At 59.6% G+C, this 50,541-nt stretch carries 58 protein-coding genes and 4 pseudogenes (1 of these 62 cut by a window edge); 23 read left to right on the top strand and 39 right to left on the bottom strand.

Annotated elements, in window-relative coordinates; all coding sequences use genetic code 11:
* On the top strand, window positions 1–896 hold an 896-nt coding region (locus tag AACY44_RS21025), incomplete at its 5' end, for an RHS repeat domain-containing protein (RefSeq protein WP_339530973.1).
* A gap of 25 nt (window positions 897–921) precedes the next feature.
* Window positions 922–1,320, top strand: coding sequence for a hypothetical protein (locus AACY44_RS21020; protein ID WP_339421279.1), 399 nt, complete (start codon window positions 922–924; stop codon window positions 1,318–1,320).
* 177 nt (window positions 1,321–1,497) lie between these two features.
* On the opposite strand, the gene AACY44_RS21015 is transcribed toward AACY44_RS21020, so the two are convergent.
* Together AACY44_RS21015 and AACY44_RS21010 are read right to left on the bottom strand one after the other, a co-directional pair.
* A complete protein-coding gene (locus tag AACY44_RS21015; RefSeq protein WP_065872219.1) occupies window positions 1,498–2,085 on the bottom strand; it encodes an NUDIX domain-containing protein in 588 nt (195 codons plus the stop codon).
* 11 nt (window positions 2,086–2,096) lie between these two features.
* A pseudogene (locus tag AACY44_RS21010) lies at window positions 2,097–2,901 on the bottom strand (SDR family NAD(P)-dependent oxidoreductase).
* A 160-nt stretch (window positions 2,902–3,061) separates the two neighbouring features.
* Here AACY44_RS21010 and AACY44_RS21005 point away from each other — a divergent pair.
* The gene (locus tag AACY44_RS21005) at window positions 3,062–3,988 is read left to right on the top strand and encodes an alpha/beta hydrolase (protein WP_339421277.1); all 927 of its coding nucleotides are present in this window, start codon (window positions 3,062–3,064) and stop codon (window positions 3,986–3,988) included.
* 192 nt (window positions 3,989–4,180) lie between these two features.
* Here AACY44_RS21005 and AACY44_RS21000 read toward each other — a convergent pair whose 3' ends face one another.
* The gene (locus AACY44_RS21000) at window positions 4,181–5,341 is read right to left on the bottom strand and encodes an alpha-hydroxy acid oxidase (RefSeq protein WP_339421275.1); all 1,161 of its coding nucleotides are present in this window, start codon (window positions 5,339–5,341) and stop codon (window positions 4,181–4,183) included.
* Between the two features lie 121 nt (window positions 5,342–5,462).
* Here AACY44_RS21000 and AACY44_RS20995 point away from each other — a divergent pair, with 121 nt between their 5' ends.
* A complete protein-coding gene (locus tag AACY44_RS20995; RefSeq protein ID WP_339530971.1) occupies window positions 5,463–6,248 on the top strand; it encodes a DeoR/GlpR family DNA-binding transcription regulator in 786 nt (261 codons plus the stop codon).
* On the opposite strand, the gene AACY44_RS20990 is transcribed toward AACY44_RS20995, so the two are convergent.
* The 3 genes from AACY44_RS20990 to AACY44_RS20980 form a co-directional block, all read right to left on the bottom strand.
* Window positions 6,213–6,503 (bottom strand): DUF72 domain-containing protein, encoded by a 291-nt coding sequence (locus AACY44_RS20990; RefSeq protein ID WP_339421271.1) that lies wholly within the window; start codon window positions 6,501–6,503, stop codon window positions 6,213–6,215. The two genes, AACY44_RS20995 and AACY44_RS20990, sit on opposite strands and share 36 nt — an antisense overlap.
* Before the next feature lie 67 nt (window positions 6,504–6,570).
* Window positions 6,571–7,002: a DNA methylase gene (locus tag AACY44_RS20985; protein ID WP_339421269.1), complete on the bottom strand. Its 432-nt coding sequence runs from the start codon at window positions 7,000–7,002 to the stop codon at window positions 6,571–6,573.
* Window positions 7,003–7,004: 2 nt separating this feature from the next.
* Window positions 7,005–7,229: a hypothetical protein gene (locus AACY44_RS20980; protein WP_339421267.1), complete on the bottom strand. Its 225-nt coding sequence runs from the start codon at window positions 7,227–7,229 to the stop codon at window positions 7,005–7,007.
* Window positions 7,230–7,425: 196 nt separating this feature from the next.
* Here AACY44_RS20980 and AACY44_RS20975 point away from each other — a divergent pair, with 196 nt between their 5' ends.
* Both AACY44_RS20975 and AACY44_RS20970 read left to right on the top strand, forming a co-directional pair.
* Window positions 7,426–7,929, top strand: coding sequence for a DUF4142 domain-containing protein (locus AACY44_RS20975; protein ID WP_339421266.1), 504 nt, complete (start codon window positions 7,426–7,428; stop codon window positions 7,927–7,929).
* 26 nt (window positions 7,930–7,955) lie between these two features.
* On the top strand, window positions 7,956–8,516 hold the full coding sequence (locus AACY44_RS20970) for a type 1 glutamine amidotransferase domain-containing protein (protein ID WP_339530970.1): 561 nt from the start codon (window positions 7,956–7,958) through the stop codon (window positions 8,514–8,516).
* A gap of 58 nt (window positions 8,517–8,574) precedes the next feature.
* Here the strand turns inward: AACY44_RS20970 and AACY44_RS20965 are convergent, their stop codons facing one another.
* Entirely contained in the window at window positions 8,575–8,781 is a 207-nt protein-coding gene (locus tag AACY44_RS20965) for a PLDc N-terminal domain-containing protein (protein WP_049712903.1), read from the bottom strand.
* Between AACY44_RS20965 and AACY44_RS20960 the strand changes: the two are divergent.
* Window positions 8,780–9,070 (top strand): annotated as a pseudogene (locus tag AACY44_RS20960) (hemerythrin domain-containing protein); the annotation flags it as partial. The gene AACY44_RS20965 and the pseudogene AACY44_RS20960 sit on opposite strands and share 2 nt — an antisense overlap.
* A 400-nt stretch (window positions 9,071–9,470) precedes the next feature.
* On the opposite strand, the gene AACY44_RS20955 reads toward AACY44_RS20960, so the two are convergent.
* A complete protein-coding gene (locus AACY44_RS20955) occupies window positions 9,471–10,016 on the bottom strand; it encodes a putative natural product biosynthesis protein (protein WP_339421264.1) in 546 nt (181 codons plus the stop codon).
* A 63-nt stretch (window positions 10,017–10,079) separates the two neighbouring features.
* On the bottom strand, window positions 10,080–10,463 hold the full coding sequence (locus tag AACY44_RS20950; RefSeq protein WP_339421262.1) for a DUF2946 domain-containing protein: 384 nt from the start codon (window positions 10,461–10,463) through the stop codon (window positions 10,080–10,082).
* A 181-nt stretch (window positions 10,464–10,644) separates the two neighbouring features.
* Between AACY44_RS20950 and AACY44_RS20945 the strand changes: the two genes are divergently transcribed.
* Together AACY44_RS20945 and AACY44_RS20940 are read left to right on the top strand one after the other, a co-directional pair.
* Window positions 10,645–11,253, top strand: a complete 609-nt coding sequence (locus tag AACY44_RS20945) for an SCO family protein (RefSeq protein WP_339530969.1) — start codon at window positions 10,645–10,647, stop codon at window positions 11,251–11,253.
* Window positions 11,253–11,735, top strand: a complete 483-nt coding sequence (locus AACY44_RS20940) for a copper chaperone PCu(A)C (RefSeq protein ID WP_339421259.1) — start codon at window positions 11,253–11,255, stop codon at window positions 11,733–11,735. Before AACY44_RS20945 ends, AACY44_RS20940 begins: the two co-directional genes overlap by 1 nt.
* Window positions 11,736–11,783: 48 nt before the next feature.
* Here AACY44_RS20940 and AACY44_RS20935 read toward each other — a convergent pair.
* Together AACY44_RS20935 and AACY44_RS20930 are read right to left on the bottom strand one after the other, a co-directional pair.
* A pseudogene (locus AACY44_RS20935) lies at window positions 11,784–11,987 on the bottom strand (DHCW motif cupin fold protein); the annotation flags it as partial.
* A 206-nt stretch (window positions 11,988–12,193) separates the two neighbouring features.
* On the bottom strand, window positions 12,194–12,664 hold the full coding sequence (locus tag AACY44_RS20930) for a GNAT family N-acetyltransferase (RefSeq protein WP_339421258.1): 471 nt from the start codon (window positions 12,662–12,664) through the stop codon (window positions 12,194–12,196).
* 207 nt (window positions 12,665–12,871) lie between these two features.
* Between AACY44_RS20930 and AACY44_RS20925 the strand changes: the two genes are divergently transcribed.
* On the top strand, window positions 12,872–13,369 hold the full coding sequence (locus AACY44_RS20925) for a GNAT family N-acetyltransferase (RefSeq protein WP_339421324.1): 498 nt from the start codon (window positions 12,872–12,874) through the stop codon (window positions 13,367–13,369).
* Window positions 13,366–13,791, top strand: coding sequence for a GNAT family N-acetyltransferase (locus tag AACY44_RS20920; protein WP_339421323.1), 426 nt, complete (start codon window positions 13,366–13,368; stop codon window positions 13,789–13,791). Before AACY44_RS20925 ends, AACY44_RS20920 begins: the two co-directional genes overlap by 4 nt.
* A 15-nt stretch (window positions 13,792–13,806) precedes the next feature.
* Here the strand turns inward: AACY44_RS20920 and AACY44_RS20915 are convergent, their stop codons facing one another.
* The gene (locus AACY44_RS20915; RefSeq protein WP_339421322.1) at window positions 13,807–14,358 is read right to left on the bottom strand and encodes a hypothetical protein; all 552 of its coding nucleotides are present in this window, start codon (window positions 14,356–14,358) and stop codon (window positions 13,807–13,809) included.
* 59 nt (window positions 14,359–14,417) lie between these two features.
* The gene (gene dapF / locus AACY44_RS20910; protein WP_339421321.1) at window positions 14,418–15,221 is read right to left on the bottom strand and encodes a diaminopimelate epimerase; all 804 of its coding nucleotides are present in this window, start codon (window positions 15,219–15,221) and stop codon (window positions 14,418–14,420) included.
* 74 nt (window positions 15,222–15,295) lie between these two features.
* On the opposite strand from dapF, the gene AACY44_RS20905 reads away from it, so the two are divergent.
* Window positions 15,296–15,847, top strand: a complete 552-nt coding sequence (locus AACY44_RS20905) for an AAA family ATPase (protein WP_339421320.1) — start codon at window positions 15,296–15,298, stop codon at window positions 15,845–15,847.
* On the opposite strand, the gene AACY44_RS20900 is transcribed toward AACY44_RS20905, so the two are convergent.
* A complete protein-coding gene (locus AACY44_RS20900; RefSeq protein ID WP_339421319.1) occupies window positions 15,828–17,423 on the bottom strand; it encodes a L,D-transpeptidase family protein in 1,596 nt (531 codons plus the stop codon). The genes AACY44_RS20905 and AACY44_RS20900 overlap by 20 nt on opposite strands.
* A 40-nt stretch (window positions 17,424–17,463) precedes the next feature.
* Between AACY44_RS20900 and AACY44_RS20895 the strand changes: the two genes are divergently transcribed.
* Both AACY44_RS20895 and AACY44_RS20890 read left to right on the top strand, forming a co-directional pair.
* The gene (locus AACY44_RS20895; protein WP_339421318.1) at window positions 17,464–18,177 is read left to right on the top strand and encodes a murein L,D-transpeptidase catalytic domain family protein; all 714 of its coding nucleotides are present in this window, start codon (window positions 17,464–17,466) and stop codon (window positions 18,175–18,177) included.
* Window positions 18,178–18,209: 32 nt separating this feature from the next.
* A complete protein-coding gene (locus AACY44_RS20890; RefSeq protein ID WP_339421316.1) occupies window positions 18,210–18,956 on the top strand; it encodes a creatininase family protein in 747 nt (248 codons plus the stop codon).
* Window positions 18,957–19,013: 57 nt separating this feature from the next.
* Here the strand turns inward: AACY44_RS20890 and AACY44_RS20885 are convergent, their stop codons facing one another.
* Both AACY44_RS20885 and AACY44_RS20880 read right to left on the bottom strand, forming a co-directional pair.
* Window positions 19,014–19,355, bottom strand: coding sequence for a hypothetical protein (locus AACY44_RS20885; protein ID WP_339421314.1), 342 nt, complete (start codon window positions 19,353–19,355; stop codon window positions 19,014–19,016).
* 34 nt (window positions 19,356–19,389) lie between these two features.
* Window positions 19,390–20,025: an ATPase gene (locus AACY44_RS20880; protein WP_339421312.1), complete on the bottom strand. Its 636-nt coding sequence runs from the start codon at window positions 20,023–20,025 to the stop codon at window positions 19,390–19,392.
* A 132-nt stretch (window positions 20,026–20,157) separates the two neighbouring features.
* Here AACY44_RS20880 and AACY44_RS20875 point away from each other — a divergent pair, with 132 nt between their 5' ends.
* Entirely contained in the window at window positions 20,158–20,430 is a 273-nt protein-coding gene (locus tag AACY44_RS20875; protein WP_339421311.1) for a hypothetical protein, read from the top strand.
* Here AACY44_RS20875 and yfcF read toward each other — a convergent pair.
* Together yfcF and AACY44_RS20865 are read right to left on the bottom strand one after the other, a co-directional pair.
* Window positions 20,405–21,037 (bottom strand): glutathione transferase, encoded by a 633-nt coding sequence (gene yfcF, locus AACY44_RS20870; protein WP_339530967.1) that lies wholly within the window; start codon window positions 21,035–21,037, stop codon window positions 20,405–20,407. The two genes, AACY44_RS20875 and yfcF, sit on opposite strands and share 26 nt — an antisense overlap.
* Window positions 21,038–21,133: 96 nt before the next feature.
* Window positions 21,134–21,670: a DUF924 family protein gene (locus AACY44_RS20865; RefSeq protein ID WP_339428505.1), complete on the bottom strand. Its 537-nt coding sequence runs from the start codon at window positions 21,668–21,670 to the stop codon at window positions 21,134–21,136.
* Window positions 21,671–21,816: 146 nt separating this feature from the next.
* Between AACY44_RS20865 and AACY44_RS20860 the strand changes: the two genes are divergently transcribed.
* Entirely contained in the window at window positions 21,817–22,971 is a 1,155-nt protein-coding gene (locus tag AACY44_RS20860; protein ID WP_339530965.1) for a DUF1624 domain-containing protein, read from the top strand.
* Window positions 22,972–23,019: 48 nt separating this feature from the next.
* On the opposite strand, the gene metE is transcribed toward AACY44_RS20860, so the two are convergent.
* Window positions 23,020–25,308 (bottom strand): 5-methyltetrahydropteroyltriglutamate--homocysteine S-methyltransferase, encoded by a 2,289-nt coding sequence (gene metE / locus AACY44_RS20855; RefSeq protein WP_339530963.1) that lies wholly within the window; start codon window positions 25,306–25,308, stop codon window positions 23,020–23,022.
* A gap of 192 nt (window positions 25,309–25,500) precedes the next feature.
* On the opposite strand from metE, the gene AACY44_RS20850 reads away from it, so the two are divergent.
* Window positions 25,501–26,019, top strand: coding sequence for a GNAT family N-acetyltransferase (locus AACY44_RS20850; RefSeq protein WP_339428502.1), 519 nt, complete (start codon window positions 25,501–25,503; stop codon window positions 26,017–26,019).
* A gap of 139 nt (window positions 26,020–26,158) precedes the next feature.
* Here AACY44_RS20850 and AACY44_RS20845 read toward each other — a convergent pair whose 3' ends face one another.
* From AACY44_RS20845 to AACY44_RS20815, 7 genes are all read right to left on the bottom strand, one after another.
* Window positions 26,159–27,478 carry an OprD family porin gene (locus tag AACY44_RS20845; protein WP_339436933.1) on the bottom strand — a complete coding sequence of 440 codons (1,320 nt, stop codon included), beginning with the start codon at window positions 27,476–27,478 and terminating at the stop codon, window positions 26,159–26,161.
* Window positions 27,479–27,615: 137 nt separating this feature from the next.
* A complete protein-coding gene (locus AACY44_RS20840; protein ID WP_339420796.1) occupies window positions 27,616–28,449 on the bottom strand; it encodes a phosphodiesterase in 834 nt (277 codons plus the stop codon).
* 9 nt (window positions 28,450–28,458) lie between these two features.
* Window positions 28,459–29,490 carry an ABC transporter ATP-binding protein gene (locus AACY44_RS20835; protein WP_339420798.1) on the bottom strand — a complete coding sequence of 344 codons (1,032 nt, stop codon included), beginning with the start codon at window positions 29,488–29,490 and terminating at the stop codon, window positions 28,459–28,461.
* Window positions 29,487–30,281: an ABC transporter permease gene (locus tag AACY44_RS20830; RefSeq protein ID WP_339530961.1), complete on the bottom strand. Its 795-nt coding sequence runs from the start codon at window positions 30,279–30,281 to the stop codon at window positions 29,487–29,489. The genes AACY44_RS20835 and AACY44_RS20830 overlap by 4 nt, the downstream gene beginning before the upstream one ends.
* A complete protein-coding gene (locus AACY44_RS20825; RefSeq protein ID WP_339420802.1) occupies window positions 30,278–31,096 on the bottom strand; it encodes an ABC transporter permease in 819 nt (272 codons plus the stop codon). The genes AACY44_RS20830 and AACY44_RS20825 overlap by 4 nt, the downstream gene beginning before the upstream one ends.
* The gene (locus AACY44_RS20820; RefSeq protein ID WP_339428499.1) at window positions 31,097–32,101 is read right to left on the bottom strand and encodes an ABC transporter substrate-binding protein; all 1,005 of its coding nucleotides are present in this window, start codon (window positions 32,099–32,101) and stop codon (window positions 31,097–31,099) included. It lies immediately after the preceding gene.
* Entirely contained in the window at window positions 32,085–33,104 is a 1,020-nt protein-coding gene (locus AACY44_RS20815) for a LacI family DNA-binding transcriptional regulator (RefSeq protein ID WP_339420806.1), read from the bottom strand. Before AACY44_RS20815 ends, AACY44_RS20820 begins: the two co-directional genes overlap by 17 nt.
* 262 nt (window positions 33,105–33,366) lie before the next feature.
* On the opposite strand from AACY44_RS20815, the gene AACY44_RS20810 reads away from it, so the two are divergent.
* Window positions 33,367–34,464 carry a carboxynorspermidine decarboxylase gene (locus tag AACY44_RS20810; RefSeq protein WP_339428498.1) on the top strand — a complete coding sequence of 366 codons (1,098 nt, stop codon included), beginning with the start codon at window positions 33,367–33,369 and terminating at the stop codon, window positions 34,462–34,464.
* A gap of 28 nt (window positions 34,465–34,492) precedes the next feature.
* Window positions 34,493–35,737 carry a saccharopine dehydrogenase family protein gene (locus tag AACY44_RS20805; RefSeq protein ID WP_339420810.1) on the top strand — a complete coding sequence of 415 codons (1,245 nt, stop codon included), beginning with the start codon at window positions 34,493–34,495 and terminating at the stop codon, window positions 35,735–35,737.
* A gap of 651 nt (window positions 35,738–36,388) precedes the next feature.
* On the opposite strand, the gene AACY44_RS20800 is transcribed toward AACY44_RS20805, so the two are convergent.
* The 3 genes from AACY44_RS20800 to AACY44_RS20790 form a co-directional block, all read right to left on the bottom strand.
* On the bottom strand, window positions 36,389–36,589 hold the full coding sequence (locus AACY44_RS20800) for a hypothetical protein (RefSeq protein ID WP_339420812.1): 201 nt from the start codon (window positions 36,587–36,589) through the stop codon (window positions 36,389–36,391).
* A 202-nt stretch (window positions 36,590–36,791) separates the two neighbouring features.
* Window positions 36,792–37,700 carry a glutaminase B gene (gene glsB, locus AACY44_RS20795; RefSeq protein WP_339428496.1) on the bottom strand — a complete coding sequence of 303 codons (909 nt, stop codon included), beginning with the start codon at window positions 37,698–37,700 and terminating at the stop codon, window positions 36,792–36,794.
* Window positions 37,701–37,755: 55 nt separating this feature from the next.
* Entirely contained in the window at window positions 37,756–38,091 is a 336-nt protein-coding gene (locus tag AACY44_RS20790; RefSeq protein WP_339530958.1) for a hypothetical protein, read from the bottom strand.
* A 91-nt stretch (window positions 38,092–38,182) separates the two neighbouring features.
* On the opposite strand from AACY44_RS20790, the gene AACY44_RS20785 reads away from it, so the two are divergent.
* Window positions 38,183–38,530 carry a hypothetical protein gene (locus AACY44_RS20785; protein WP_339436938.1) on the top strand — a complete coding sequence of 116 codons (348 nt, stop codon included), beginning with the start codon at window positions 38,183–38,185 and terminating at the stop codon, window positions 38,528–38,530.
* Window positions 38,531–38,586: 56 nt separating this feature from the next.
* Here AACY44_RS20785 and AACY44_RS20780 read toward each other — a convergent pair.
* From AACY44_RS20780 to AACY44_RS20765, 4 genes and pseudogenes are all read right to left on the bottom strand, one after another.
* Window positions 38,587–38,726 (bottom strand): annotated as a pseudogene (locus tag AACY44_RS20780) (LLM class flavin-dependent oxidoreductase); the annotation flags it as partial.
* 107 nt (window positions 38,727–38,833) lie between these two features.
* Window positions 38,834–39,538, bottom strand: coding sequence for an aquaporin Z (aqpZ, locus tag AACY44_RS20775; protein ID WP_339420818.1), 705 nt, complete (start codon window positions 39,536–39,538; stop codon window positions 38,834–38,836).
* A 112-nt stretch (window positions 39,539–39,650) separates the two neighbouring features.
* Entirely contained in the window at window positions 39,651–40,832 is a 1,182-nt protein-coding gene (locus AACY44_RS20770) for a sugar transporter (RefSeq protein ID WP_339420820.1), read from the bottom strand.
* 87 nt (window positions 40,833–40,919) lie between these two features.
* Window positions 40,920–41,918, bottom strand: a complete 999-nt coding sequence (locus AACY44_RS20765; protein ID WP_339436940.1) for a bile acid:sodium symporter family protein — start codon at window positions 41,916–41,918, stop codon at window positions 40,920–40,922.
* 86 nt (window positions 41,919–42,004) lie between these two features.
* Here AACY44_RS20765 and AACY44_RS20760 point away from each other — a divergent pair, with 86 nt between their 5' ends.
* Together AACY44_RS20760 and AACY44_RS20755 are read left to right on the top strand one after the other, a co-directional pair.
* The gene (locus AACY44_RS20760) at window positions 42,005–42,793 is read left to right on the top strand and encodes an AraC family transcriptional regulator (protein WP_339420824.1); all 789 of its coding nucleotides are present in this window, start codon (window positions 42,005–42,007) and stop codon (window positions 42,791–42,793) included.
* A 316-nt stretch (window positions 42,794–43,109) separates the two neighbouring features.
* Window positions 43,110–43,538 carry a hypothetical protein gene (locus AACY44_RS20755; RefSeq protein ID WP_339420826.1) on the top strand — a complete coding sequence of 143 codons (429 nt, stop codon included), beginning with the start codon at window positions 43,110–43,112 and terminating at the stop codon, window positions 43,536–43,538.
* A gap of 140 nt (window positions 43,539–43,678) precedes the next feature.
* Here AACY44_RS20755 and AACY44_RS20750 read toward each other — a convergent pair whose 3' ends face one another.
* The 6 genes from AACY44_RS20750 to AACY44_RS20725 are packed head-to-tail and all read right to left on the bottom strand — an operon-like array spanning window position 43,679 to window position 49,602.
* Complete coding sequence (locus AACY44_RS20750; protein WP_339420828.1) at window positions 43,679–45,421, bottom strand: ABC transporter substrate-binding protein; 1,743 nt, start codon at window positions 45,419–45,421, stop codon at window positions 43,679–43,681.
* 32 nt (window positions 45,422–45,453) lie between these two features.
* Window positions 45,454–45,726, bottom strand: a complete 273-nt coding sequence (locus AACY44_RS20745; protein WP_339530957.1) for a DUF2160 domain-containing protein — start codon at window positions 45,724–45,726, stop codon at window positions 45,454–45,456.
* 10 nt (window positions 45,727–45,736) lie between these two features.
* Window positions 45,737–46,537 carry a carbohydrate ABC transporter permease gene (locus tag AACY44_RS20740; RefSeq protein WP_003232361.1) on the bottom strand — a complete coding sequence of 267 codons (801 nt, stop codon included), beginning with the start codon at window positions 46,535–46,537 and terminating at the stop codon, window positions 45,737–45,739.
* Between the two features lie 10 nt (window positions 46,538–46,547).
* Window positions 46,548–47,414: a carbohydrate ABC transporter permease gene (locus AACY44_RS20735; protein WP_339420831.1), complete on the bottom strand. Its 867-nt coding sequence runs from the start codon at window positions 47,412–47,414 to the stop codon at window positions 46,548–46,550.
* Window positions 47,411–48,508, bottom strand: coding sequence for an ABC transporter ATP-binding protein (locus AACY44_RS20730; protein ID WP_339420833.1), 1,098 nt, complete (start codon window positions 48,506–48,508; stop codon window positions 47,411–47,413). Before AACY44_RS20730 ends, AACY44_RS20735 begins: the two co-directional genes overlap by 4 nt.
* Window positions 48,508–49,602, bottom strand: a complete 1,095-nt coding sequence (locus AACY44_RS20725; protein ID WP_339420835.1) for an ABC transporter ATP-binding protein — start codon at window positions 49,600–49,602, stop codon at window positions 48,508–48,510. Before AACY44_RS20725 ends, AACY44_RS20730 begins: the two co-directional genes overlap by 1 nt.
* Window positions 49,603–49,876: 274 nt before the next feature.
* Between AACY44_RS20725 and AACY44_RS20720 the strand changes: the two genes are divergently transcribed.
* Window positions 49,877–50,541, top strand: the 5' end (the start) of a protein-coding gene (locus AACY44_RS20720; RefSeq protein WP_339420837.1) for a sigma-54-dependent Fis family transcriptional regulator. The gene runs 1,153 nt beyond the window's last position; only the first 665 of its 1,818 coding nucleotides appear in the window; it begins with the start codon at window positions 49,877–49,879; the stop codon falls past the right edge of the window.

Raw genomic sequence — 50,541 nt, 5'->3', positions numbered from 1 at the left:
TGCTGGAAGGCTTCGGCCCAAAAGAAACAAAGCCCTACCACTACCAACTCGACCACCTCGGTACCCCACAGGAACTCACCGCCCCGGATGGCGAAATCGTCTGGTCCGCGCATTACCGCGCCTACGGTGAAATCAGCCGCCTCGACATCAACACAATCGACAACCCACTGCGCTTCCAAGGCCAGTACTTCGACTCGGAAAGCGGGCTGCACTACAACCGCCATCGCTACTACAATCCGGATATTGGTCGCTACCTGACCCCGGATCCGGTGAAGCTGGCGGGTGGGGTTAACGCGTACCAGTACGTGCCCAACCCGACAGGATGGGTGGATCCTTTAGGCTTAAGTGCTTGTCCGGGTGACGGGTGTGAACCAAATGCTCCTTCTGTCCTCCCGATACCTAGCGTCAATGAAGGCGTACCCGCACTACCTCAACTGACGCGAACTGAGCGACAGGCGAGAATAGATAAACTGACAGAGGCAAATGCAAAACGAAAAGTGCTGGACTGGGAGCGGGAGTACGATATGCATACGGTTGAAAAGCATGGTCCAGAGATACCAGATAATGAATTAAGGCAACGATCTATTGATGGAACAAATCCAGCGACGGGAGAGAGAGGTGTCATCAACTCCAGCTCCCAATTTAAATCCTGGAGAATGCAGTTCCACGCTATAAATAAGGCTATGGGCAAGATGCAAGGCGACTCACCATCTCCTACAGCTTTTGATAGAAGCGGAAACCCTGTGGTTGTGGTCGAACTACCTGGAGCCGGACGAGGCTACAAACCTAACGGCAGGGACGTAAACACTCCTAGATACATTGAAAACATGAAAAGAGCGGAAATCAGATTTGATAGAAACAACCCGACTAGACCATTCACCGCATTCCCGAAGTGAGCAGACAATGCTGAAATGCCCATTTATGAACACTCCTTACACCCCTAACATCTCTCACATATTAGGAGCTTTATCGGTATACGACCTTGAAGAAACAGTTGGCAAAGAACTATGGAAGCATGACCCTAACAACAAGAAAGACAGGGAAAAAATCATAATTTCTTTTATCCTGAAAGACCTTATGTATTTTTCATACAGACATCGCTTTATATTAATCTCGACGCTCAGGGATGCACTAGACAATCCCGACTTCGACTTTTCGAAAGAATTTAAAAGCGATTACGACGAATATATAACCATGGCTTGGAATGAAACAGAAATAGCCGATCCCCGTGGCTTCTTCGCCGACATCTATCGGCTTGCCAACGAAGTCTGGAGAGACGATCTACAAAAAGCCAGCCTCGAAGACCAATCAACTTGGTAAACCAAAACCGCTCTCCGAGGCAACACAGCCCATCCTGTGGTGAGCGAGCTTGCTCGCGTTGGGCCGCGCAGCGGCCCCAATCCAGGCAACGGGTTTTTCAGTTAAATCGGCAGTGTCTGTTTTTAGGGCTGCTTCGCAGCCCAGCGCAGGGCAAGCCTGCTCACTACAAAAGCTGACTCACCACCCTTCTTTCAACATCCGCAACTCCAGATGCTGCAACAGCATGATGGTCTTCCCGTCCGCAATCTCTCCGCTTTGCACCATCGCCAGCGCTTGCTCAAAGCCAAGCTCCAGCACCTCGATATCCTCGCCCTCTTCTTCCAGACCGCCACCGCTGCCCACCTGATCCCCCGGTTGATATTCACCGATGAAAAAGTGAATCCGCTCCGTCACCGAGCCCGGGCTCATGAATGCCGCATAAACCTTCTCCACATGCCCCACGCGATAACCGGTTTCTTCTTCCGCTTCCAGGCGAATACGTTCTTCGGGACTGGCATTGTCGAGCAACCCCGCCGCCGCTTCGATCAGGTATCCGTGGTAATCATTGACAAACGTCGGCATCCGAAACTGGCGAATCAACAACACGGTGCGCCGCTCGCGGTTGTACAGCAGGATGGTCGCGCCATTGCCGCGGTCGTATACCTCGCGGGTCTGGGCTTGCCAGCTGCCGTCGCGGCGGCGCAGGTCGAAGCTGTATTTTTTCAGCAGGTACCAGTTTTCCGAGAGTGTCTCTTCTGCGGTGATGCGAACGGGGCTGTTATCCATGATCGGTTTTCTCAAGAAAGTGTCTGCGTTTGTTTGATGCGACCCCAGGCGGCAGCGACTTCTTCTGCGCTTCGGGCTTTGATTCGGGCCAAATCACGGGGGTATTCCACACCGGGATTTTCCGTAAAGCGCGTGGCGGTGAATTGCCCGTTGCTGGCGCGCAGAATATAACCCGTGTCGTCGCACTGCGTTGATGCAAGGAACACAACCCCCGGCGTCACCCACTCCGGCTTGAGTTCATCCGGTTCTTCGGTCACGCCCCACATGCGCGTCTTGGCGACCGGCGAGATCGCATTGTTGCGCCATCTTGCCTGCGCTGTAGGCCACCAGGCCGGTCTGTTCATATTGCGCATACATGGCGCGGTCGGAGGTGGTGAGAATGATGCGCGGCGCAGATGAACGCAGCAGATGCGGCCAGGCGTGCTTGCACAACCAGAGTGGTGCGTAGAGGTTGATATCCATGGCACGTTGCAGGAACGCAACGTCGAGGTCGGCGATGTTCTGGTAACCCACCCAGCCTGCGTTGTGAATCAGGATATCGAGTTGGCCGAATGCCTCGATGGCGTACGCAACCAGTTGTTGGCAGCCCTCGTTCGTGGACAAGTCACCGCCATGGCCGATAACAGTCAAGCCTTCGGCCTGCAAGGCCTCTGCCGCCGACTGCACCACCTAGGCATCGCTGCCTGAGCCGGCGTTGTCGGCGCCGATATCGCTGATCACCACTCGCGCGCCGCCTTGGGCCAGTGCCCGTGCATAGCTGAGTCCCAACCCGCGTGCGCCGCCAGTGACGATTGCGGTTTTGCCTGTGAAATCCATGTGCTTGCTCTCCTGTTCGGCCCCACCCTAACAATCCCTGCACGCATTGTTCAATGCTGTAACACTTTGCAAGCAATCCCCGTGGACGGCTGTCGAATTAATTCCTGCCTGTGTGGGCCATCTGGTAAAAACCCTGCTTCACCTTTTCTCTGGAAACTTCATGCCCTCTCGTTTTTTCTCGCGCCTGAGCCTGCGCTGGTTTCCGCTGTTGTGCATGGCGTTGTTGATCGTCGGCCTGCCGGTGGGGTGCACCGTGCTGCAGCACAAGGAACGCGAACTGGTGTTTCGCATCGAGCCAGGTACCGCCAGCTGGTACAGCGGCTTACCTAAGGCGGTGCAGGAGTTCGAACTCAAACCCGCCAGTTTCAAATCGGGGCAGAACATACATGGCTGGTGGTACCCGGCGGACAAGAAGGACGCACCCGCGATCCTCTACCTGCACGGCGTACGCTGGAACCTCACCGGGCAACTGTTTCGCATCGAGCAATTGCACGCCCTGGGCTACTCGGTGCTGGCCATCGACTACCGCGGTTTCGGCCAGAGCCACGGCGAGCTTCCGTCAGAAACCAGCGTGTATGAAGACGCTCGAATTGCCTGGGAACGCTTCCAGGTGCTGCAACCTGACCCCAGCAAACGCCTGATCTACGGGCACTCCCTGGGCGGCGCGGTGGCCATCGACCTGGCCGCCGAGTTAGGCAAACAAACACCACTGCCAGTTCGCGGCTTGGTGATTGAATCCACCTTTACCTCGCTGGCAGATGTAGCCACGGCGGTGGCCAATAGTTCGTTGCCGGTGCGCTGGCTGCTGTCGCAGAAATTCGACTCCATCGACAAGATTGCCGATATCCATATGCCGTTGCTGGTGGTGCATGGCCTAGACGACCGCTACGTGCCGCCGCGTTTCAGCCAACAATTGTTTGAAGCCGCCCAGGAACCCAAACGGCTGTTATTGGTACCCGGCGCCAGCCATAACAACAGCATGAGCCTGGGCGGTCGCAGTTATGGCCAGGCGTTGGACAAACTGATGCAAGCGAAGATGCCACCCCAGGTTGTCACGCACGCCACAGGCCGCAACGGCGAGTCTTGAAAACACATTCCGGCACTGGATTCGCGCTTGCCTGTCAAGCGCAAACCCAGCCCATGCTGGGCCAAGTCAGAAGTTGATCAAATATTGATCTTGGCTTAAATCGCCAACCCTGTCGGGGCTTCGCAAAGTTATCCACAGAGATACCCACGGTTTTCGTGGACAACTCTTTTCATATTTTTACGTTTTTTTTGCTCAATAAAAGTTTTCTGGAAATGTGCCGGGCAACAAAATCTCGCGATTCACATCGCGTATATCGTTATACCCACACAGCGCCATCGACACGTCCAACTCACGGGCGATGATTTCAAGTGCCTTGGTCACGCCCGCCTCGCCCATCGCACCCAGGCCATACAAATGCGGCCGACCGATCATGGTGCCTTTTGCACCCAACGCCATCGCCTTAAGCACGTCTTGGCCAGAACGAATGCCGCCGTCGAGCCACACTTCAATACGCTCTCCCACCGCCTCCACGATTGCCGGCAGTTGGCTGATGCTCGACGGCGCGCCATCCAGCTGGCGACCGCCGTGATTGCTCACCACGAGTGCATCGGCGCCGGAATTCGCGGCCAGGCGCGCATCTTCTCCATCGAGAATGCCCTTGATGATCAACTTGCCGCCCCAGCACTTCTTGATCCACTCCACATCGTCCCAGCTCAGGCGCGGGTCGAATTGCTGGGCCGTCCAGGAAGACAGTGAACTCATGTCCGCCACACCTTTCACATGCCCGACGATATTGCCGAAACCACGGCGCTTGGTGCCCAGCATGCCCATCACCCAACGCGGCTTGGTGGCCATGTTGAGGATATTCGGCAGGGTCAGCTTGGGCGGTGCCGAGAGGCCGTTGATCAAGTCCTTGTGGCGTTGCCCGAGGATCTGCAGGTCGAGGGTCAGCACCAACGCATCCACGCCGGCAGCCTTGGCGCGCTCGATCAAGTGTTCGATAAAAGCGCGATCGCGCATCACATACAACTGGAACCAGAACGGCTGGCCGACGTGTTCAGCGATGTCTTCCAGGGAGCAGATGCTCATGGTCGACAAGGTGTAGCGCAGGCCAAACGCGGCAGCCGCGCGGGCGGTCAGGATCTCGCCATCGGCATGCTGCATGCCGGCCAATCCGGTCGGCGCCAGCGCCACCGGCATGGCCATGTCCTGGCCGATCATGCTGGCACGGATCGAGCGCTCGTCGATATTGCGCGCCACCCGCTGGCGGAATTTGATGCTGGCAAAATCGCTTTCATTCGCCCGGTAGGTGCTCTCAGTCCAGGAGCCGGAGTCGGCGTAGTCGTAGAACATCCGTGGGACACGTTTTTGCGCGAGCTTGCGTAAATCTTCGATGGTTGTAATCAACGACATCTAAGTCACCTCTCCCTGAACTGAACACTGAGAGTAACCGCCCATCGGCTGCTCAACCAGCCATTGCGTTTATATCGGCACACGCATAATCTTGCATAAACCCGCAAAATGACGCAAAACCATGCACGACACTCATCAAGCCATTGACCTGCCTTCTTTGCGCAAACAGAAGATCCTGTTGTTGCTGGAACGCGACGGCAAAGTCACCGCCTCGGAATTGGTGGACCACTTTGCCGTATCCCAAGACACCATCCGCCGGGACCTCGGCGAACTCGCCGCCGCCGGCCTGTTACAACGCGTGCACGGCGGCGCCCTGCCTCGGCCCAAGGACACTGGCAAAGACTTTTTCACCCGCGTTGGCGAAACCAACGAGGCCAAGCGCCGCCTCGCCCGACTGGCGGCCGACCGCGTGCAAGATGGCCAGATCGTGCTGTTCGATTCCGGGTCCACAACGCTGCAGATCGCGCAGTCATTGCCCCGCTCGATTCGCCTGACCGTGGTCACAACGTCGCCCTTGATCGCCATCGCATTGGCCGACCACCCCGATGTAAAAGTGATCCTCACCGGTGGCCAACTCAACCCCGCGACGCTCTCCACCAACGGCCACGAAACTGTGCGCCTTATCCAAAGCATAAAGGCCGACCTGCTGTTTACCGGGGTGTGCGCGCTGCATCCGCAAGTGGGCATCAGCTCGCTGCACTTTGATGAAGTGGCGGTCAAGCAAGCCTTGCTCGACAGCGCCTCCCATGTAGTGGCGGTGACCATGGCGGACAAGCTCGGTGCGGTGGAGCCCTTTGTGGTGGCGCCCTGCAGCCACATTCATACGCTGATTACCGAATGGCATGTGCCGAGTATGGAGGCGTATGAGCAGTTAGGCTTGGAAGTGTTGCGAGTAGAGGTCGAGTAGGGACAAGGCGTCGGGCGTCGCATGCCCGCTGGCGGTATTGTCGAAGATGCACCCCGTGGGAATGCCGGCGTTGGTAGCCTGAACCAATGCCTGCGCAAATGCCTGCACTCGCTCAGGGCCATAAGCACTGTGATAGATACGCGGTGATCCATACAGGCGCCAATAAATCACGCCCCGCCAACCGCCGGGCACGCCGCCGGTTTCAATCACAGCAGGATCAGCGGCAACCCTGCCAATTTCAAAATCCTGCAACATTACCTCAGCTGCGAGCCAGGTAGCGTAACGCGGCTCAAGCACCCGCATCCCACAAAAAGCGACGTGGTTAAAACAGCACCGGCGCCGCATCACGCATGAAAATCTCGATGGTTTTAGGTCCTACGCCGTCGAATTCCCCGAGGCGCTTTTCAAACGCCTGGCGGTCTTTACTGGCACTGCGCATCTGGGTGAGCTTGCCAGCGTACTCGGCATTCAGCTTGGCGCTGAGGTCCAGCAAGCGCTGCGCGGTGGTTTCGTCGTAACGCACGTAGTGAGCACGCCCTAACATGACGACCAATTCCCGTGAAGTGCAGTGCTGCAACTTGCGTGCAGTGTCGCGACCTTGTTCTTCAACGATCACCTTGTAGGCCTGCGCAGCGATTGGCGCCTGAATCCGCTTGCCCATCAAGAAGCTGGCGATAAACCATTTGAACAGGCTCGCGTCATCGTCAGGCTTGAGCTCGATGCCCAACTCAGACGCGGTAATCGCCCGAGCCATGGCTAGTGCCCCAACTTGCGCTCGGCTTTGTCGGCCTGCTCGTTAATCGCATCGGTCTGGCGCTCAGTCTCTTTGATCGAAGTCGGTGTCAGCACTTTATCGACGGTTTCGGTCTTGGGGTTCGGACGGTCCAGGGTCTGCCCCTTGGATGGCTGTTCAATGCCTTTCTGCACGTTTTCCGAGCTGATCGGGTCTGGGGTTTTGTCAGCGTTTTTGTGATCGGTCATGGTCAATCTCCTGGCAGTTTCAGCCCGCAAAAATCCGCGGACACCTAAGCAGCAGAGGCCACTGAATTTCGATAGTTCAAGAATTCAACCGGGCACGGCCACTGGCGAAATAAGCGCGAATTAAATTAAACCTTTTGCACAGCCACCCCCTCAACACTCAGGTAACGGCATCACGCCACCTTTAAGGAGCCACACCATGACTACTCAGTTAATGAAACAAATGGGCCTGACCTTCGTACTGGTTGCAGGCTCAATTTCGACCGCCATGGCGGCAACGTCCAATAGCTTTGTCGACAATGCGGCCGAAGGTGGCATCACCGAAATCGAGGCGGGCAAGCTGGCCCTGCAAAAGAGCAGTTCGGCTGATGTGAAGACCTTTGCCCAACACATGGTGACTGAACACACCAAGGCGAATCAGGAACTGGCGACCCTGGCTAAAAAGCTCGACATCGAAGTACCGGATGATGCTGCCCTGACGGATAAGGCTAAGAAAGCCATCCTGGAAATGCGCGACGAATCGTTTGACGAGGCCTACGCCAACAATCAGGTCGCCGCCCATGAAAAAACCGTCGAGCTGTTCAAGAAAGAATCCATGTCTTCGGACAATGCTGAGTTGAAGGCCTTCGCCACCAAGACTCTGCCAACCCTTGAAGCTCACCTGAAGGCCGCCAAGGATCTGCAAGCCAAATACGCCAAGTAACCCCACGACTCAGGAGGCACTCGAACATGAGTTCGCAACTCAACGGCAAGAACATCCTCATCATCACCTCCAACACGGGTATCGAACGCGATGAACTGCTTAAGCCCCTGGAAGCGCTGCGCGGTTTTGGCGCTACGGTGACCCATGGATCCAGTGAGGGCGGCACCACCCAGACGTTTGTCGGCGACACCGAAAAGGACCGCACCGTAGAGTCGGACGCCAAGCTGTCCGAACTGTCCGGGGCGGACTTCGATGCCCTGGTAATCCCCGGTGGCACCGTCAATGCCGACACCTTGCGCCAGGATGCAGCTGCCTTAACGTTGATCAACGAATTCGTCACGGCGGGTAAAACCGTGGCGGCGATCTGCCACGGCCCATGGGCTCTGATCGATGCGGGCGTGATCGAGGGCAAGACCCTGACCTCGTATAAGAGTGTGCGCACCGACTTGGTCAATGCCGGCGCGGCGGATTGGGTCGATGCCGAGACCAAGACGTGCACAGCCAATGGCTGGACGCTGATTACCTCGCGCACGCCGGACGACTTGCCGGCGTTCAACGGCACGATTGCCAAGGCTGTCGCAGGCTGAACAGGTGGCTTTGAACGCAAACAGGCGCCCAATGGGCGCCTGTTTTTTTACCTCTGTTTTAGCCTCGATGCTGCTCGGGCATCTCACGTTTCGGCCCGAACATTGCCCATGCAATCAACCCAAACAGCGGCACAAAGATCAGGATTATCAGCCACAACCCCTTAGTCTCCCAGCCACTCGTGCTGCGCAACACAACGTTAATCGCCCACAGCTCTGCGAGCAGCAAAATCACCGCCAAACCGATCCAGATATATTCTAATTGCATGAGTCACCTCCTGAGGTCTTGTGCATTAGGTCAAGCATCGGCGCTGAGGGTTCATTTAAATTACCTGCAACGGCTAATACGCCCGCCATTCATGGTGGAAGAAGAGATTCTGTACCCGGCATTCAGAAAGGCCGGCGGCAAGGAACAGGACATCATGTACCACGAAGCCAAGGAAGAGCATCGCACCGTCGATTCTCTGGTGCTGCCTGACTTGAAGCAGACTGAGCCTTCGACAACCGAGTTTTCCGGCCGCGTCAAAGTGGTCAAGGCGTTGCTGGACCAGCATATCGTCCCAACGGATTTTGCTTATCGTCGGCCTCTCAGCCTTTGGCGATAACCCCGAGCCTGCCGCTAACGCCTTGACTGGCGACAGCGACGCCGGTTCAGCCCTGCCGCCTGGGACCTACCCCAGCAGCCCCTCAGACAGCGACAAAAAAACCAAAGCCACCGACAAACCGCCGAGCAAGCGGGCCAAGCCCGCCGATAGCCATAGAGACAGCCAGGAAGCACCCCGCACAGGCAGTTGACGGTTCATCCGTGACCGGTGACGGGTGCTTGGAGTGAAGCGGAAAAGGCTCGACCATAGGCGACGCCTTACCGGCGGACGACGCTCACACCCGACCTCCTTGATCGGCATCGCGCCTTGATGCAGATCAAGGCAGAGCTGTTGGGAGGCGCTCGGCAGCCGCTCAAGGCACCGGCAACCACCCACTGAAGTCACACGACGCTTTCAACGGGCTCCAGGCAAAATCCCAGGGTGGCGGTGGCAGCGCCGGGTGCTCGGTCCCGGTACGCTGAGCGTGTTTCCAATCGAAAACCCGCGACGACTGCCAGGCCAGGACCACACCCTGGGCCTGGCTTTCGTCCGTATTGACCCAGCCCGCGGCCGCCGCCGCCATGAACGCCTCGATCGGCTCATCATCGATCTGCGCCCCATAGACCGAGCCCAGCAGCCAGCGGCAGACATTCAAGTGGTAGGTCCAATCCAGCGGCGGCCGGTTGCGATAGGCCCAGGTCATGAAGCTGCGAAACAGGTTGAGGCCCTCGGGCGGGTCGAGTTTGAGCAGCGCCGGGCAGATATCGAACAGGGTGTGCCAATAGGGCAAAAGGCGCGCATCCAGATGCACGAAGTTACGCGAATTACTGGGGTATTCAGGCGGAACAGGTTCCGCGCGCAGGCGACGGGACGCCTTGCTGACCAGGCGGCTGGCGCCTGCGGGCAGTAGGAGGTTCATGAAACGCACTCACAGTCATGACGATGGAACGCCTCCTGGTTTCAGGAGGCCCCGGGGCGGACGTCAGAATGCAGGTGAAGCGCGGGGGTTCGCCGAGGGCCAGGAATAACGCGGCGGCGCCTTGTTGCGTCGTTCATGGGTCGGACGTGGCGTTCGTCCCAGGCCTAACAGCCAGGCCAGGCCGACCAGAAACACCAGCGCAAGCGTCAACGCATTGCAAACTGGGCAAGCAAAGTAGTTCGAGATGTTGCTGGAAGACGGGCTGCCCAACCCTTTGTCGGAAACTGGCGCCTGGCTGCCATCCACCGAACAGAACGCCCCGCCGACGCCATTGAGTGTCTGGCCCATCATCTGTCCATGACCCAAACCGCAGACGAACAGGTTCATCAGCATGCAAAAGTACAGGGCCCAGGCGATCAGTGAACGGTCGGGGTGGGTCAATTTCATGGCGGCGACTTTACCACCAGAGCCACAAAAGGATGAAGCACGGCACGCCCCTGTGACAGAACGTCGCAGATTACGTGTCGCCGCCAGGGTTGGTAGACTTGGCGCCCTCCTCCTTTACTCCTTTTCAAAGCCTGATGTGTAGATCCAGAGCAATGCAGGCGTTTCACAGGACGCACCGTCGATGAGTACGCTATTCACCCGCCGCAAAGTGCTGACCGGCATGGGCCTTCTGGGCCTGGGCAGCCTGCTGGGCGGCTGTGACTACAGCCCCAAGCTGAACTTCAAGTACGGCAAGGACTTGAGCGACAAGATCATGGGTCGCACCTTCAGGCTCAAGAACACCGCCGGCGAAACCGTCACCCTCAGTTCGTATCGTGGCCTGATGCCGGTGGTGTTCTTTGGTTTCACCCAGTGCCCGGCCGTGTGCCCGACCACCCTGGCGCGTGCCGCCCAGGCCAAGAAGCTGATGGGCCGCGACGGCGAAATCATGCAGGTGGTGTTTATCACCCTGGACCCGGAACGCGACACCCCCGAGATTCTCGACAAGTACGTCAAGGCCTTCGATCCCAGCTTCGAAGCGCTGTATGGCACCCCGGAAGAAATCGCCGTGGCCGGCAAGGAATTCGGCATCTTTTATGAAAAGATCCCCGCCGGCGACACCTACACCCTGTCCCACACCGCCACCAGCTTCGTGTTCGATACCCGTGGCAACCTGCGCCTGGGCCTGCGGGCATCCCTTACCGCTAAAGAGTGCGCAGAAGACCTGCTCACCGTCATGGAGGTCTGCTAATGACTGCCGTTCAACACCTCAAACGCCTGACGTTCGGCCTGACCCTGCTCGGCCTCGCAGCGCACGCCAGCGCCCAGGTGCAAGTGACCGACGCCTGGGTGCGCGCCACCGTGCCGGGCCAGCCTTCCAGCGGTGCGTTCATGACCGTCACGGCCGACAGCGACAGCCAACTGCTGAGCGTGGCCTCGCCCGGGGCCAAGGACGTGCAGATCCATGAAATGAGCATGAAGGACGACGTGATGCGCATGGGCCCGGTGGATTCGGTGGCACTGCCTGCCGGCAAAGCCGTGACCCTCGACCCCAACGGTTACCACGTGATGCTGATGGGCCTGACCGGCCAGATCAAGGAAGGCGACCAGGTGCCGCTGACCCTCACCGTGCAAAATGCCAAGGGTGAAAAGCAGACTGTCGACGTCAACGCCAAGGCGCGTGGGCTGGATGGCATGGACCATGGCCATATGGACCACAGCAAGATGCATTGATGGAAGACCGTAGGCGCGGGCCTGCTCGCGCCTACGGAGAATGACGGTTTAGTCCACGATAAACAGCTTCGCCCCGACGCCCGTCGATGAGCGATGCCCTTCCATGTCATTGCCCACCTGGTAACTCATTCCAGCTGTCAGGGTGAACTGGCGGCCATCTTCCAGCTCCGTGTGCAACTCGCCTTCAAGGCACAACAGCACATGCCCGCGCCAGCACCAGTGATCCGCCAGGTAGCCGGGCGTGTACTCAAGCGAATTTGGCGAGAGCACTACGCCGCCGCAGGTCCAGGGTGAATCAATCTACCCAGTGATTGCGCGGTTGCGCACGGCTTTTCGGTCGATGTGATGAACATTGGCGCTGTCGAGCTCCGGCGAGGCTGCGAAGGCGGCAGCATTGCCAACATTTTCGTCGCCTGACACACCGGCAAACCAGCCCCCACATCGGGAACCGTGCTCAGTCAGGCGCTCAGCCGTTTTGTCATCGGGATGCACGCTAACGCTAACCCCGAGGGCGAGTGGTAAATCGCCTGCTTGTCCCCCACGTAGCCGCAGGCTCGATAGAACGTCGCTGCGTTCAACGTTGCATCCAGCACCACGGTTTCAATCTCCAGCTCGCGCGCCACGCTCTCAAGGTGATTGAGCATCGCCTTGCCATACCCACGCCCGGTGAATTCGGGCAGTACAAACAGCGCGCCCACTTCGTTGTTGTCCAAGTCGAGCATGCCAGTGGCTACCGCCTGACCGTTTACCTGCCCCAGGTAAAACAGTTTATCCATCAGCACGCCGTAGCCATCCTCGGCCTTTCCCCTCGTCCACAGCATCATTTGGTCGCGCGTGTAAGCGCCGATGCACTGGCTGCGGATGGCCTGCAAACGGATGTCGAACGCCACCTGCGCATCCTCCGGGGTAGCCCGTTTTATCTCCAGCATTTCACTCTCCCTCCATAATCCGCCGTCTTCGCAGCCTCGCTAAAGCTCGACAGCTCCCACATTTTGATCGTCGAACCGTACAGGCGATGCAGTCCCCTGTGGGAGCCGTCGAGCTTTAGCGAGGCCGCGAAGGCGGCAGCATGACTGGCAGTGATCTTGCCTGATGCCTATGATGTGGCCTTTCGCTCAACACCCCCTGGACACCCCATGCCCGCCCTCACTTTCCGCAACGCCCTCCCCGCTGACGCCCCGCGTTGCTTCGAGATCGAAACCACCGCCTACGAAGGCGACGAAGCCGCCACCCTGGGAAAAATCGCCACGCGCATTGCGCAGTATCCGCAGGGCTTTCTGATTCTGGAAGCCGATGGCGAGGTGGTAGGTTTTATCAACTGCGGCTGCGCTCATAACGTGGTGATGTCGGACGAGGCATTCAAGGAGTTGGTGGGGCATTCGGCCGAGGCGCCGAATGTGGTGATCATGTCGGTGGTGGTCGACCCGGCGCATCAGGGCAAGGGGTATTCCACGGCGTTGATGACCGAGTTTGTGCAGCGCATGCGCGGGATGGGCAAGCAGACGATCCACTTGATGTGCAAGGAACGGCATGTGCCGTTGTACGAGCGCATGGGCTATCGCTATGTGCGCCCTTCGCCGTCGGATCACGGTGGGATGGCGTGGCATGAAATGGAAATGGCGCTCCAGGGATGAATGCACCGCGTATTGAAGTCAGCGACCAACCCAACCCCGACGCCGAGCGCATCTTGGGCCATGGCCTCGCTGCCTTCAACGAAGCCATCACCGGCTACAACGATCGGCGCTTGCTCACGGTGCTGATCAAGGACCCCGATACCCAGCAAATCCTCGGCGGCATCACCGGCAAGACCACCTTGGGGATGGCCTTCCTCGACCTGTTCCACCTGCCCGATTCGCTGCGCGGCACAGGGCTCGGCAGCCAGTTGCTGCAAGCCTTCGAAGATGAGGCCCGGCGCCGGGGTTGTGCTAACGCGATGCTATATACCCTGAGTTTCCAGGCGCCGGGGTTTTACGAGAAGCATGGCTGGGTGCGGTTCGGCGAGATACCGTGCGAACCGCAGGGCAGCAGCCGGGTGTTTCTGTATAAGGTGTTGTGACGCGCACCGGCGGGGTTATTCTTCCTCACCCGGCAACGGAAAAATCACTTCCTGGGTGTCCAGGTTCCGGATGCTCGAATAGGTGCGGTATTCAGTGCTGTAGTTCGGCCCCACAGGCCCGATACCTTTGGTGCTGGCCGTCAGGCGATAGGTCACCACGTAACGCTGGCCGGCTTTGAAGTCGACGTCGTCCGCGCCTTTGTTGCAGAACGCGCCACCAGTGCCCAGGGCGTTCATCGACACGTTGCACCAGCGCAGCGAGTGCTTGCCCGGCGTGAGTTTGAGGGCTTGCTCACCGCTGACGTCGAGGATCGAGCGACGTCCTGCCCCGGGCAGCGGTTGGCCATCTACTTCGACGGCCAATACCAGGCGGTGGAACGGCACGCCCAGCTCGCGCTCGCGCCAGGTGTCGAAGTACACCAGCACCGCGTCCGGCGCGTTGTTGGACAGGTCGACGGGGTGAAGTTTTTCCGGGGCCCAGTCGCCCTGGTAGTTTTTGTAGTGGTAGTCGGAACAGGCGCCGAGCAGTGGGAGGGTCAATACGGCAGCGAGTTGGCCAAGGTACACGGCGGGGATGTGGCGGTGAGCTCCTGTGCCGCACTCGGCACCACGTTTACCGTGGAGTTTCAGGGCACGTAGACGCTGCCCTGCATGACCGGTTCCACACTGCCTGTCAGCACCACACCGCCCTCGCCTGCCCAGTGCACGGTCACCGTGCCGCCGTCGCATTGCACCTGCACCGTGGCATCCAGCAACCCACGTCGAATCCCGTTGACCACCGCCCCACAGCAGCACGAGCCGGACCCCAACGGCACGCCACCCCCGCGCTCCCAGATACGCAGGCGGATATGGCCCCGGTCGAGCACCTGCACGAAATGCACATTGGTCTTGGCCGGGAACAGCGGGTGATTTTCCAGCGTCGGGCCCAGGGCAGCTACGTCGATAACAGCAATGTCTTCCACGAAAAACGTGCAATGGGGGTTACCCATGCTGCAAGCCGCAGGGTTGCCTTCCAGAGGCAATGTGCGCGTGTCCATGGCCTCGGCCAGCGGCACTGCCACCCACTCCAGCGAAGGTTCGCCCATGTTCACCGACACTTGCCGCCCCGGCGCACGCACGCAGGTCAGCAGGCCCCGGTCAGTGCGCAGCACCACCGAATCCGTGCCGACCTCATGCATCAAACGGTCGGCCACACCACGGGTGGCGCTGCCACAGGTCGCCAGTGGCGTGCCGTTGGGGTTCCAGAATTTGATGCGTGCGGCGGCGTCTTCACAGTCGAGCAGCACGGCCAGTTGGTTGAAGCCGATTCCGGTGTGGCGGTTACCCAGTTGGCGGGCGATGTGCGGGGTGATCGGATCGTGCAGGCCACGACGGTCGATGATGATGAAATCATCGCCATGGGCATGCATTTTTACGAACGGCAAGTGCATCGGCTGTCCAGTGGTCGACCTGTGGGGAGAGTGAAGGATACTCTGAACGGGCCCAACCCCATCGAGAGCAACGCATGTTAATTGTCTTCAGCGGACTGCCCGGCACCGGCAAAACCACGATTGCCCAGGCCTTGGCGCGCCAGATCGGCGCGGTGTACCTGCGCATCGACGTGATTGAACAGGCGATCCGCGAGGCGGGTGTGTTGTCGAGCGATGTGGGCACCAGCGGCTATGGCGTGGCGAATGCGCTGGCGTTGAGCAATCTACGCTTGGGTCACTCCGTGGTGGCCGACTGCGTGAACCCGGTCGAGGAAAGTCGGGAGGCGTGGAAGACCGTGGCGGCAACGGCAGAACGGGCGTTGCTGGATGTCAGGGTGATTTGCTCAGACCGGCTGGAACATCAACGGCGGGTAGAAGCCCGTGCGGGGGACATTGCCGGCCTGGTGCCTCCAACCTGGGCGTCGGTTCTGGTGCATGAGTACGAAGATTGGAATGAAGCACCGCTGACGGTCGACACCGCCTTCATGACACCAGATCAGGCAACTGCAATGATTTTGACAAGTCTTACTTCTATGGCAGAAGAGGCCTTTGTAGTGAGCGTGCCCCTCAGAGCACACTCCCCATAGCCTTTATCAACACCAGGTCCCGCGCATAAATATCCGGCGCGTATACCAACCCGCCCTGGCGGTCGACCTCGACCGTCCAGTAGCCCAACAGCACCGGCACCGGTGTGGCCAACCTGAACTCATGGGTCACGCCGGTCGCCAGCAGCTCATCCGTGCGGGCGCGTTCGGCCGGGCTTACCAATAAATCCCTGAGCACCAACGGTTGCTCGACCCGCACACAGCCCGAGCTGAACGCCCGCGGCCCTTTGGTAAACAGTGGCTGGCTGGGCGTGTCATGCAGGTACACCGAAAACGGGTTGGAAAAGCGCATCACAATCTTGCCCAGCGGGTTGCGCGGGCCGGCTTCCTGGCGCAGCAGGATATTGCCGGGGCGTGCCCAGTCAATTTGCTCCGGTGCCAGCGGGTGGCCTTCAGCGTCGAGCACTTGCAGGTTTTGCTGGCGCAGGTATTCGGGGTTGAGGCGGATGGCCGGGAGCTTGTCCTCGCGCATGATGGTGGGCGGGATGGTCCAGGTGGGGTTGAGCGTCAGCCGCGTGATGCGCGATTTGAGCAGTGGCGTCTGACGTTCGGCGCGACCCACTTGCAGGCGGGTTTGCCATACCGGGATGCCGCTCTGGTACACGCTCAGTTGCGCGGCGGCGACGTTGACCAGCACGCCTTCAGGTTCCAGGTCCTGGGACAGCCAGCGGAAGCGTTCAAGGTTGATGCGCAGTTGTTCGCGGCGGATCGCCGGGCTGATATTCAGTTCAGCCAAGGTGCCGGCGCCGATCACGCCGTCAGCCTGCAACGAATGGCTGAGCTGGAAGGCCTTGACCGCCTTGACCAGCTCGTCGTTGTACTGCTTGCCGCTGGAGGCGTTGGCCAGGTAGCCGCCACTGATCAGGCGTCGCGCCAGTTCCGGCACGCGTGGGTCTTCCATGCCGGGGCGCAAGAGTGGGCCGCTGGCGACCGGGTCCCAATGGGGCAACGGCTGCTGGCGCACAGTGGCATAGGCGTTACGCAGGCTGCGGTAGAGGTCCGCGCTGGGGCGAGCCTGGTCAAACGCCTGGGCCATGTCTTGCAGGCCGGTGGCGGCAAAGGCCAGCACTTCGATGTTGGGATCGCGGGTGGGCGGTTGGGAATGCCACAACGGTTCGAAGCGCGATTGCTGCAGGCGCCCGTAGTGCAGATCCTGCAGCGCTTGCAGGTAGCTTTGGCTGATACTGATATCGCTGCACAGCACATTGGCCGTGGCGTGCGCCGAAGGCAAGCTATAGTGGGTGGGGTTCAGGCCGTCATCGGCGAGCATTTGCAGTTGGGTGTGCAAGGCTTGGCGGCGATCTTCGGCGGACCACAACGGCGCATTGCCCTCTTGTTGGTAGAAGGCTTGCAGGCGCAGTTGGCCGACGGCATCGATCTGCGCCGCCAGGCCTGGGCAGACACTGAGCAGTTGCGCCAACGCCTGCTGCACGGGCGCCAGATCGACCGGCGCCGGCGTGGTCACCGGCAACGGCTCAACCGGTAGCGCGTCGGCTGTCGCGACCAATGGTGCAACGAGCAGGCAAATGCTCAAGTAACATGCGTGTTTTTTGAACAATTGTCTTAGCTCCAATCCACAGCGGGGGAATGTACTGTAGATGTTGAATTTTCTTTGCCGCCTCGGCCTGATCGCCATGCCCTTGGTTACATTGAGCAATTTTGCGCTCGCCGCCAATGGGATTCCTCTTTCCTTGTATAGCAGCCTTGCGCGCTCGGCTCCAGAACTCAATCCCACTGTCTTGAAAAGCGCCCTGAACGCGGTGCAGTGCGCGGTCAATAACGGCGAGGAACGTTCCGACCGCCTGGCCGTCATTGATTACTCCCAGCCCTCGACCGCCCGTCGGCTGTGGATCTTCGATTTGCGCAAGAAGACCCTGGTGCTGCGCGACCTGGTGGCCCATGGCGCCAAATCCGGGGAGAACTTCGCCACGCAGTTCTCCAACCTGGAAGGCAGTCACCAATCCAGCCTGGGCCTGTTCCGCACCCAGGAGAGTTACTTGGGCACCCACGGTTACTCACTGCGCATGGATGGCCTGGAGCCGGGCTTCAATGACCAGGCCCGCGACCGCGCCATCGTGATTCATGCCGCCGACTACGTGAGCCCGTTGTGGAGCAAGCGCGAAGGCCGTATCGGCCGCAGCCAGGGTTGCCCGGCCGTGCGCCCGCAGGTGGCGCGCCAAGTGGTGGATAAACTCAAGGATGGGCAGTTCATGTTTTCGTGGTACCCCGACCAGCGCTGGTTGAAGTCCTCGACGTACCTCAATTGCAAACCCCAACAGGTGGCGAGTAGTCGTACAATCCGTGGCGGATAGCCTGTCCCCATAGATAAAAAAGAGAGCGTCGAATGCTTCTACACCAATCCACCTGGATCGAGATCGGGCAGTTTCTGGAGCGCAGCCGCACGGTGGTGATCCCCATCGGTTCCAACGAGCAGCACGGCCCCACCGGCCTGCTCGGTACCGACTGGATGTGCCCGGAAATCATCGCCCATGAGGCGCAAAAGAATGCCGACATCCTCATCGGCCCGACCTTCAATATCGGCATGGCCCAGCACCACCTGGGCTTCCCCGGTACTATTTCGCTGCGCCCTTGCACCTTCATGGCCGCAATTGGCGACTGGGTGCGTTCGCTGGCCGGGCATGGCTTCGAGAAGATCCTGTTCCTGAATGGCCATGGCGGCAATATCGCCACGATTGAAGCGGCGTTTTCCGAGCTGTACGCCGAAGCGAGCTTCGCCCGCCGCCCGGCCGGTTTTGCGTTGAAACTGGTGAACTGGTGGGACCTGGAAGGCGTGAGTGAGCTGGCTCAGCGCCAATTTCCAGTGGGCCATGGCAGCCATGCCACGCCATCGGAGATCGCGGTGACGCAGTGGGCGTACCCGGACTCGATCAAGACTGCCGACTACTCGCCACAAATCGCCAACACCGGGCCGATCCGCGAGGCGCTGGACTTCCGCGCGCGTTTCCCAGATGGGCGCATGGGCTCGGACCCAGCGCTGGCGACGGTAGAGAAAGGGGGGGAATTGGTGGCGCTGGCGGCTCAAGGGCTGGTCAAGACGGTCAACAATTTCAGCAACGAAGCCAAACCTTAAGCCCTACACACATCCAACTGTGGGCGCTGGCTTGCCAGCGCCCACAGGGATGGTGTGTTACTTACATTCCTGTGCAGCCAGCTCCAACCGCGACGGCGTAATCGTCGACGCCAGCGGCTTGCGTTCATACAAGAACACCTTGGCGCCCTCCTGGGACTTGTAGGCTTCCAGTACATCGTCAGCGGCAATCTTACTGGTCAACAACACCCTGGCGTGGCGCGAGCCCTGTGTCACGGTGGCGGTAATCCCGTGCTTTTCCAGCTTGGGCAACACACATTGCACATAAGCCTCGGGGGCCTTGCTGGTTTGCAGGGTTAGCGTTGGTGCGTTGGGAGCAGAAACACAACCGGCCAGCAACAGGGAAGCAAAGGCCAAGCCCTGGGCGAAAGAAAAGCGCATGAAAAATTCCTGACTATAAAAATAAGGGTTCACATCAACCCGCACGGACTAATGCCTTGAGCGACGCATCGAACTGCTTCAAGGCATCCAGTTGCACATCGCGCTGCCGCTCGATCTGCGCGGCAATCTCTGGCGCGGCCTTGTCACGTACCCACACCGATGGCACCTGCTTGTGCACCGAACCTTCGGCCTTGGCGATGTAGTGCAGGTTCGCGTCATAGAACCGCGCAATAAAATGCGCCTCGACCTGGTCATTACGCTGGGTCAACAGTTGGTTATGGGTATCGAGCATCACGACCACATCGGGGTGAGCCTGCACCAGGGCATCCAGGTTGTCGTAGACAGTCACCGACAAAAAACTGCCTTGCAGCGAGTTCATCAACCAATCAATGGCCAATTCCGGGTCGGAACTGTTGACGAACGCCTGGCGGATACGCACGTCGAGGGCATCCTTGGCGCCATTCAAGGCCATGTCGTGATAGCGTTCAAGGTAGCTGAGGTTGTCGCGGGTGTTATCGCTCAACAACACACCTAACGATTGCGTGTGCCGCAGGGAGTCTACGCTAATGACGATAGGTAGCAAATGGCTATCATCGGCGAGCGCGACGTTGTTCACGGCGACCGTGCCAAGCATCAGCATCATTAAAACAAGCTGAATAAATGTCCTCATCACGCATTTCCTTGAACAGCGTCTCGATGGGGGGGATTTTCCGCTTTTCCTGCAAAAACAGAACTTGCGATCCGTGATGGTGACTATTATCTGAACCGATAGTGCACTGATAAAACCTATAAGGACCACGCCATGAAGCCCCACCAGAAAACCTTCGACCGCATCCGCGAAGCCGTCCTGCCGGAGTTTCGCGAGCGGGTCGCCGATTACCTGGCCGACTATGAAAACGTACTGCAGGATGACGCGGCGGATACTGGACAAGTCACGGCCAGCGCCCAGCAACTACGCGGTTACCTGCGTGGCTTGAATACCACGCGGGTACTGGGCATGGCCGACTGGGAAGACCTCGACCGCCGCGTCTTGCACATCACTGAACGCTCTACAGTGCAGGGCGTTGTTGATTGACCCACGCCTGTACGGATGGCCGCTGCCACTGGCGCTGCGCGTAATCCACCAGTTCGGCGGGCACGCTGTCGCCGTTGAGGATCAGGCGGTTGAGCATTACCGCCAGGTCTACGTCCGCAATCGACCACTCGCCGAACAGGTACGCCGGGTTACCTGCCAACAGCGTTTGTGCCGCACTGATCAACTTCGCAGCGCCAGCTTCAGCCACGGATGAAAGGGGTGGCATTTTCTGCCCATAGAACACCACCATCGTCGAACGCTCCTGGCGAATCGGCAGCAAATCGCTGCGCAGCCACGCCTGCACCTGCCGCGCCCTCGCCCGCTGCTTGGGGTCGGCCGGGTATACCGGCGTTTCGGGGTAAGCCTGTTCAAGGTACTCAGTGATCGCCGAAGACTCCGACAGCGCAAAATCACCCTCTACCAAGGTCGGCACGCGCTGGGTCAGCGACAGTTGGGCGAAGTCGGCTGTCTGGTTCTGCGCAGCGTCCAGGTCGAGGGTGAGCGTATCGAACGCCAGGCCCTTTTCCTTCAAAGCCACGAACACCGACATCGCGTAAGGGCTGGTGTACACATGATCAACATACAGGCACAACGGACGCTGGCTCATAACGGCTCTCCTTGAATGGAACTCCACGCTACGAGATGTACGACGAGAAAGACAATGCGCTGTTTTTATGGGGGCATTCCTCGGCGGAATACCGGGCTAACCAGCAAACCCGCCCCTGTCCAGAAATGCACGTTCCTCATCCGTAGTCTGCCGAGCCAACACCTCATTACGATGGGGAAAGCGCCCGAAGCGCTGAATAATCTCAGCGTGTTCCTTGGCCCAATGGTAGGTGCTGGCGTCCAGTTGCTGGTTCAGGATCAGAGAGCGCTGCTGATCCGCCGGGTCCTCCGAATGTTCGAACGGCAGATAGCAGAACGCACGCAACGCCGGTTCGATCTGCCGGTCCAGCCCGGCGTCCACCATGCGCTGCGCATACAACCGCGCCAGCGGGTCGGTGGCGAACATGTGCGCGGTGCCACGAAAGGTATTGCGTGGGTATTGGTCGAGCAGGATCAGCAGCGCCAGCGCGCCCTGGGCCGAGTCCAGCCAGCTTTCCAGTTCGCGCCGGGCGGCTTGCAGGTGGGCGGCATGGAAGGTGTCGCGGAACGTGGCGTCGAAGGCGTCGTCCTTGGCGAACCAGCGTTTGGGGCCGGCCTGTTTCCAGAAGTCGATGACGGATTGTGGGGTAGTCATGGTGAGGGGCCTACACAGCGATTTCGCTGAAGGTACCAGAATCCATAGGACGGCAAGGATCAATGAGGGAGCAACGAATCGCGGCAACGCGCAGATTAATGTTATACGATAACGCAAAATTTCCACCCCGCCCTGTGACCCCGTCTATGACCGATGCTGTTCCGCTACGCCAACGCCTGCTTTCCATCGACGCCCTGCGCGGCCTGGTGATCCTGTTCATGCTGCTGGACCACGTGCGCGAAACCTTCCTGCTGCACCGCCAGGTCAGCGACCCGATGACCATCGACAGCACCGAGCCCGCACTGTTTATCAGCCGCACCCTCGCCCACCTGTGCGCGCCAGTGTTTGTATTGCTCACGGGGTTGTCGGCCTGGCTATACGGCCAGAAATACCAGGGCCGCCGCGATGTCTCGGCGTTCCTGTTGAAGCGCGGGCTGTTCTTGGTGGTACTGGAATTTACCTTGGTCAACTTCGCCTGGACCTTCCAGCTGCCGCCCAGCGTGATCTATATGCAGGTGATCTGGGCGATTGGCGTGAGCATGATCGCCCTGGCCGCGCTGGTCTGGTTGCCGCGCCCGCTGTTGATCGGGGTGGCGGTGGTGATCATTGCCGGGCACAACCTGCTGGATGGGCTGCATTTCGATGCGGGTTCGGCGTTGCATATTCCGTGGACAATCCTGCATGAGCGCAACTGGATCGAAGTGGGCGACTCGCTGCGACTGCGCACCACTTATCCGGTGCTGCCGTGGATCGGTGTGATTGCCCTGGGTTACAGCTTGGGCCCGCTGTTTGCCAATGGCATGCAGCCGGCGTTTCGCCGACGTTATCTGTTGCTGGGCGGTGTGGGTGCGTTGGTGGGGTTTGTGGTATTGCGCACGGCAAATGGCTATGGCGAGAAGCCCTGGCAGGCGTATGACAGTGGCGTGCAGACGTTGATGAGCTTTTTCAACGTCACCAAGTACCCGCCATCGCTGTTGTTTTTGGCGCTGACGTTGGGGATTGGGTTGTTGCTGTTGCTGGCGTTCGAACGTGCGGGGCAGAAACGCTGGATTGGCGTGCTCGCCACGTTCGGGGCTGCGCCGATGTTCTTTTATTTACTGCATCTGTATGTGTTGAAAGTGCTGTATGTCACGTGTGTGAGGTTGTTTGGCCTGAACCATGGCAACTACTTTGGGTTCGACGGCATGGGCGCTATATGGCTAATGGCGCTGTTGTTGCCCCTGGCGCTCTACCTGCCAGTGCGCTGGTTCGCCGGGCTAAAAGCCCGACGCCGGGACCTGGCCTGGCTCAAATACCTCTGACCTGACGCAGGCCCGCTCCCACATTTTTGACTGTGTTTGACTCAGGAATCAGGCCAGTTCGGCGCGCAGTTGACGGGCTGCCGTCACCAGGTGGATCAATGCCGCTTCCGTCTCCGGCCAACCTCGCGTCTTCAACCCACAATCCGGGTTCACCCACAACCGCTCCGCCGGAAGCCGCTTCGCCGCCTTGCGCAACAGATTGGCCATCTCCGAAGCATCCGGCACGCGCGGCGAGTGGATGTCATACACGCCCGGCCCAATGTCATTCGGGTAAGCGAAGGCTTCAAACGCATCCAGCAACGCCATATCCGAACGTGAAGTCTCGATGGTGATCACGTCAGCATCCATCGCCGCGATGCTTTCGATCACATCGTTGAATTCGCTGTAGCACATGTGGGTGTGGATCTGGGTTTCGTCACGCACACCTGAGGCGCACAGGCGGAATACTTCGGTGGCCCAATTCAGATAAAACTGCCACTGCGCCTGGCGTAGCGGCAGGCCTTCGCGGAATGCGGCTTCGTCGATCTGCACGATCTTGATACCGGCGGCTTCCAGGTCCACCACTTCATCACGAATGGCGAGGGCCAATTGACGGGCCTGCGCTTCACGGCTCACGTCTTCGCGGGGGAACGACCACATCAGCATCGTCACCGGGCCGGTCAGCATGCCCTTCATCACCTTGCCTGTCAGGCCTTGGGCGTAGCGTATCCATTCGACGGTCATGGCTTTCGGGCGGCTCAAGTCGCCCACAATCACCGCCGGTTTCACGCAGCGCGAACCATAGCTCTGCACCCAGCCGAAGCGGGTGAATGCATAGCCGTCCAGTTGTTCGGCGAAGTACTCGACCATGTCGTTACGCTCGGCTTCACCGTGCACCAGCACGTCCAGGCCGAGGTTTTCCTGCACCTCCACGGCGTGCTTGATCTCGCTGTGCATGGCTTCGACGTATTCGGCTTCGCTCAGTTTTCCAGCCTTGTACGACTGACGCGCCAGGCGAATCGACGCGGTCTGCGGGAACGAACCGATGGTGGTGGTCGGGAACAGCGGCAGTTTGAGGCCAGCACGTTGCTTCTCGATGCGCTGGGCAAACAGTGACTGGCGCCGGCTGTCCTTGGCGGTGATCGCAGCCACACGGGCTTGCACCGCAGGTTTGTGGATACGCGGCGACGCGGCGCGGGCCGCTTGTACGGCGCGGCTCTCAGCCAGGGCCGCCAGTACGCTTGGCGCTTCTGGCGCGTCGACCGCACGTGCCAACACGGCAACTTCAGCGCACTTCTGCACGGCAAACGCCAGCCAGCTTTTCAGCTCAGTATCTAATTTGTCTTCACGGCCCACATCCACCGGGCTGTGCAACAGGGAACAGGACGGCGCAACCCACAAACGATCACCCAGTTTCTCATGGGCGTGCTGCAAGGTAGCCAAGGCCTTTTCCAGGTCGCAACGCCAGACGTTACGGCCGTTGACCACGCCCAGGGACAGCACCTTATACGCCGGCAGGCGGTCGAGGATGGTCGGGTACTGGTCCGGCGCACGCACCAGGTCGATGTGCAGGCCATCCACCGGCAAGTTGGCGGCCAAACCGAGGTTCTCTTCCAGGCCACCGAAGTAAGTCGCCACCAGCTTTTTCAACGGGTCGCGCTGGATCTGGTTGTAGGCACGTTCAAAGGCGTTTTTCCAATCCTGCGGCAGGTCCAGCACCAGGATCGGCTCGTCGATCTGTACCCATTCCACGCCCAGTTCTGCCAGGCGCTGGAAGATCTGGCCGTACAGCGGCAGCAAACGGTCAAGCAAATCGAGCTTGTCGAAGTCGCCGCCCTTGGCCTTGCCTAGCCACAGGTAAGTCAGCGGGCCGATCACCACCGGCTTGACGTTGTGGCCCAGTTCGCGGGCTTCCTGGACTTCTTCGAACAGTTGCTCCCAGCCCAAGTGAAACTGCTGATCCGCACTGAATTCAGGCACCAGATAGTGGTAATTGGTATCGAACCACTTGGTCATTTCCTGGGCGTGGGCACCGCCGCAGCAGCTGTCGCTGACACCACGGGCCATGCCGAACAGGGTCTGCAACGTGGCGTTGCCATCCACCGGGCGGAACCGCTCCGGGATCACACCGAACATCAGTGAGTGGGTCAGTACCTGGTCGTACCAGGCGAAGTCACCGGCTGGCAGCAGTTCAATGCCGGCCTGTTTTTGCAAGTCCCAGTGGGTCTTGCGCAGGTCACGGCCAACGGCGCGCAGGCCGGCTTCGTCAAGTTCGCCCTTCCAGAACGCTTCCTGCGCTTTTTTCAATTCACGATCGCGTCCAATGCGCGGAAAACCAAGGGAATGAGCGACTGCCATGACTTACAACTCCAATGTCAATATTTATGGAGCCATTGTCGGCAGATGCAGACAGTGAGACAAACTCATTTTATTCGAGATGATCACAAGATCCGCTCATGTTGATAGGTAGTGAGCGGGCGACTCCCGCATTTGATCTTCTGGGTTTTCAGGGTTGTAATCGCGTGGGTATTTATCAAGAGTAGAATTTGCATGGATGCCGCCAACCACAGCCACTCCAGAAAATGCCAGGACACCCTTCCTTCCATACGTAAACTCGAACGACTTCCAGAACAGATCCGCGTGCTGGAAGCGCAGGCCGTCGCTGAAGGATTCAGATTCCTGACGCGCCTGGTGACCGAGTGGGATGACCACGCCAACCGATTCGAACAACCGGGCGAGTGCCTGTTGGGCGTATTTTGTGAAGGGACACTGGTTGCAATCGGCGGTCTTAACTGTGACCCCTATGCACCTCCAGGCACGGGACGACTACGTCGCGTCTACGTTGCGCCTGCCGTACGCGGTCGCAATGTCGGAAAAGCACTGGTGCAACAGCTGCTGGAACATGCCCGCGCGCAGTTCCAATCGGTTCGCCTGTCGACTGATACACCCGAAGCCGCAGCGTTTTATCTTCGCTGTGGCTTTCACCAAGTGGCGGATGACACGGCAACGCATGCAAAGGCACTGAAGGGCGACTGGGACGGGCACAGTCTGCACGGTTACTCAGATTAAACTGCGGGAGTTGTCGAGCTTCAGCGAGGCTGCGATGGCGGTGTGTCAGGCGGCATCTCTATCGGCAGTGCCACCGTCATCGCGGCCTCGCTGGGGCTCGACGGCTCCCACATTGGGTTTCGCGGTGTTTGGAAGGTGTTTACATCAATGGAATCGAATAACTCACGAACAGCCGATTCTGGTCCTGATCCCGTGCGACCTCGCTGCGCGAAACCCCATTACGCCAGCCAAACCCAACGTTCTTGAACGTACCGCTCTGCACCACGTAATCCAGGGAAATATCCCGCTCCCACTCGCTCGCGTCATTACCGCTGGTGGTGAGGATATGCTCGCCCTTCAAGTACATGAGCGACGCCTTCAAGCCAGGCACCCCGAGCGAAGCGAAGTCATAGGCATATTGCGCAAACGCCGTGCGCTCACCGGCCTGGATGAAGGTCTGCACGGTGCGGTCGGTGTAGAGGTACAGGCTGGAACCACCCTCCCCTTTATTCACCAAACCGCCCTGGTTGAGTTGGGCGAAGTTGCTGTCGTCCGAGACTTGCTGGTAACCGGCAGTAATCGCGTGTGGGCCCAGGGAATAGATGAACGCCGCGCTCCAGGTGTTGTTGTCGATTTCACCGGTGCCGTTCTTGGTATAACCGCCAAGTTTGTAGCCTTCGGCACGACCGGCGACGGTGCTGTTTTTGCCGTCAGACGTGGTCTTGAAGTAACGCAGGTCAGTCTTCAGCGAGCCGTATTCGCCGAGCGGCAACACGTGGATCAGCCCGGCAAAGTGCTGCTGGTAATAATCCTCAAGGTTGGCGTAGTAGTACTGGACCATCAGGTCCTTGGTTAGCTGGTAGTCGGCACCGGCATAGTTGAATTTATTGCTTTCCTGAGTGCCACCGGCCGCGGCCAGGCCGCTGCGATCACTGGAGCCTCGACCGGTGGTGTGTTGCAGTTGGCCGCCGACCAGGGTCAGGTTGTCGATGTCCTTGCTGGTGATTTGCCCGCCTTCGAACGACTGCGGTAACAGGCGGCCGTCGTTGCTCACCAGGATCGGCAGGTTCGGCCGCAGGTAACCGTAGCGCGCCTCGGTCTTGGCAAAACGCGCCTTAGCGGTGGCACCGCCACGGCTCCAGCTATCGGCGGCCTTACCGTCGTCGTTGGGGATCATCGAGCTGCCCACATGGCGGCCGGCGCCGCTGTCGAGGGTCAGGCCGAGCATGCCGACCGCATCCAGGCCAAACCCCACAGTGCCATCGGTAAAGCCTGACTGATAGTTGAGGATAAACGCCTGGCCCCACTCTTCAGTCTTCGACGGTGCGGCGGCGCCGTCACGGTTGTCGTTGTTGAAGTAGAAGTTGCGCATGCTCACGTTGGCTTTACTGTCACTCAAGAAATCAGCCGAAGCCAAGGGGCTCAGGGCAATGCCCAGGCCGCCGGTCAATACGCTTAATATATTCAAAGTGGCTTTCATCAGGACGAACTCCGGCGCGGAATCCAAGTTCCGGGCGCAAAAAATGGGCAGCAGGAAGCACGCGGCCAAACTCGGGTTGGCCGGTGCGTTAACTAACATTTACGACTTCGTTGCGCGAAGTGAACCTCCGTAAAACCTCAGTCAATCAAGCCATGAGCGTCATAAAACGGGTACGGCCCCGGGTAGTCCCCGAACACGCCGTTATGGCTGATCAAACCTTGTTGCGCCTCCCAGTGATGCAACAAATAGCCCGCCGGTTCCAGGTTGAAATGCGCGGGCGCCGCTTCTTGCAAATCCAGCACGATCTGGTGAGACGTGCCGGGACACACACAACTCAAGCTACCGCCGAAACGTCGCTGCATCGGCCGATGCAGATGCCCGCACAACAGCCGCTCCACTTGCGGATGGCGTGCGACGACCTGCTCCAGGCCGGCGGCGTTGATGAAGGGTTCGCGGTCCATATGGCCGATGCCGCTGATGAACGGCGGGTGGTGCAGGATCAGCAAGGTGGGGGCATCAGGACGCCGCGCCAGTTGCTCATCGAGCCACTGCAATTGGCTGTCCAGCAACTGCCCGCCATGGCCGCCGGGAATGGTGGAGTCGAGGCCGATCAGGCGCAGCGGATACTCGTCCACCACCCAGTCCAACGGGCCATCTGCCGACATTGGCAAATAAGGATGGTCACGGAACGCCTCCAGCAACGGCCCGCGTGTGTCATGGTTGCCAGGCACCAGGTAGCAGGGCATGTGCAGGCGTGCCAGTTCGGGGTGCAGCACGGCGTATTCATCGGCGCGACCGAAGTCCACCAAGTCACCGCTGATCACCACGATATCGGGCCGTGGGTGGCTGGCGTTCAAGTGGTCGACGGCGCGGCGCAACGCACCCAGGGTATCCACGACGCCGTAAGTCAGGCGCTGGCCGGCTTTGAGGTGCAGGTCGCTGATCTGCGCGACGAGAAACGGACGATTCACAATAGATTCTCAAGCATTCAGGGTGAACAACATGTGCGGCGCAACCGCCAGGGAAATCGGCGCGCCGACGGCGTACAGCTGGTTGTCGCTGCTGTCGACCAACAGCGGTTGCGGGCCGCCGACATCCACCAACAGGCGGCTTTGCGCGCCCTGGAAAAACTGCGCCAGCAGATGGCCGTGCAGGTGCCCCTCGCCCTCCATCACCCGCAGGTGTTCGGGGCGGCAGTAGACCGTGCCCGGCAGGTTGGCTTCGTGCCACGGCAACTCGCCGCCGCAGACTTTCAAGCCATGGGCCGACGGTTCAATCACCGCGAACGCATTGAGGTTGCCGACAAAACCCGCGACGAAGGCGTTGGCCGGTTTCTGGTAGATGTCCCGTGGGCTGGCCAACTGGGCGACGCGACCGTGTTCCATCACCAGGATGCGATCGCCCAGCGCCATGGCTTCACCCTGGTCGTGGGTGACGAACACCGACGTAATGCCGAGCCCGCGCAGCAGTTCATTCAACTCGCTGCGCAGGCGTTCGCGCAGTTGCGCGTCCAGCGCCGCCAGAGGTTCATCCAGCAATAAAACCTTGGGGCGCGGCGCCAACGCACGGGCCAAGGCCACGCGCTGACGCTGACCGCCGGAGAGTTCATGGATGCTACGCTTGCCGTGGTTCTGCAAACCCACCAGTTCCAGCAGTTCGTCACAACGCTTGTTGCGCTCCGGTGCCGACATGCCGCGAATTTTCAGGCCGTAGACGATATTGCCCGCCACATCCAAGTTGGGAAACAGCGCATAGTTCTGAAACACCATACCCACATCGCGCCGCTCGATGGGCAGGCGGGTCACGTTCTGGTCACCGAAAAACACCTGGCCCACATCCGGGCGCTCCAAGCCGGCAATCAGGCGCAGCGTGGTGGTTTTGCCACAGCCGGACGGGCCAAGGATCGCCAGGGTTTCGCCGCCTTCGACGGTCAGGTTCAAGTCATGCACGGCCACGGTGCCATCGGCGAACGCCTTGCGACAACCTTGCAGGCAGATAGTGATAGCGGTCATCGACGCTCTCCACGGGACAAACGGGCACTGATGGCCTGCAGTGCAATCAGCAGCGGCACGATCATCAGCAAAAAGATAAGGGTGTAGGCGCTGGCGATTTCCAGACGCGCCGAGGCGTAGCTGTCGGCCAGGCCGACGGGCAAGGTTTTGGTCATCGGCGTGTGCAGCATCCAGGTCAGGTTGAATTCACCCAGGGACAAGGTGACCACCATCAGCACACCTGCCAGAATCCCCGCCCGGCAGTTGGGCACCACCACGCTGAAAAAGCGCTTGACCGGCCCCGCACCTAGGCTGGCCGCCGCCTCCTCCAGCACCGGCAATTGCTGACGCTGCATCACCGCCATCACCGGGCGTACCAGGAACGGCAAAGTGAACAGCACATGGCCGACGAGGATGAACAGCCAACTGCTGCGAAAGCTGCCGAACTGGCCGTAGGTCAGCAGCAAGGCCAGCGCACTCGCCAGGCCGGGCATGGCCACCGGCAGCACCATCAACTCTTCGAAGGCGCGGCTGAAGCGGTTGTTCATGCGCACCAAGGCGTAGGCTGCCGGCACACCGATGACACAGACGCACACCGCGCAGGCCAAGGCCAACTGCAGCGACAGCCACACAGTCGGCGAATAGGCCTGCCACACCTGAATAACCCAATCGAAGGTCAAGCCACTGGACACACCCACGAAAAAGTTGCGGGTCAGCCCGGCCAGCAACGACATCAGCACCGGCACCAGCATGAAGGCGCACACCAGCAGGGTGAACAGCAGTTGAATCACAAACAGCGATGAGCGCTTCACAGCACAGTCCCCGCGTTTTTCACCAGGCGTCGCGTGAGCAGCAACACCGCCCAGGTCACCGCACCGAGTACCACCGACAGCGCAGCGGCGACGGCAAAATTGGCGTAGTTGGTGAATACATTGTAGATCGCCACCGGGGTGACATTGAGCCGCGTGCCTAAGGTAAAGGCGGTGCCGAAAGCGCCCATGGACGTGGCAAAGCAGATCGCCCCACAGGACGCCAACGCGGGTGCCAAACCGGGCACGATCACGTCGCAGACCACGCGCCAGTGCCCTGCGCCCAGTGAATGCGCGGCCTCCTCCAGGCTGCGGTCGAGGCTTTCGCAGGCGGCCATTACCGTGAGAATTACTCGCGGAATCGAGAAGTACAGGTAGCCCACAAACAGCCCCGCCAACGAGTAGGCGAAGATCCAACGTTCACCGGCCAGTTGCAGGCCCAGGGCGGCAAACAGACCTTGGCGCCCTGCTAACAGAATCACCAGAAAGCCCACCACCACGCCGGGAAAGGCCAAAGGAAAAGTGAGCAACGCCACCAGCGCCGAGCGCCCGAAGAACTGCTGTCGGGCGAGGAATACGCCGCTGATGCCGCCGATCACTAACGCGACCAACGTCACCAGCACCGCCAGGATCAGGGTTTGCCCAAGGCTGCCCAGGTACTGCGCGCTGCTGAGCACCTGCCAATAGCCGCTGCCACTGCTGTCGCGGCTCTCGGCGCCAAGCATCATCAGGTGTGCCAGCGGCAACAACCAGAACGCGAGCAGTACTGCAAAAGCCGGGGCCAGCGCCCAGGCTGCATGTCTTGCCGATGCGGCCACTTACTTGACCTCGTTAAGGTATCGGGCAGCGAAGGCTTCCTGCACAGCGGCCATTTTTTCGTAGTCCACCACACCGGCACGGGCGTAGTCGCTGTCCGGGAGGAACTGCGCGGCCACGTCAGCCGGCATTTTCATTGGCCGCACCGGGCGCAAGTAAGCCTTGGCCCAAAGCGCCTGGCCTTCGTCCGACAGCACGAAGTCGAGGACTTTTTCGGCATTGGCGCGGTGTGGTGCATTGGCGACCAGGCTCATCACGTAGGGCACGCTGATGCTGCCTTCTTTCGGAATCACGAAGGCGACGTTGGCGTTGTCTTTGTAGCGCGCGCGGTAGGCGTTGAAGTCGTAGTCCACCAGGATCGGCAATTCGCCGGACAGCACCCGCGCATAGGCGGTTTGCTTGGGCACGATGGGGGCGTTTTTCGCGAGTTTCTGGAAGTAATCGATGGCCGGGGCAAAGTTGTCCAGGTCGCCGCCCATGGCGCGGTTGATCGCCACTGCCGACACGTAGCCGACGAAAGCACTGGACGGGTCAAGGTAACCGACCATGCCTTTGTATTCCGGTTTGAGCAGGTCAGCCCAGCTTTGCGGCACCGGCAAACCACCGAGCGCGTCGACATTGACCATGATGCCCAAGGTGCCGGAGTGGATCGCGAACCAATGCCCGGCCGGGTCTTTCAGGCCAGCGGGGATCTGCTCCCAGGCCTTGGGTTTGTAGGTGTCGACCACGCCGGCTTTTTGCGCCTGCAGGCCGAAGGTCACGCCGTAGTAGACGACATCGGCGACCGGTGCGGCTTTTTCGGCTACCAACTGCGCCAAGGACTGGCCGGAGTTCTTGTTGTCCAGTGGCACCTGCACGCCGGTGCTGGCGGCGATGGCCTTGAGCTGGGTGCCCCAATCGGCCCAGTCCGGCGGGCAGTTGTAGCAGATCGCGGTTTCGGCGGACTGGGCCACGCTGGCCGCACCGCACAGCAACAGGGCTGCCAGGGTTTTACTGAGTGCGCGCATCAAGGGTCTCCTCGTAGGGTTGAGTACTTTCGCCAGGCCGGATATGGCAAGGCAGGCAATGGGACGTCGGAGCATTGCCGACGATTTGCGCCAGCAGTTGGTCAATCACGGTGCTGGCCAACAGCGCAATGGGCTGCACCACGCTGCACAGGGTCGGGTGCATCTGGGTGCCGAGGCTGATGCCGTCGAAGCCCATCACCGAAAGCTGTTGGGGCACGTTCCAGGCGTTGCGACGCAGTTCGGCGATCAGGCTGATCGCCAGGAAATCGTTGGAGCACACCAAGGCGGTGGGTGCATCGTCGCCGTGGAGGAAAGGTTCGATGGCGGCGAATTCAGCCTGGGTGTGGGCCGGCATTTCGATCACCGGACGGCTCTTGAGGCCGTATTCCTGCATGGCATCGCAGTAGCCGGCATAGCGCAGGCGAGCGCGGTCCGATTGCAACGCGGGGCCGGCGACCATGCTGATGCGCCGGTGCCCGGCTTCGAGTAAATACCGCGTGGCCATGGCCATGCCGGCCCGGTTGTCGACCGACACCGCGCTGTAATTGGGGTTGCTCGGTTGGTGATAGGCCAATACGAACGGGGTTTTCTCGGTGTTCAGGCTGCTGAGCACGACGTTGCTTTCGGCATCTGTGACCGTCAGCACCAGGCCGTCGACGCGCTGGCGGAGCAACTCTTCCACCACAATGCTTTCGCGTTCGCTGCTGTAGTCGGTGGTCGCCAGCAACAGGCTGTAGCCGCGCGAACGTGCCGCGCGCTCCATGGCCTGGAACTGTTCAGCGAACACCGGGTTGAGCAGGTTGGGCACCACCACACCGATCAACTGGGTGGTTTGCAGGCGCAATTGGCGACCCAGCAGATTAGGACGAAAGCCCAGCTCGCGGGCGGCGGCAAACACCTGCTCACGCGTCGCCGGGCGCACCTGGTCGGGGGAAGCAAAAGTGCGGGCGGCGGTGGCGCGGGATACGCCAGCCAGCCGTGCGACGTCTTTCAGGTCAGTCATGGTTACTCGCTTGAGATCGATCTCATTGGCGAGGACAGTACCGGGAGAATGTGGCATTCCGGCGGTAAGGAGATGACAGTTTGATGGCACCTGACTTGCTATACACAGATCAAAATGTGGGGTATGCCCATAGATGGTCATACTCCCCAGGTATTATTGAAAACCAAGGGCAGCAAATTCCGCCCACTAACCTTTCGATCTGATCCAAGTGCGGGCACAATGCGTGTCCTTTTTTGGCAGGCACCGCCGCAGGCTCTCAAAAATGATCAAAACGCCGTACTACCTCATCGATAAACAGAAACTTCTGGTCAACATGCAGAAGATTGCTTATGTGCGCGAGCAGTCCGGCGCCAAGGCGTTGCTGGCGCTCAAGTGCTTTGCCACCTGGTCGGTGTTCGACCTGATGCAGCAGTACATGGACGGCACCACCTCGTCGTCGCTGTATGAATTGAAGCTCGGCCGCCAGAAATTCGAAGGTGAAGCGCACGCCTACAGTGTGGCCTGGGCCGACGATGAAATCGAAGAGATGCTGGACAACTGCGACAAGATCATCTTCAACTCGATCAGCCAGCTGCAGCGCTTTGCCGAACGTTCCGAAGGCAAGACCCGTGGCCTGCGCGTGAACCCGCAGGTGAGCAGCTCCGACTACCTCCTGGCCGACCCGGCGCGCCCGTTTAGCCGCCTCGGCGAATGGGACCCGGTGAAGATCGACGGCGTCATTGATCAGATCTCCGGCTTCATGTTCCATAACAACTGCGAGAACGGCGATTTCAGCCTGTTCGACAAAATGCTCGGCACCATCGAAGAACGCTTCGGCGCGCTGCTGCACAAGGTCGAGTGGGTCAGCCTTGGCGGCGGCATCCATTTCACCGGCGAAGACTATGCCGTGGACGCGTTCTGCGCGCGCTTGAAGGCGTTCTCCGAGAAGTACGGCGTGCAGGTCTACCTGGAACCCGGCGAAGCGGCGATCACCAACAGCGCCTCCCTGGAAGTGACCGTGCTCGACACCCTCTACAACGGCAAAAACCTCGCCGTGGTAGACAGCTCCATCGAAGCCCACCTGCTGGACCTGCTGATCTATCGCCTCAACGCCAAGCTGGCACCGAGCGAGGGTGAACACACCGTCATGGTGTGCGGCAAATCCTGCCTGGCCGGGGACATCTTCGGCGAGTATCAATTTGATCGTCCGCTGGCCATCGGCGATCGGCTGTCGTTCATCGACACCGCGGGCTACACCATGGTCAAGAAAAACTGGTTCAACGGCCTGAAAATGCCGTCCATCGTAGTGAAACAACTCGACGGTACAGTCGAAGTGGTTCGTGAATTTGGTTACGACGACTACCTGTCCAGCCTTTCGTAAGCTGACGGATAAAGGAGAGATAAAGCAATTGAAAAAGAACGTTCTTATCATTGGTGCAGGAGGTGTCGCCAAGGTGGTGGCCCACAAGTGCGCGCAGCACAACGACGAACTCGGTCGTATTGCTATCGCGTCGCGCAACATCTCCAAATGCCAGGCCATCATCGACAGCGTCAAGGCCAAGGGTAGCCTCAAGGTTCCCGCCGACATCCAGGCCTTCGCGCTGAACGCCCTGGACGTGGAAGCGACCAAGGCCCTGATCCGCGAGACCGAATCGCAGATCGTCATCAACGTGGGTTCCGCGTTCCTCAACATGTCGGTACTGCGTGCCTGCATCGACACGGGCGTTGCGTACCTCGACACCGCGATCCACGAAGAGCCGGGCAAGGTCTGCGAGACCCCGCCGTGGTACGGCAACTACGAATGGAACCACCTGGAAGAGTGCAAACAGAAGAACATCACCGCCATCCTTGGCGTGGGCTTCGACCCAGGTGTCGTCAACGCGTACGCCGCGCTGGCGCAGCAACAGCATTTCGACCGCATTGACTCGATCGACATCCTCGACGTCAATGCCGGCTCCCATGGCAAATACTTCGCCACCAACTTCGACCCGGAAATCAACTTCCGCGAGTTCACCGGACAGGTATGGAGCTGGCAGAACAGCCAGTGGACCAGCAACACCATGTTCGAAGTCAAACGCACCGACGACCTGCCGGTCGTCGGTTCGCAGAACCTTTACCTCACCGGCCACGATGAAGTGCACTCACTGTCGAAAAACCTCGACGTGCCCAACGTGCGCTTCTGGATGAGCTTCGGCGAACACTACATCAACGTGTTCACCGTACTGAAAAACCTCGGCCTGCTCTCCGAGAAGCCGGTCACCACCGCCGAAGGCCTGGAAGTCGTGCCGCTGAAACTGGTCAAGGCCGTACTGCCCGACCCGTCTTCGCTCGCGCCGGGCTACACCGGCAAGACCTGCATCGGCGACCTGGTCAAAGGCACCAAGGACGGCCAGCCGCGTGAGATGTTCATCTACAACGTGGCGTGCCATGAAGAAGCCTTTGCCGAGACAGACAGCCAGGGCATCTCGTACACCGCAGGCGTTCCCCCCGTAGCCGCTGCGCTGCTGGTAGCGCGCGGTGAGTGGGATGTGAAGCACATGGCCAACGTCGAGGAACTGCCCGCTGAGCCGTTCCTGAAAGCGCTGGACGTGATGGGGTTGCCGACTCGTATTAAAGACGAGAACGGTGATCGGGCTTGGAACGCGATTGCCTGAATAGGCGATAGCTGACCACAAAAAAATGCGCCCCGAGGGGCGCATTTTTTGTTGGGACTCACATAACTCCCAAAGAGCAATGAAAGTCAAAATGTGGGAGCTGGCACTGCGCCCCAGATTCTCGGATATTTCTCACAACCGTTTCAGGTTGTCGCTCGGAAGTGCGCTGACTAACCTCTCTGCCGTCGCTGCCAATTCAGCGACCGGATTTGACCGTCCGACTTCAAAGAGCAACTGCAACTACACCGATCTTCGGCGTTTTTTTTACGCCTGATGTATTGTGTCGCGGCAGCTGTACGCGGGATACCTTCGGGTATGCCGGTTTTGCTTCTTTGGCCGGTCGGTCAACCCGCGTATAGCTGCCACCCTAATTCGGTTGACCGCGAATCGTGGCAGCTCCATTTACAAAGGAACTTCACCATGATCAAAGACAGTCCAAATCCCCCAGAAACACTCTTCACCGTGTGTCCTGATTTAGGCACGGAAACTCACCCGCTCCTCAACCAAGGAAACTCGAATAAAGTCAGACAACGCAGACGCTATGTAAGAGTCGACTTGTCGTGAGGGAAAAGCGATTTGATCGCCGTCCACGATCAGGTCTTCGAGCTTGGCAAGAGAATCAGGGAATTTTAAAAGTAATGTATGGCCACGTTAGAACGGAATCGCCCGAATGGCATATTGATCAAGCCCAAACGCAGCGAATTCAAACACCCCCGTTTCACGGATGCTCAACTCAATTGCATCAGGGTTGATGTAGTTCACCAGCAAATGAGCCGGAACTTTCGAGCTGAACGTGCTCTTTCCACTCCCGTTCGGTCCGGCGAACAGCCGGACGCGGGGGGTGGTGCTCAAGCCTGAATCTGCGCCTCAGTGATTTGTGGCTTAACTTTTTTACGTGACATGTTGGTCTCCGGCTCAGGGCAGGGGCAGATCAATGGCAGTTAGCATAGATCACCTCAAGCGTTGAACGCAGACTCGACTTTACCTCAATGTGTGTCCCATGTCCTCACACCCGGCTTGCGAACCAACATTTGCGTACTTCCCGTCCGAGACCTCAAAACACCGACCATCCGATCCGCTCACTCAACAACTCCAACGCCTTCATCCCCGCCAACGAGTTCCCCGCCGCGTTCAGCTCCGGCGACCACACGCACACCGTAAACTGCCCCGGGACCACCGCGACAATCCCGCCGCCCACACCGCTTTTGCCGGGTAATCCCACGCGATAGGCGAAGTTCCCCGCCTCGTCATACAGCCCGCTGGTGGCCATGATCGAGTTGACTTGCTTGGTCTGGCGCGCGGTCAGGATTTGCTCGCCGCTGTGGGCGCTGGTGCCCTCGTTGGCGAGAAAGCTGAACGCCTTGGCCAGGTCCAGACAGCTCATCTGCAACGCGCAGTAGTTGAAGTAGCTGTGCAGCACCGCGTCTACATCGTTGTGGAAGTTACCGAAGGACTTCATCAGGTAAGCCATGGCCGCGTTGCGCGCGCCGTGCTGGGCTTCGGAGTCGGCGACGACGCTGTTCACCAGGATTTGCGGGTTGCCGGACAGGCGCCGTACAAAGTCGCGCATCGAAAGAATTGGCACGGCAAAGCGCGATTGGTTGATGTCACAGATCACCAGCGCGCCCGCATTGATAAACGGATTACGTGGGCGGCCGCGCTCGAATTCCAGTTGCACCATGGAGTTGAACGGTTGCCCGGACGGTTCGTGGCCCAGGCGTTCCCAGATGGTTTCGCCGCCGTGATCGATGGCCTGTACCAGGCTGAACACCTTGGAGATGCTCTGCACCGAGAACAACGTATCGGCGTCACCGGCGCGGTAGGCCGAGCCGTCGTTGCCGTACACGGCGATGCCGATCTGGTTGGCCGGCACATCCGCCAGCGCGGGGATGTAGTCGGCGACGTTGCCGAGGCCGATCAGGGGGCGCACTTCGTCAAGGATCGAGTCCAGCAGCGCCTGCATATCTTGTCCTGTCATCTGTCTTTGAATCGGTAATAAGCGGGGCGCGGAGGATACTTCAATGCGCGCGGAAGCCCCACACAATCTCTACCACCCGCTCGGCCACCACCAGATACACCAGGATCAACAACAGCTGTAGCGCCAGGTGATAACGCAGCTTGGCCAATCGACGGATGCCATCGCTGACGTTCAACAGCATCGACAGCACAATAAGCCCCCAGCCGGCCACGCTGGAGGCAAACACCCCGATAAACAGGTCCTGCTGGCCCACGAGCGTATTGGTCCCTGCCGCAAACAACAGCGCGCACACCAGCAGGTTTTTCACGTTGTCGAAAATCTGTGTGCTCAGATCGTTTTCCAGCAAGGCCAAATACCGCTTCCATAACGCGTGCATGGGTAACTACCGGGTAGGGATCGCTCGTCAATCAAAGTAGTCCAATTGCCCGTACACTGCACCGCTGCGCTTACCCAATGAGGACTTTTGCATGAAATTGATGATCGGCCTGGCCGCCCTGCTGTTGGTATCGGCTTGCACTTCAACAGCACCTAACACGCCACCTGCGCAAGACTCCGCCGCATCGACTTGCCTGGCAGGCGGCGGCACGATGAAGCAAGTCGGCAAGTTGCAGAGCTGGAAATGCATCACGCCGTACAAGGATGCAGGCAAGGCGTGTACCGACTCTAGTCAGTGTGATGGCGAGTGCCAGACCAGTGTCACCACCCAAACTGGCAGCACGCCGATCAGCGGCACCTGCCAAGCGGACAACAGCCACTTCGGCTGCTCGGCGACGGTGGAAAAAGGCAAGCTCGGCCGGGCGATTTGCGTGGACTAAGGGTCACCCCGCTAGAACTGTGGGGGCTGCCTTGCCTGCTCCCACATTGAGCGCGTTCAGCATGTGAGATCAGCGAGGCCCATGTACTCGCGCAACGTCTCCCTTCATACGCCGTGCGGAACAACCCCTTGCGCTGCAAATGCGGAATCACTCTCTCCACACACTCCGTGAACGAGCCCGCCAGATACCCCGGCGAAGCCAAGGTCACCTGGGAACCCTTTCTCACCAGCGTGCAGCGGCAACTGCCAGAGCCAACACTGTCGAGCTTTAAGGCTGTACCGATTTTCTCAAATGTATAAAGTTTCAAGCCGGCTTTTGCTCGCCCAATGTGCGAGCTGCCAACGCGCCCAACACCCCGCCAACAACCGGCGCCACCCAGAACAACCACAACTGAACCCTATACTCGCCCCCGGCAAACAACGCCGGCCCGGTGCTACGGGCGGGGTTCACCGACGTATTGGTCACCGGGATCAGAACCAAGTGAATCAAGGTCAGCGCCAGGCCGATGGCAATCGGCGCAAAACCAGGCACAGCACCCGGTGCGGTCACGCGCATGATGATGAATACGAAGAAAAACGTGGCGATCAGTTCGGCCAGCACCGCAGCCTTCATGTCGAAGAGGGCTGGGCTCAATGGGCCGTAACCGTTGGCGGCAAAACCACCCACAGCGAAATCCGGCTGCCCGCTGGCAATCAGGTACAACGCCGCAGCGGCGACAATCGCTGCGCTGACCTGCGCCGCGATGTACGGCAGCACATCCCCCGCAGGAATGCGGCGCCCCGCCCATAGGCCAATGGTCACTGCAGGGTTGAAATGCCCGCCGGAGATTCCCCCTACCGCGTAGGCCATGGTCAATACCGTGAGACCAAACGCCAGCGAAACGCCCACAAAACCAATGCCTAAATCCGGGAATGCCGCCGCCAGGATGGCGCTGCCACAGCCGCCGAATGTCAGCCAGAAAGTACCCATGAATTCTGCGGTCAAACGCTTATGCACAATCAACTCCATTGCTGTTCAAGTGCCGTCACCACAGGCGGTGGGCGGCCCTGGGCGACGGTAGCAATGGGTATCAAAATACTGTGTAAGACTTGTCTGGTCGTAGGAGCGAGCTTGTTTGCTCCTACCTGGGCACACCCGGCCCAAACTGCCTGATCGCCAAGCAATACCCAATCAACGCCACCGCCGCCAGCAACCCGCCCGCCGCGCCGATCCAGGCGAAGCCGAACTGGCTGCCGACCCAGCTGCCCATCAGTGCGCCGCCGCCGATGCCGATGTTGTAAATGCCGGAGAACATCGCCATGGCCACGTCGGTGGCGTCCGGTGCCAGTACCAGCACTTTGGACTGCATGGCAAGGCCAAAGCCCATGATCGCCATGCCCCAGAAAATACTCAGCACCACCAGGTAGGATTGCGCACCGCTCAACGGCAGTAGCAGCGCCAGGCACGCGGCCAGAATAAATACCGCGCCGACGACGAATACATGCGGGTTGAAGCGGTGCACCAGGCTGAACAGCAGCGAGCCGATGATGCCCGCGCCGCCGAATACCAGCAGGATCAGGGTCACCGCGCTGCCGCTCATACCGGCCACGCCTTCGACGAAGGGTTCGATGTAGCTGTAGGCGGTGAATTGCGCGGTGACGGTCATCGCGGTAAGCACATAAAGCGCTACCAGCGCCGGGCGCTTGAACAGCAGCGGCAGGCTGCGCAGGGAGCCGGAGTTCTGGCTCGGCAATAGCGGCAAGGTGCGCGCCAGCCAGAACACCAGCGCGGCAGCGAAGGCGCCGATCACCAGGAACGTGGTGCGCCAGCCCATGGCTTCGCCGAGCAGGCGACCCAGCGGAATGCCCAGGACCATCGCCAGGGAAGTACCGGTGGCCAGAAGGCCGAGGGCTTGCACCTGCTTGCCTTCCGGCGCTAGACGTACCGCCAGCGACGCGGTGATCGACCAGAACAGCGCATGGGACAAGGCAATGCCGATGCGGCTGAGCATCAGGAGGCCGAAGCTGTTGGCGACACTGGAGAGAATGTGGCTGACGATAAACATGCAAAACAGCACGATCAGCAGCTTGCGCCGTTCGATGTTGCGGGTGAGCAGCATCACCGGCAGGGAGGTCAGGGACACGATCCAGGCGTAGATCGTGAGCATCAGGCCGACGCTGGACACCGGCATGTCGAAGCTGGCACCGATGGCACTGAGCAGCCCAACGGGCACGAATTCGGTGGTATTAAACACAAAGGCGGCCAACGCGAGGGCGATGACCGGTTGCCAATTGGTTTGGGGGGTTGCGGCTGAAATGCTCATTGACGGGTCGGTCTACTCAGTTTCCGCGTTGATCAAGCCGGCCCAGTGCCGGCCCTTGAGCAGCGCGGAAAAATAGTAACACGAGCCTCAAGGATCGACTTGCGCCGTCAGCTCCTGAATCGATTCTGGCCGATTGGCGTAACGCTGGGCCAGTGCCGCGCACACCATCAGTTGGATCTGGTGAAACAGCATCAATGGCAGGATCAGTACGCCCATGGTCGCGCCGGCAAACAGCACCTGAGCCATCGGCACGCCGGTCGCGAGGCTCTTCTTCGAGCCGCAGAACAGAATGGTGATGCGGTCTTCCTGGTTAAAGCCGAAGGCCTTGCCCAGCACCGCCGACGCCACCAACACCAAGGCCAGCAACACGCAGCACGCCACCACCAGCCCGCCCAGCTCCCACAGAGGGATCTGGTGCCAGATGCCTTCATTGACCGCTTCGCTGAACGCGCCGTACACCACCAGCAGGATCGAGCCTTGATCGACGAATTTCAGCCAGGATTTATTGCGCCCCACCCACTCACCAATCCAGCGACGCGCGATCTGCCCGGCGATGAACGGCAGCAGCAATTGCACGCTGATTTTCAGGATTGCGTCGACGGTCGAGCCGCCGTCACCGTGCACGTCGAGCAGCAACGTCACCAACAGCGGCGTGAGGAAGATGCCAAACAGGCTGGAGGCCGCCGCACTGCAAATCGCCGCCGGGATATTGCCGCGTGCCAGGGACGTGAAGGCAATCGCCGACTGCACGGTAGCCGGTAAAGCGCAGAGGTAGAGCATGCCCATGTACAGGTCGTTGCCGATCAGCGGTGACAACAGCGGCTTGAGCGCCAGGCCCAACAGCGGGAACAGCACGAAGGTCAGGCTGAACACCAGCAGGTGCAGGCGCCAGTGACCGGCGCCAGCAACAATGGCCTGGCGCGACAGCTTGGCGCCGTGCAGGAAAAACAGCAGCGCAATGGCCAGGTTGGTGACCCAGCCGAAGGCCACGGCGGTCTGGCCGCTGGCGGGCAACAGGGAGGCGAGGATCACCGTGGCGATCAGCGTCAGGGTGAAGTTGTCGGGCAGGAAACGCGGGCGGGTCATAAGCAGGATCTTCCAGGGGTTGCCAAGAGCGTCACCGCGACTCTAACGTAACGGTTTATTACCGACTAACGCCAATGAGCCAGTAAATGCCGCCTAAAGGACATGACAAGACCGTCCGCCGCAGTGTGCCCGGGCTCTCCAGCCTGCCACGGCCGGTATATGGGCGCACTGAATCGCTGCCCAACCGCGCGCTGACCCGTCGGCACAGCCACCCTTGGGTGCAATTGTCCTACGCGATTTCCGGGGTGCTGGAGATCCAGACCAGCGTCGGCCGTTTCGTAGCGCCGCCACAGCGCGCGGTGTGGATACCGGCAGGAATGCCACACCGCGTGTTCAGCTCGCCCCACACGGAAATGCGCAGCCTGTACCTCGATTGCAGCGTCACGGCCTGGGCGGCTGAACGCTGTCATGTGTTGGAAGTGAGCAGTTTGCTGCGCGAGTTGATCCGCAGCTTCAGCGAACTGCCGGTGGAATATGCCGAGGATGGGCCGGATGGGCGTTTGGCGCAGGTGGTACTGGACCAACTGGCGGCGGCGCCGCAGGTTGATTTGATGCTGCCGCTGCCACTGGACCCGCGCTTGCGCCAGATCTACCGCAGTTTAAACCTGCACCCGGAGCAGCAGACAACGTTGGGCCAGTGGAGCCAAAAGCTGGACGTGAGTGAGAAGACGTTGAGCCGGTTGTTTTTGAGGGATACCGGGCTGACGTTTCGCGCATGGCGCCAGCGCTTGCGGTTGCTCACCGCCCTGCCCGCCCTGGAGCAAGGCGAGCGGGTAACAGATGTCGCGTTGGGGTGTGGGTATGAGTCGACGTCGGCGTTTATCAATGCGTTCAGGCAACAGTTCGAGGCCACACCCGGTGAGTTTTTCCGCTGACCCCTCAAACACTGCAAATTCACTTTGGGGGGGGTCAGCTACCGTTACCACTGTCGGCTTCTTCAAAGAAGTAGTCCTTCCAGCTGTCGGCCTTTTTTTTCAGCACGCCAGCGAGGCAACCAGAAGGGTCCAAGAGAAGCGCTTGAGGGTGATGGGGTTCTGCCGCACTTTTGAGAAGGTGAACGAGGGTAGCCACGATTTTTAAGACGGGAAAAGAATATCGAGGTCTATTGTTATGTAAATCACCCACAAACAGGCGCTCGGCTGCTATTGTGCCGCGCTTTGAAAAACCGCCGAATCTGCGAGGAAATGGACGTTGAACACTGACGAAAAAATGACCGGGGACCTGTTCGAGGTGGATAAGCGCCTGTCACTCAAACCCGTGGTGGACTTCAACGCCTACCTGCGCAGCGCTTTCGGCGAAGGCCCGTGCACCTGCATCCGCTGCACCGCCAGCCAGGGTGATGAAACCGGCTACACGTTCCAGCACACCTTCACTTTTGACGGTAAACCTACCCACCGCCGCTTCGCCACCACCGCCGGCAGTGATGTGTTGCAGGCACTGAAGAAAGCCTGGTTGTCGTACACCAAGGCCGAGTTGCCGTTGAGCGGCGTACTGGCGCTGGAGACGGTGAAGGAGTTTGTCGAGCCACAACTGCATAAACGCCTGGCACCGCTGTTTTTGGCCAGTGAGTTGGTCAAGGATGTCGAGGGGGAGTTGCTGGTTCAGCCACAGGCGGCGTGATCGTCAAGTCACCGCAGGACAACAGGTGGGAGCTGGCAAGCCAGCCCCACCTTTGATTTGTATCGTTCTGAAATTTGCATGCTGTGAGTGTCGGAAAAACAAAACGGCACCTGAGTGCCGTTTTGCTTCACTCAAAGCGCTTACTTACGCGCCGCCTCCCACGACTTGAGCAGGTCGCTGTAGCTCACGGTCTCGCCTTTGGGCTTCTCATTCGCCAGTTTCGGTTTTGGCGCGCCCGGCTGGTCGAACCAGTATTGCGCGTCACGCTCGGGGTTCATTTTCGGACCGCACACCGGCTGCACCTTGGAGCGTTCCAGGCGCGCCATGATCGCGTCTTGCTCCTTGGCCAGGTTGTCCAGCGCTTGCTGCGGGGTTTTCTCGCCGCTGGCAGCAGCGGCAATGTTGCTCCACCACAGTTGCGCAAGGCGTGGGTAGTCCGGCACGTTGGTGCCGGTTGGCGACCATTCGGTACGGGCCGGGCTGCGGTAGAACTCCACCAACCCCCCCAGTTTCGGCGCCATGTCGGTCATGGCCTGGGAGTTGATGTCGGACTCACGAATCGGCGTCAGGCCAACGATGGTTTTCTTCAGTGACACGGTCTTCGAGGTCACGAACTGCGCGTAAAGCCAGGCCGCGAGTTTCTGTTTCTCCGGCGTCGACTTGAGGAAGGTCCAGGAACCGACGTCCTGATAGCCCTTCTTCATGCCCTTTTCCCAATACGGTCCGACAGGTGACGGCGCCATGCGCCATTTCGGCGTGCCGTCGGCATTCACCACCGGCAGGCCCGGTTTGACCATATCGGCGGTAAACGCGGTGTACCAAAAGATCTGCTGGGCGATGTTGCCTTGGGACGGCACCGGGCCGGATTCGGAGAAGGTCATGCCCGCCGCTTCCGGTGGCGCGTAGGCTTTCATCCAGTCCACGTATTTCTGTGTGGCAAATACCGCGGCCGGGCCGTTGGTGTCGCCGCCACGGGTGACGCTGGAGCCCACCGGGTGGCAGTCCTCCACACGAATGCCCCACTCGTCCACCGGCAAGCCGTTGGGCAGGCCCTTGTCGCCGCCACCGGCCATGGAGAACCAGGCATCGGTGAAGCGCCAGCCCAGGGACGGGTCCTTCTTGCCGTAGTCCATGTGCCCATAAATGCGCTTGCCGTCGATTTCCTTGACGTCTTCGCTGAAGAACTTGGCGATGTCTTCATAGGCCGACCAGTTCACCGGCACACCGAGGTCGTAGCCGTATTTTTCCTTGAACTTGGCTTTCAGCTCCGGACGCTCGAACCAGTCGGCGCGGAACCAGTAGAGGTTGGCGAACTGTTGGTCGGGCAATTGGTAGATCTTGCCGTCCGGCGCAGTGGTGAATGAGATGCCGATGAAGTCCTTGAGGTCAAGGGTCGGTGAGGTGAAGCTCTTGCCTTCATTGGCCATCAGGTCGGTGATGGATTCGGTCTTGCCGTAGCGAAAGTGCGTACCGATCAGGTCCGAGTCATTGACCCAGCCATCATAGATGTTCTTGTCGGACTGCATCTGGGTTTGCAGTTTCTCCACCACGTCGCCTTCCTGCAGCAGGTCGTGGGTCAGATTGATCCCGGTGATTTCAGTGAAGGCCTTGGCCAGCACCTTGGACTCGTACTCGTGGGTGGTGAGGGTTTCCGACACCACGTTGATCTTCATACCACGGAAGGGTTCGGCGGCTTTGATGAACCACTTCAACTCTTCGAGCTGTTGGGCTTCGGTGAGCGTCGACGGCTTGAACTCGCTGCCGATCCATTTTTTTGCGGCATCTTCATACGCATCGGCCCAGGCCGAGGCGCTCAAACCGCTGAGGGCCAGTACGGCGGCCAATGAAATGCTATGTCGCAGCTTATTGTTTTTATTCAACATAGAGACCTCCAGGTGGTTTATTCACAAGGGCTTCAGCCCCAACGCATCACACTCAACAGCCATACCAGGGAGAGCGCGGACGCCACCCAGATGCTCCAGTCGGTAACGCCGATGACCAGCAAATGCAGGTAAGCGCTACCGAGAAGACCGATAAACAAACGATCACCACGGGTGGTGCTGATCGGCAGAACCCCCCGCCGGGGGATACTCGGCGAGCGCAGTTCCCAAGTGGTCATGCCCGCCAGGATCTGGGCTATGCCGCCAAAGAACAGCGCCGTGGGGGTGGTCCAGGCCATCCATTCCATCATCGACTCCTCAGACCCGGCCCAGGGCAAAGCCCTTGGCCACGTGGTTGCGAACAAACCAGATCACCAGCATGCCGGGAAGGATAGTCAACACCCCCGCCGCCGCCAGTACGCCCCAATCGATACCCGACGCCGAGACCGTGCGCGTCATCACCGCCGCAATAGGCTTGGCGTTGACCGAGGTCAGGGTGCGCGCCAGCAGCAGTTCGACCCAGGAAAACATGAAGCAGAAAAACGCGGTCACACCGATACCGGAGCCAATCAACGGGATAAAAATCTTCACGAAAAACTTAGGAAACGAGTAGCCATCGATGTAGGCGGTTTCGTCGATTTCCTTAGGTACGCCGGACATGAAGCCTTCGAGGATCCACACCGCCAACGGCACGTTGAACAGGCAGTGCGCCAGGGCGACGGCGATGTGCGTGTCAAACAGACCGATCGACGAATACAGCTGGAAGAACGGCAGCAAAAACACCGCCGGCGGCGCCATACGGTTGGTCAGCAGCCAGAAAAACAGATGCTTGTCGCCGAGGAAACGGTAGCGCGAAAACGCATAGGCCGCCGGCAGCGCCACGCTCAAGGAGATCACCGTGTTCAGGCTCACGTAGTACAGCGAGTTGAGGTAGCCGGTGTACCAGCTTGGATCGGTGAAGATCACCTTGTAGTTGGCCAGGGTGAAATCCTGCGGAAACAGCGTCAGCCCGCCGAGGATTTCGGTGTTGCTCTTGAAGGACATGTTCAGCAGCCAATAGATCGGCACCAGCAGGAACAGGATGTAGATCAGCAGCGGTATAAGCTTGCGCTTGCTCATGTTGGCGGCCTCAGCGATTGGCGTCGGAGTGGGTCATGGCGGTGTAGAACAGCCAGGACACCAACAGAATGATCAGGAAATACACCAGCGAGAATGCCGCCGCCGGGCCCAGGTCGAATTGGCCTACGGCCATCTGGGTCAGTGTCTGACTCAGGAAGGTGGTGGCGTTACCCGGTCCACCGCCCGTGAGGACGAAGGGCTCGGTATAGATCATGAAGCTGTCCATGAAACGCAGCATTACCGCGATCAGCAGCACGCTTTTCATCTTCGGCAACTGGATATGTCGGAAAACTGCCCAGGCGGATGCCCGATCAATCCGCGCAGCCTGGTAGTACACATCCGGAATGGCGCGCAGTCCCGAATAACAGAGCAGCGCTACCAGCGACGTCCAGTGCCACACGTCCATTACCAGCACGGTGACCCAGGCGTCCGCCGTGTTGGCCGCGTAGTTGTAGCTGATGCCCAGGGCGTTGAGGCTGTAACCCAACAAACCGATGTCGGCGCGCCCGAAAATCTGCCAAATAGTGCCCACCACGTTCCATGGAATCAGCAGCGGAATGGCGAGGATGATCAACACCAGCGACGACCAGCGGCCCTTGGTCGGCATGGTCAGGGCGATGGCGATGCCCAGTGGGATTTCGATCAGCAGCACGCAGGCCGAGTAGATGAACTGACGCAGCAGCGAATCATGCAGACGCGGGTCGAGCAGCACTTGCTTGTACCACTCCACACCGACGAAGTAGCGGCTGGATTGGTCAAAGATGTCCTGCACCGAATAGTTGACCACGGTCATCATCGGGATTACCGCACTGAACGCCACCAGCAGGAACACCGGCAACACCAGCCACCAGGCCTTGTTGTTCTGCACCTTGTTCATGGCAGCGCCTCCTGCAGGTAATCGTCGGCATACACCATCAGCCATTGCGACGGGAAACTGATGGAAGCCTTGCCTTCGGGCACCGCTTTATCTTCGGACAGACGCACTTTGAGCGTGGCGCCGTCAAGGTTGAGGGTGAGGATCTTGTAGGTGCCGAGGTCTTCAAGGTGTGTGACATCAGCCTGCAGGGCGTCAGGGCTGTGCTCGTCCCACACGTGGATAAATTCCGGACGGATACCTACCTGCAATTTCTTGTAATCGGTGCTGGCAATACGTTGCTGCAAAGCCTCGGACAATGGCAGGTGCGTGCCGGCAAACCGCACCCCACCCGCCTCGGCCTGCACCTCGATCAGATTCATCCCAGGGCTGCCGATGAAATAGCCGACAAAGGTGTGGCTCGGCCGTTCGAACAAGTCACGGGGCGTGCCGAACTGCACGATCTGGCCGCCGTACATCACCGCGATCTTGTCGGCGAAGGTCGAGGCCTCCAACTGGTCGTGGGTCACGTAGACCATGGTGATGTTGAATTGCTCGTGGATCTGCTTGAGCTTGCGCCGCAGCTTCCATTTGAGGTGCGGGTCGATCACCGTCAGCGGTTCGTCGAACAGGATCGCCGACACGTCGTCGCGCACCAGGCCACGGCCCATGGAGACTTTCTGCTTTTCGTCGGCGGTGAGGTTGCGTGCTTTTTTGCTCAACAGGCTGTGCAGGTCGAGGACTTCGGCAATTTCCTGCACCTTGCTGTGAATTTTCGCCTCAGCCATGCCCTGGTTGCGCAGGGGAAATGCCAGGTTGTCGAACACCGTCATGGTGTCGTACACCACCGGGAACTGGAACACCTGGGCAATGTTGCGTTTTTCCGGAGTGAGTTCGTTGACCGCCTTGCCGTCGAACAGCACCTGGCCTTCAGACGGGCTGAGCAGGCCGGAAATGATATTGAGCAAGGTCGACTTGCCGCAGCCGGACGGCCCGAGCAAGGCGTAGGCTCCCCCCTGCTCCCACACGTGGTTCATTTCCCGAATCGCGTAGTCCTCAGGACCACTCGGCGTAGGGCTGTAGCTATGCGCCAGGTTCTGCAAATGGATCTCGGCCATCAGGCAACCCTCGCGACACGGCGCCCGGGGGCCTGGACCAAACGGCCCTGGCCATCGAACACAAACAGTTTATGGGTGGGGATATACACGCGAATCGGCGCGTCGACGTCGTATTCGTGCACCCCCGACAGGTGCAGCACCAGCAGGAAGTGTTCGCTGCGTACGTGCAGGAAGGTTTCCGAGCCGCTGATCTCCGCGACTTCCACGGTCACCGCCAGTTCTAGGTCGTCGTCGTTGCTCGGTACCAGGCTGATATGGCTGGGGCGTGCGCCAAAACGGAAATCGCCTTCGCCGATGGGGCGCAGGTCGACGTTCAGCGGGAAGTGCACGAAATTGGCGAAGCTCACTTCGTTGCCACTGATACGCCCTGGCATCAGGTTGATCGGCGGTTCGGAAAACAGCTCAGCGGCCAGCACGGTCTGCGGCTGGTGATACACCTCGGCGGCTTTACCGCTCTGGATCACCCGGCCTTCGTGAAGAATGGTGGTGGTGCCACCGAGGGCCAACGCTTCATTGGGCTCGGTGGTGGCGTAGATGGCAATGGTGTGACGTGCTGCGAAGAGTTCGCGCATTTCCTGACGCAGCTCTTCTCGCAGTTTGTAGTCCAGGTTCACCAACGGCTCATCGAACAGGATCAATTCGGCGTCCTTGACCAACGCGCGGGCCATGGCCGTGCGTTGCTGCTGGCCACCGGAGAGTTCCAGCGGGTGGCGCTGGAGGAATTTCTCGATGCGTAGCATCTTCGCAGTTTCCAGCACCTTGCCCTGGATCACCTCGTCGGACACGCCAGCCTGGCGCAACGGCGAGGCGATGTTCTCAAACACGGTCATGGTCGGGTAGTTGATGAACTGCTGATACACCATCGACACGTTGCGCAGGCGCACCGGCTTTTGCGTGACATCCACACCGTTCATCAGGATGCGGCCACTGCTGGGTTTGTCCAAGCCGGCCATCAGGCGCATCAGACTGGTCTTGCCGGACAGGGTGCGACCGAGCAGGACGTTGAAGGAGCCGGCTTCGAAACGCAGGTTGGCGTCGTCGATCCAGGTTTGGCCTTCGACAACGCGGGAGACATTTTCCAGGGTCAATGACATGACACGACCTTTTTTATTATTGGAATGAATCTGGCGAGATGTCAGAGCGAGTTTCGTGCCAAAACCGCAAGTGTTTGATGCGCAAGGAAATGGGCTGAATGGGATGTTCAGGTGTGAACAGAAATGAACAACGCAGGCTGAACAACTGAACAATCAGCGCCTTGACAATGAACAGTTATGAACAACACTCTCATCAACAACACAGGGCATACGTGGCCGGTTTCTTCAGATAAATTGTGCAAGCCCAATAATAATAAAAACGAAGGTCGACCCCATGGCCGAACCCTTGGCTCACGACACCCTTATCCAGGAATCCTGGCGCCGTTGCCGCGCCTTCGGCCTGGACCACCAGAGCACGCCCAGCTTCGACCAACTGCCCGCCGAGTGCATCAGCCAATTGCTCGAAAGCCAGCACTCGCTGGTGCAAACCACCCATCAAGAAGTGCTGCCCTACTACGAGAACATCCTCAGCAACTCCAATTGCCTGATCATGTTGGCTGACAACCAGGGCCAGGTGCTGACCCGCTGGGGCACCCAGCGTTTTATCGAGCCCAAGCTGGCTCGGGGCTTCAACCCCGGCGCCAGTTGGGTGGAACGTTCCAGCGGCACCAACGCTATCGGCACCGCGCTGGCCTGTGCCCAGGCGGTGCGTATCGAACACGATGAGCACTTTCTCAAGGCCAACCGCTTCATGACGGGCTCAGCGGCGCCGATCTTTGATGCCCAGCGCGAGATCATCGCGGTGCTGGATGTGTCCAGCGACAGCTACCTGCCGCCCTCCCACACCTTGGGCATGGTTAAGATGATGAGCCAGACCGTGGAAAACCGGCTCATCCTCAACCTGTTTCGCGGTGAACATTTCCAACTGACCTTTAACACTGGCTTGAGCAATCTGGATAGCCAGTGGGCCGGTCTGCTGATTTTTGATGAGAGCGGCCA

Source organism: Pseudomonas sp. RA_15y_Pfl1_P11 (assembly GCF_963970975.1).
Lineage (GTDB): Bacteria > Pseudomonadota > Gammaproteobacteria > Pseudomonadales > Pseudomonadaceae > Aquipseudomonas > Aquipseudomonas tritici.
The sequence above is the reverse complement of the archived record's forward strand: the minus strand, read 5'-3'. Positions and strand labels throughout refer to the sequence as shown.

Coding starts and splice junctions, on each gene's coding strand:
- AACY44_RS21020 (WP_339421279.1), top strand. CDS start 922: ATGAACACTCCTTACACCCCTAACATCTCTCACATATTAGGAGCTTTA.
- AACY44_RS21015 (WP_065872219.1), bottom strand. CDS start 2,085: ATGGATAACAGCCCCGTTCGCATCACCGCAGAAGAGACACTCTCGGAA.
- AACY44_RS21005 (WP_339421277.1), top strand. CDS start 3,062: ATGCCCTCTCGTTTTTTCTCGCGCCTGAGCCTGCGCTGGTTTCCGCTG.
- AACY44_RS21000 (WP_339421275.1), bottom strand. CDS start 5,341: ATGTCGTTGATTACAACCATCGAAGATTTACGCAAGCTCGCGCAAAAA.
- AACY44_RS20995 (WP_339530971.1), top strand. CDS start 5,463: ATGCACGACACTCATCAAGCCATTGACCTGCCTTCTTTGCGCAAACAG.
- AACY44_RS20990 (WP_339421271.1), bottom strand. CDS start 6,503: ATGTTGCAGGATTTTGAAATTGGCAGGGTTGCCGCTGATCCTGCTGTG.
- AACY44_RS20985 (WP_339421269.1), bottom strand. CDS start 7,002: ATGGCTCGGGCGATTACCGCGTCTGAGTTGGGCATCGAGCTCAAGCCT.
- AACY44_RS20980 (WP_339421267.1), bottom strand. CDS start 7,229: ATGACCGATCACAAAAACGCTGACAAAACCCCAGACCCGATCAGCTCG.
- AACY44_RS20975 (WP_339421266.1), top strand. CDS start 7,426: ATGACTACTCAGTTAATGAAACAAATGGGCCTGACCTTCGTACTGGTT.
- AACY44_RS20970 (WP_339530970.1), top strand. CDS start 7,956: ATGAGTTCGCAACTCAACGGCAAGAACATCCTCATCATCACCTCCAAC.
- AACY44_RS20965 (WP_049712903.1), bottom strand. CDS start 8,781: ATGCAATTAGAATATATCTGGATCGGTTTGGCGGTGATTTTGCTGCTC.
- AACY44_RS20955 (WP_339421264.1), bottom strand. CDS start 10,016: ATGAACCTCCTACTGCCCGCAGGCGCCAGCCGCCTGGTCAGCAAGGCG.
- AACY44_RS20950 (WP_339421262.1), bottom strand. CDS start 10,463: ATGAAATTGACCCACCCCGACCGTTCACTGATCGCCTGGGCCCTGTAC.
- AACY44_RS20945 (WP_339530969.1), top strand. CDS start 10,645: ATGAGTACGCTATTCACCCGCCGCAAAGTGCTGACCGGCATGGGCCTT.
- AACY44_RS20940 (WP_339421259.1), top strand. CDS start 11,253: ATGACTGCCGTTCAACACCTCAAACGCCTGACGTTCGGCCTGACCCTG.
- AACY44_RS20930 (WP_339421258.1), bottom strand. CDS start 12,664: ATGCTGGAGATAAAACGGGCTACCCCGGAGGATGCGCAGGTGGCGTTC.
- AACY44_RS20925 (WP_339421324.1), top strand. CDS start 12,872: ATGCCCGCCCTCACTTTCCGCAACGCCCTCCCCGCTGACGCCCCGCGT.
- AACY44_RS20920 (WP_339421323.1), top strand. CDS start 13,366: ATGAATGCACCGCGTATTGAAGTCAGCGACCAACCCAACCCCGACGCC.
- dapF (WP_339421321.1), bottom strand. CDS start 15,221: ATGCACTTGCCGTTCGTAAAAATGCATGCCCATGGCGATGATTTCATC.
- AACY44_RS20905 (WP_339421320.1), top strand. CDS start 15,296: ATGTTAATTGTCTTCAGCGGACTGCCCGGCACCGGCAAAACCACGATT.
- AACY44_RS20895 (WP_339421318.1), top strand. CDS start 17,464: ATGTTGAATTTTCTTTGCCGCCTCGGCCTGATCGCCATGCCCTTGGTT.
- AACY44_RS20890 (WP_339421316.1), top strand. CDS start 18,210: ATGCTTCTACACCAATCCACCTGGATCGAGATCGGGCAGTTTCTGGAG.
- AACY44_RS20885 (WP_339421314.1), bottom strand. CDS start 19,355: ATGCGCTTTTCTTTCGCCCAGGGCTTGGCCTTTGCTTCCCTGTTGCTG.
- AACY44_RS20880 (WP_339421312.1), bottom strand. CDS start 20,025: ATGAGGACATTTATTCAGCTTGTTTTAATGATGCTGATGCTTGGCACG.
- AACY44_RS20875 (WP_339421311.1), top strand. CDS start 20,158: ATGAAGCCCCACCAGAAAACCTTCGACCGCATCCGCGAAGCCGTCCTG.
- yfcF (WP_339530967.1), bottom strand. CDS start 21,037: ATGAGCCAGCGTCCGTTGTGCCTGTATGTTGATCATGTGTACACCAGC.
- AACY44_RS20865 (WP_339428505.1), bottom strand. CDS start 21,670: ATGACTACCCCACAATCCGTCATCGACTTCTGGAAACAGGCCGGCCCC.
- AACY44_RS20860 (WP_339530965.1), top strand. CDS start 21,817: ATGACCGATGCTGTTCCGCTACGCCAACGCCTGCTTTCCATCGACGCC.
- metE (WP_339530963.1), bottom strand. CDS start 25,308: ATGGCAGTCGCTCATTCCCTTGGTTTTCCGCGCATTGGACGCGATCGT.
- AACY44_RS20850 (WP_339428502.1), top strand. CDS start 25,501: ATGGATGCCGCCAACCACAGCCACTCCAGAAAATGCCAGGACACCCTT.
- AACY44_RS20845 (WP_339436933.1), bottom strand. CDS start 27,478: ATGAAAGCCACTTTGAATATATTAAGCGTATTGACCGGCGGCCTGGGC.
- AACY44_RS20835 (WP_339420798.1), bottom strand. CDS start 29,490: ATGACCGCTATCACTATCTGCCTGCAAGGTTGTCGCAAGGCGTTCGCC.
- AACY44_RS20820 (WP_339428499.1), bottom strand. CDS start 32,101: ATGCGCGCACTCAGTAAAACCCTGGCAGCCCTGTTGCTGTGCGGTGCG.
- AACY44_RS20815 (WP_339420806.1), bottom strand. CDS start 33,104: ATGACTGACCTGAAAGACGTCGCACGGCTGGCTGGCGTATCCCGCGCC.
- AACY44_RS20810 (WP_339428498.1), top strand. CDS start 33,367: ATGATCAAAACGCCGTACTACCTCATCGATAAACAGAAACTTCTGGTC.
- glsB (WP_339428496.1), bottom strand. CDS start 37,700: ATGCAGGCGCTGCTGGACTCGATCCTTGACGAAGTGCGCCCCCTGATC.
- AACY44_RS20790 (WP_339530958.1), bottom strand. CDS start 38,091: ATGCACGCGTTATGGAAGCGGTATTTGGCCTTGCTGGAAAACGATCTG.
- AACY44_RS20785 (WP_339436938.1), top strand. CDS start 38,183: ATGAAATTGATGATCGGCCTGGCCGCCCTGCTGTTGGTATCGGCTTGC.
- aqpZ (WP_339420818.1), bottom strand. CDS start 39,538: ATGGAGTTGATTGTGCATAAGCGTTTGACCGCAGAATTCATGGGTACT.
- AACY44_RS20770 (WP_339420820.1), bottom strand. CDS start 40,832: ATGAGCATTTCAGCCGCAACCCCCCAAACCAATTGGCAACCGGTCATC.
- AACY44_RS20765 (WP_339436940.1), bottom strand. CDS start 41,918: ATGACCCGCCCGCGTTTCCTGCCCGACAACTTCACCCTGACGCTGATC.
- AACY44_RS20760 (WP_339420824.1), top strand. CDS start 42,005: ATGCCGCCTAAAGGACATGACAAGACCGTCCGCCGCAGTGTGCCCGGG.
- AACY44_RS20750 (WP_339420828.1), bottom strand. CDS start 45,421: ATGTTGAATAAAAACAATAAGCTGCGACATAGCATTTCATTGGCCGCC.
- AACY44_RS20745 (WP_339530957.1), bottom strand. CDS start 45,726: ATGGAATGGATGGCCTGGACCACCCCCACGGCGCTGTTCTTTGGCGGC.
- AACY44_RS20740 (WP_003232361.1), bottom strand. CDS start 46,537: ATGAGCAAGCGCAAGCTTATACCGCTGCTGATCTACATCCTGTTCCTG.
- AACY44_RS20735 (WP_339420831.1), bottom strand. CDS start 47,414: ATGAACAAGGTGCAGAACAACAAGGCCTGGTGGCTGGTGTTGCCGGTG.
- AACY44_RS20730 (WP_339420833.1), bottom strand. CDS start 48,508: ATGGCCGAGATCCATTTGCAGAACCTGGCGCATAGCTACAGCCCTACG.
- AACY44_RS20725 (WP_339420835.1), bottom strand. CDS start 49,602: ATGTCATTGACCCTGGAAAATGTCTCCCGCGTTGTCGAAGGCCAAACC.